Raw genomic sequence first — 57671 nt, forward strand, 5'->3', positions numbered from 1 at the left:
CAAATCTGTGCTTATGTCCTTATTTTTATTGCGGTACTTGTTTTCAATGGAGGCCATCTGTTCAAAGTAAAAAACAATTAAAGCCTCTGTAATCTCGCTCCCGCTGCGCATTTTATGACAATTCTCGTCATGTTTTCATGCTATGAATAAAAAAACTCCAAAGGTACTATCTGAAAATACAAATATTTCTTTAAGTTTTTTTATATAATTTTGCAAATGCAGAGAGGAAGCAAACTGTGATATTTCACTGGATGTTTACCTTGTATAGCCTCAGGTTAATGAGGCTATTTTTTTGCCTCTACGAGGCAAGCAGAGAGGGAAGCACCTGCTCCTTTTCTTGGATATTTTGTCTTTTGGGATCATAAGGCTGATTGTTTTTGTATAGCGAATAAATGATCACAAGTAATTTTTTCTGCACTGCGACATAACTTTTCATCTTTATTCCGTGATTTGAAAATGTACGGGTATATAAATTTAGAAAGGGAGCTTCCTTGCACCTTACAACCGTAAATGCAGGCATAAACAAAATTCGCCTGATACGAGAATTTCCTTTTTTGGATATTTTGGTTTTTCCAACCCTTTTTCCTGACTGGTTTTCTACCACATCATAACCTGCAAAAGATACAAGCTGCCTGGAACTTTCAAATAAAGAAAATCCGTTGGTTTCCGCCAACACGGTAGCCAGGGAAAGAATTCCCACTCCTTTTATCTTACATATATTCTCTGTTTTCTGCATTACTTCAGGATTGGATTCCAAATGATTTTTGATTTGTTCTTCCAGTTCTTTCAGCTGCTTTGTGAAAAGTTTGATGACCTGCTCAAGCTGTTTCACAATAGCTTTGTTGATATACATGGAATTTTTTAATGAATGAAGTTGGTTCCTATAAACCGTGATCTGCTCCTGGATATTCTGATATTGACGGGTAAACTGTCTCAGTTCATAAAAATATTTGCCCATTGGTTCCCACAGCTTAAGGTTTTGCTCTGCTCCCATTTGTGCCAAACCTTTTGCATCAATGGAATCATTTTTCGACTTAAGCCCAAGTGCCTGCAGATACTTCTTCGCCTTATTTGGAAGAATTACCGAGACTTTGCAGGCTTTTTCAAAAAGGAAAAGTGCGCATGACTCATAATAGACCCCTGTCGCTTCCATGCAAATCACTAAGGCAATATCTTTCTGCCTATGGTTTTTGTCAATCCAGTCTGCCAATAAATTAAACCCTGTGGGATTGTTGGAAACTGTAACAGTAGATTGAACTTTCACTTTTTGACCCATGTCGATACTGCTGAAACAGCAGTCGATTTTTTTGCTTGAAATATCAAGCCCGACGGAATATTTTAGCATAATAATTTGTTTTGTAAATAAACGATAACCAGTTTTTGCCTTTACTCATATTTTATACAACATCAATCTTAAATATAGAAAGTGTTTAAGTACTAATTGAAGCTCTAGTGGTTAAAGCAAGGATGTTTTTCCTTCGGAGCGATATCGTAAAACGTATCTGTCAGGAGAACAAGTTTCATCCTTGCCTGTTTATTTAATATTTATACAAAGATATGAGTCTGGAGACTTCGGAGAGCGGGAATCAAATTCACTCCTTTGAGGGCTGGGTCAAATGCATTTGATTTTTTTTAATTCTTGAATTTTTTGCTTCATCCTTATTTATATTTTTTAATGGAATCGACGAACCTCTTTTGTTAGTTTGCTAAAATGTTTCTTGTTCTTTTGTCTTGAAACAAAAGAACCAAAAGTTCAAGACTGGATCTTTTTGCTAAAAAATTGAAATTTCTTCAAGAAAATCCCCAAACTCGGGCGGAAAGATAATGGGTTCTTTTGTATTTAATTTTTTGCCGCCACTCAAACAGTGGGGATTTTTATGCGGTAATCATTTAGAAGATTTGGTTGTGAAGAAATTTCAATTTTTCTTAACGCAAAAATCTCCTAAGTCAGTTGTTAGGTTATTTTTAGATCGAAGTTTTGGTGAGCAATTAAATTCACTCCTTTTTTTTATGCTGAGCTTATCGAAGTAAGGGTTGGGGAAAATAAATTTGGTTTTCTTTATTCTTTTACTTTTTGTCTTAACACAAAAAGTAACAAAAAAGTCAAGACTGGATCTTTTTGCTAAAAAATTGAAATTTCTTCAAGAAAATCCCCAAACTCGGGCGGAAAGATAATGGGTTTTTGTGTACCTAATTTTTTGCCGCCACTCAAACAGTGGGGATTTTTATGCGGTAATCATTTAGAAGATTTGGTTGTGAAGAAATTTCAATTTTTCTTAACGCAAAAATCTCCTAAGTCGGTATAATTCCGTTTTGGAACAGAAGTTTTTGATGAGGAATTAAATTCACTCCTTTGAGAGCTGGGAAAGTCTTCGTGTTTTTATCAAGCCTGCAGAAATACCCACTGTTATGAAACTTAATTCATCGAAAAATTATTCGATGAAAACTTCATACTGCTGGTAGAAATATTATATTTGATTGTACTTTAGTAGGTAAACAATTATAAACAGCGATGAAGAATCATACGAAAATGTAGCATTTACAAAAATCTAAAACCAAAACATCAATTAAATGAATACACTTAAAACTCCGGGCGTCTATATCATTGAAAAAAATGCATTCCCAAACTCCGTTGTAGAAGTGGCAACCGCAGTACCCGCTTTTATAGGCTATACGGAAAAGGCGAAAAATGGGTCTAAGTCTTTAATTAACCTACCCTTCAGAATCAGTTCCTTAGCCGAATACGAACAGTATTTTGGGAAAGCTCCCCGCAAAGATTTTAGGCTGGTAAAAACTGATGTTAACAGTTTAGGCCTATCTGCCCTTAAAGATCCCGGTAAATTTGACGCCGTAAAAAATTGGACTGAGGCGATCTTTAAACCAAGTGAGCCGGACGATATACAATACTATGGTCTGACCAGAAACTACCAATTCAATCTTTACTATCAGTTGCACTTTTTCTTTGCAAACGGTGGCGGCCCGTGTTACATTGTTTCAGTTAATGAAGGCTATAAGCAGGATTCGTTTTCTTACGATGCTTTGGTTGGAGGTATTGAACCTCTTCTGAAGGAACAGGAACCCACAATGGTTGTCATCCCCGAAGCAGTTTACCTTGAAGAACAGGAATGCTATGACCTGCAGACGGCGATGCTGCGTCACTGCGCAACTATGGGGAACAGAATTGCAATTCTGGATATCTATAATGGTGATCAATCAAGAACAGATTCGGAAGCAGGCGACGTGATCACCACTTTCCGCGAAAAGATAGGAACTGAATTTCTAAATTATGCAGCGGCTTATTATCCCTGGCTGAATACTGCTATTATATCAGAGAAGAATTTAGGAATTCATTCTGTTTCAAACATAGAAGACTTACAAAATATTCTGAAATCCGAAGCCGTTTTTCAAAAAGATGAAAAAAGAACACAACAATTATTAAACTTAGCGGGAAGGATCACAAAAGAAGGACCTGAAAGTCCATCTGAAAAGGAAGAGATCCACAGAATTCTATTACAACAGAGCGTTGCGTATGCAACAATTATGAAGAAAATAGCCCATGATATCAATCTGTTACCTCCTTCTTCTGCAATGGCTGGGATTTACACCTTGGTTGACAGTACGAAGGAAGTGTGGAAAGCACCTGCAAATATTGGGCTATCGAGTGTTATAAGCCCGTCAGTTACTATTTCGCACGCCGATCAGGAAGACTTAAACCTGCCGCCGGATGGAAAAGCAATTAATGCGATCCGCTACTTTACAGGAGAAGGAATAATAGTATGGGGTGCCCGCACACTGGATGGCAATTCCTTAGACTGGAGGTATATTAATGTCCGCAGAACGATGATCATGCTGGAAGAATCTATAAAATGCGCAGCCAGAGCTTTTGTGTTCGAACCCAACACCGCAAATACATGGGTAATTGTCCGCAGCATGGTAAGAAATTTCCTTACCGGGATATGGAAACGGGGAGGTCTTGCAGGAGCCGTCCCCGAAGATGCCTTCATTGTTTCTATAGGATTAGGGGAAACCATGACACCGGAAGATATTCTGGAAGGCATCATGAGAATTACAGTGCTGGTAGCTATTGTCAGACCTGCCGAATTCATTGAGATCACATTCCAACAACAAATGCAAAAAAGTTAAACGAAGAAAAATTAAAACAGTCATGACAGGAGCAAAACAAGACGATGCGTGGCCTTTACCAAAATTTTACTTCTTCAATTCATCAATTTTCCTTTTTGCATCGGTCAATGCTGTTTCAATGGTATCGCCATTGTCGATAAACAAAGTATTGTCGGAGCCCTGTTTTTCAAGTTTGATATGTCAATTGGCCTTTCCTTTACTTACGTAATAGCCCACCTGAAAACCATCAACAGTCACGAATTTGTTTTCCCTATAATCTGAGTTGGCGGCAATATCGCTCGCTACTTCTCCCTTCAGAACTTTTACCGCTTTTAATAATTCAATCAGATCGGAGTATTCGATAGACGCAACACTATTGCTTTATTTGCCCTCTTTGGTTATTTGATAAATGGATGCCGTAGCTGCTCCATTTGTTATTTTTCTGACTCTTGTTTCCGCAGCGCCATCGGAGGCGGATAAGTTGGTCAGTTTATTATCCACAAACTTGGTAATACTTCCCGTTTTTGATGCTAAGACCTCCATTTTGGTCTTTACGGTTTCTGATTCTTTTTTTATCTCCTGTCCATAGGAAAGGGTGGTGATCAAAATAATTGCGGAAACGGAGAATAATCTTTTTAGCATTTTATTTATTTTTTTGAAATGGAGACCAAGTTATTTTATAAATATTTTACGGCATTATGGAAAACCGTAATTATGTTTAATTAAATTGTTATATTTTTATAAAAATTTAAAATCAGTTTAATTATCCTTAAGGCAACAAGCGTATGACCCTATTTCTATTACTTTTTATTTTCTTACTCCTCCTCATTTTTATAAGCCAAATCAATGCGAAGAAGAAGGAAATCGCAGCAGTCACAATTAATGTCAATTTAAATGCGGCTAATCAATATTTAGATGAAACGGTAGTAGATCGGAATGTGAAATTATTGCTATCATAGAAGCAATGAAGAACAATAAAAATCTGGAGCGGAAATGGGAATACTTTCAGGAATAAGCAGAAATTGAAATACAGGAAAGTGAAAATTGGAGGCGATTGAATGAAAAAGTGCTTATGTCAATAACACTTACGAAGTAAGACAATTAGTAATATAAAGAAATAGTGTACACTGGAAGAAAGGATCTTTATCAAAATCAAAACACAATGAAAAATTATTTATTTTCTTTTATTCTTATTTTCTCTATTTTTCTCGGAGTAAAGATAAGTGCACAAGAGGTCGGATTTTCGCCTTTTCTGGGTGTTACAATTTCTAATGTCAACTTCAGAAATGGACCAAGTACTTCCGATGATATTATAAAAAAAATTCCCGCAAATTCAACGGTTTATATTTTTTCAAAAACTGATTATAGCGGGTTTTATAAATCCATAGATGTAGAATCTGGAAAAGTAGGATGGCTGGCAAAAAATTTAGTCAAATGGAGTAAAGATGTCGATACCAGTTCTGCTGGAGGTTTTTCGAGTTTGGGAGAGACATCAGAATATAACTCAGAGTTGAAAGTCACAAATAAATCAACTAAAACAATAACACTTGTTATTTCTGATAAGACTTTTTATATATCTCCGCAATCTACCATTACCAAATTTATTGAGCCAGGAAATAAAAATTTCACAGCCAGTGCTCCAGGAGTTATTCCCAACTCAGGGTATAAAACCTTTTCTCCTAATAATGGTTACGAATGGACATTCTGGATTGAAACGAGAAGACGTTAACTTTCAGTTCTTTTTTTCGTGGCATTAACGATAAGCCATATCGCTACTGCAACATCAACAATATTCCAAATCGTTCTTCCCAGAGCAATCTTCATAAATGGTTGAAAAAGAATTGCAAGGAAAAGATATATCCAAAATACGGCTGTAAAATCATTATTTTCTTTATAAGCTGAGTAGGCGAGGTACACAAATACAGTAAATGATACATGCCTCACCAATTGATAATAGCCGTAAGGCATTTTAAAAAGGCAAAGTAGTAACATTAATGCTAGTATGTACTTTAAGTATTTCATAATTACAATTTTTTACAAATATAACAAAGAATACTGCTATGTTAAAAAAATGTTAAAAATTATTATATATTTATTTTTTAAAACTAAAACATATTGAAATATAGCTTTATCTCTTCATTACTTAAATATATCTCAATAAAATATATCTCTATTTATAGAATAATACTCTATAAAAAGAGACCGAATGAAATAGAGGTTTTCAAAATTTTCAGAGATAGTACTTTTTCGAATTCACTCATTAGGGTGGAATATTTTTTTGATAGCCTTATCTGGATTAAGTTTCCTCAAATAGGAAAAAAACTATCTAATGGAAGTATTATGCTTAATGCAGATAGAATGACTTTTCCTTATGAGATTAAGGTAAAAACGAAGCATGGAATCAAAAAATATATGGTTCAGCAGGAGGAAGTTCGAAATTCTCTTCAGTCAGAACACTACCGTGTAAAAGAATTTTTAAGTTTTAAAAGAGTTTACAGGAATCCAAACCTCTTCAATTTCCCAAAACTAACATTGAAAAACATAATTTTTTACCAAAGTCCTAAATTTTATTTTCAGAAAAATAGAACTGAAATTGGAAAGAATCTTAAAATAAATAAAATTAACCATAGTAACTTTAATAGAACTGATTTCTTATGAAAAATAACGAGTCGTACAAAATGCCACGTGCAGGCAGAGTCATGCACTTTTTATGGGACTGCGCTGGTGGTGACCGCTTTTTGCTGGAGCGAGCAACTTATTCGGACCAAATAAAATATCTGTGTCTCGGAGGGATTGTCTTATCCACGGGATTAATGGCTTCAATGGCGGGAGGTTATGCTTTTTATACTATTTTTTCTCCGAAAGTGGCCAATGTACTTGATAAACAAAAGATGGCAAATATGCCATTAGAGGTACCTATAGATATACCTACTGTTGTTTTGTCGATTATATTTGGAATAATTTGGGGGCTAGTCATATTTAATATAGACCGATTCATTGTGGCTGCAACAGGCAAAGGCGATGGTACAGAAAAAATTACACGCCAGGAATTCGTGGGTGCTATTCCCAGAATTTTAATGGGTGCAATTATCGCAATAACGATTTCTAAACCAGTTGAAATTAGGATGTTTAAATCTGAAATTGATGCTGCCCTTGCCAAATATCAGGAAGTACAGAAAAATGAAGCTATCAAACGAGCTGATGCTAGCTATGCAACCCAAGTAGCCCAGGCAAAACTTAAAATGAAAGATTTAGATGTGCAGATTACTGATTTAGAAGGTCAGGTTAAAGAGCTTAACACTCAAATAATGAAAGAAACAACAGGACAAAATGGAAACGGTGCCGCTTACGGTCCGAGAGCAATAGCCCTTGATAAGCAACGTTTTGGGATAGAAAAGAAGATTAACGATTTAAAAGCAACCCAGGATTACAAAGATTTGCAATCGGAATTAAAATCAGCAGTTGTAAAAAGAGATAACGAGAGACTTGATGCAGAAAAGAAAGCAGGAGCAGAAGACGGATTATTGAGACGTATTCAACTAGCTGATGAAATTGCTGCAACAAGAGAAGACGGCACGAAGGGTTTTCCTTGGATTAGCATTTTTATAACCCTCCTTTTTATGGCTATCGAATTGACTCCAGTATTTTTCAAGATGATGTTAACGAAATCACCTTACGATTACATTAAAGATAATTTAGAGGACGAATTAAGAGCTGAAAATGGTATTGAGGTTCAATACGACTACTATAAAGATAAAAATGGCTTAGAAAGACATTTAGTTGTTAATCATGATGCTGAAAATTTAATGTATGAGAAATCCAAACTTTCTCAAATACAAAAAGAGCTGACGGATTATGCATTGCAAAAATATAAAGAAAGAGAGCAGGAAAATATTGATGCAAATCTTGATTTATACATTCAGAAAAATGCATAGTTGATGGGCAGAAGTATATTCAAACAAAACAGACTGCTTCATCTTTTCTCAGGTGAAGACCGTGGGATTATCAATGAATTAGACAACAGAAAAATTAATAGAAACTTCAATTTTATTGGTTTATTTGTTATTGTAATCTGTATAATCTGTTTTGTTAGTGCTGTACTTTTTATGCTCAATGTTTTTCAGGGAGTGGGAAAAATAGCAAGTCTTCCGATTGGTATTTTCTGGGGATTTACGGTTACAACAATCTATGTTTTATTGTTGTACACGATAACTCCACCTTTATTAATTGACAAAAACATGTTAATAAAAAAAGCAAAAAAAACCAGGAAGCCCCATATAGAAAAGGCAATAAATAGCAAGAATTTACAAAATTTCAATAATTGGCTTACTGTATCGATGCTTACTAGGCTAATATTTATTATCGTTTTTGCAGTTATCGTTGCACAACCCATCAACGTTATTCTTTTTACCAAGCCGATAAATGATAAACTGGAACTATATAAATCCTATTACAAATCTGAAATTATTTTAAATGCTGACGTCCATAGAATTGAACAGGAAGTTGTGTTATATGAAGAATTTTTAAAAGATATACATTTCAATTCTTTGTCTAAAGCGGATAGTATAATTGTATCTGATAAACTAAGTACAATTGGCGATAAAATTAGCTTTGATTCAAATTTCCTTTCTCAATCCCAAAAAATTCAAGCTGAAATTTCATTGGCTTCAAAAAATAAAATTCCCCAGCAAAAAATTGACGAAAAAATTGTTAATCTAAATAATAAAATTGACGAAGAAGTACAAAGTGACAATGATTATCTGAACCAAAATTTAGACTCACTCAAAAGTGAAAACATAGTTCTAAAGAAATTCGATGTGGATTTTAAAGAGTTGATTAATAAGAAAGAGTTTAATAATTCTTACACTATTGCCCTTGTTGATAATAATAACTTTTACATGAGGAGAATTGTTATCATTAACACTCATGTTTTGGGAGCATGGATTGTAAATTTATTTTTCATGTCACTGTTTATTATTCCAATCTCTCTAAAATTTAATATCAGAAAAATACGAATAAAAGACAAAGGAGGTTTCTATCCCTTCAAAAAGAAGTATGAAGAAGAAATAGTTCAAAGCAATTACAGCAGTTTTAAAGCAAAGTTCGAGAAAAATCTTGGAGAAAGGCTACATCTGTCTTATATCAAAACAAAAGAGAGACTTCAACCACATCTTGCAGTTTTAGAAATGTACAAACCTTTAGTTGCGAAGGAAATAAAAGCTGATTTGTTAGCGAGATATTATCCATACGTAGATGATAAGGATGCGATTATAAAAGAAGAATTTAATTTTTCAAATGAGGACCTGCTTACTTTACAGGAAAGGAACAAAATAGTTTTTTATGAAAAATATCTAGACCCCCCTTTTAATCTGAAAAAGAGAGAAGATTTCAAAATCAAGATTTCTGGTCAACAATTAATTGATGAAGTTTGGAGCGATGAGTGATACTTTTGATGATAAAGTTTTTTACGAATCCGATGGCAGGATTTTTAAGAAGGAACCTTTTACAAAAAGGGCTCCTCGAAACACCTATATTAAAGGTAAATTTAGAGGAAAATTTCACGCTGATATTGTCAAAAACTTAAAAGATAGTGGCGACTTTTTTCATTTTAAAATTTATACCGCTGAGGTTGAGATTATAAAAAAAAGCAAAAAAGAAGAAAGAAGAATAGATGCCGAAAACGCAATAAAAGTTGAAGCTGACAAAATGCCTGATGAGGTCTTTTTTTATGAGAAGCAAGGGGACGAAAAGATTTATTATGACATCAAATTTGAAAATCCAATTTTCCATAATTTCCAATTTGTTTCAAAACTTCAACAAAATGAAGGCGATGAAGCTTTTGGAACAATTGAAGCTGATTTTTATGGTTATTTAGTAGATTTTTTAGAGGAAGAACGATATCGAAAGATTTATAAGAAAATCAAACTAATCAAATGTGAAAAATGCATTCAAACAAAGGAGAAAACAGGAAATGTAGAAAGGAAGGATAATAGTTTTAGGGAAGAATTTTTTTGTAAAGGGAAAAAGGAAACTTATTGGGGCGAATGGAAGGATACTGGTGAGCCACCTGTATCTCCGCCTCCACCACCACAACCTACGCCAACGCCTGTGCATAATTTTTCTCCTTGTCTTAGAAACTTGTTACTTGCAGTTGGAATAGTTTTACTTTCATTAATATTTGGCTTCGGTCTACCATTTACTATTGGTCTTATTTGGTTGTTATACATTATTTATAAATGCTATTTTCATTGGTTAAAATATTTTGCCTATTTCTTTGGACTTCTTTTTTTACTTGGTTTAGCTTATTCAATAATTAATACTGATTGGTCACAGAAACCTCGCACCTACATTCCGCATCCAAAAAAGGAACAAAACAAACAAAGATTAAGACCACAGCTTATCAAAGTTATCAATCTGATAACTGATAAAGACAATACAAGTACTGCAATTATTAATCGGGAGATGACTTGGTATGGATATAATGGAGAAGAATACAAGGGGAATTTCAGTATTAAAAAATCGGATTTGGATGCATCTCGAAACTTCAAAAATTCTTTGACGCCAGTTTCTTATGAAAGTATTCTTTACAACATTGAAAGTCATGACTCAAATAAGATTAATGATGTGTACGAAATGTTTAGTAAGATTAAGAAAGATAGAAATTTAAATGATAAAAAATTTGCAGAAATGATTGTGAGTTTTATTCAATATATGCCTTATTACGTTGTTTTAGAGCGGAGTTGTAATCCAGACGATTATCAGGAACAAATGGTGAAGGATTTAATTAAAGAAAACCCAGGAAGATGTGCTCCGAACCAAGCATTCGGTATAACAACACCTCTAGAGTTTTTAGTGACTGGTCAAGGTGATTGTGACTCCAGAACATTATTAGCACATACTATTTTAAAACATTTCGGTTTTAACGCTGCTATATTAAGCAGTGCTGTTTATTCGCATTCTATTCTAGGTATAAATTTACCTTATAATGGGCAGGTGTTTGAAGATGGTTCCAGTCGATATACCCTTTGGGAAACAACAGATAAAAATTTCAAACCAGGTATAATTCCTTCAGAAGTAAGGAATCTTAATTACTGGAAAATTTCAATAAAATAAAATTTACTTATGAATACTTTAAAAATTTTTTCAATTTTACTATTCTCCTTTATTTCTTTTGCGGGATGTATAATTATTGCACGTAAGGTCCTCAAAGGAAAAAAGGGTGGGGAGGTGATGTTAAATAATGAGTTTATAAAAACATCTGCTATATTTATTGCGGTTAGCATAATTCTTAATCTACTTTTTCAAAAAGTTATTTATCTATACGATTTGATTGGGAAATATTTAAGCGATGATGACCTTATCAAAATTATAAGTATTGGAAAATTTAATTATGGTTTTAGTAAAGAATTGCTAAAGGTATCTTCAACCTACATGGCGTTGGGATTTGTATGGATATTTATCATAAGTCTTTTTTCAAGTCTCATTGCTCAGAAGTTTCTAGAGAAGAATACACTTAATTATAAAATTTTTGAAGGTATTATTCTTATCTGCTTTGCTGTGGCATTTTATTCTGTTTTAAGTTTTATTCTTGACAATTTTTATATCGTTTTAGAAATGCCTACAATAAATTAATATGAAAAAAACTTTAATATTTGCTGTAGTTTTAATTTTTCTTACAGGATGCTATAAAATCGAGAGCAATGTATCAACAGTAGATTCATCAGATTCTCTTATGTCTAGTTTGGATTCTGCTACTGTAGTTTATGATGTTGACTCAAGTCTTCTTGATTCTGAAACTGTTAATGGAGATATTAATAATAATCCAGCGGATTCCATTAAAATTAGTCTAATCACTTACGATGATGCATTAGCAGTAAATACGTCTGAAGGATGGCGAAAATTTCTAAAAGATAATCCTGGATATAAGAACAAAGAGGAAATTAATGAAAAAATAATTCGAGCTGAAGTAAATGAAATTACTAATGATAAAAATACTGGTGAAATGCCATCAGCTGAAAAAATAGGAAATACAAAAACTTCAAAATCAAAAATGATAATTGAAAACGATACATCTTGTGACTTGACTATTCGATATAGTGGTCCTGATGCTAAACGAATAACGATAGCTCCCAATTCAAAAGGAACAGTTGATTTAGGAAGTGGTAACTACACCGTTGCAGCTTCTGCTTGTGGCTACAACTATGCAGGTTCTGAAGCTTTGTCTGGTAATTATTCTGTGGTATATTACATTTCAACTGTTCGGTATTAAATTAAAATTGCTTCCCCACCTCCTCCCCACATTTATAGAAAATGGATGGAATTGAAAAGAACTATACTTTATTACTGTATCCGTCTAATCAATCCGATTTTAAAGGGTTTGTAGGATTTGTAAAAATTTCAGACAATGATTAACATCAGTGTGGAGTAGGCAAAATTTCTCTTTTAAATGCAAATGGGTGTCCGTAATTTATTATTACAAAGGCAATAACGCTGTGATGCAAAACCGCAAAGATGAAGGGGTGAGTTATTTTAAAAAGATGGATTCGGTTTTTCAGCGCCACCATTTTATATTTCCTGAACTGCAGCACGGCTACCATTACCTTATCCGTGAAGCCGGTCAAAGGTTAAACTTCCGCGATCTTACTTCTTATATGGATGCATTAAGAGCGGCTGAAACGGTGAACCACGAAGACTGGCATCACCTGTACGCACGGTTCCGATTGGCCAGCATCACGGATGATCATCAAAATACTGCTGACCGGTATCGGACAGTCCTTTTTGGTGTTATATTTATTTCACTTATTTTGGCAGGCTACCTTCTTGATGATTATCTGGAAAAACCGCCGGTCGTACTCTTGGCAGGTGGCAGCCTCAGCACGGAAGATTTGGAAACGGAACCTAAAGCACCAAAGAGAACACCTGCCCTCACCCCAGAAATCCGCCAAACCATCCGGAATAACCTCCGGAAATTTGAAGAAGACAAAGCGTTTTTAGCACCGAACCTTAGCCTTAAAAAGGTGGCACAGGGGGCAGGCGTCAATGCCAATTATCTGTCGCGGTATCTTAACAGCGAAAAAGGAATGAGTATCAGCCGCTATCTCGCAGAGTTGCGCATTGCCTATATTGCCGGGATGATGGCTGAAGATCCTGCAGTAGCGAATCGGTCGGCTGAACAGTTGTGTGCTTTATGTGGAATTGCCTCGCCTTCGAACATGCGGCATCTTTTTTACATCATTTATGGCATGCCGCTGTCGCAGTACCAGAAGCAGTGCCGAGAGAAGTTTGCCGGAGAAATGGGCGGGAATGAGGGTACTTCCTGAAACCCGCTGGCATTCCTTCAAGGGGTTTGCAACTGTATTTAAAATGACAGCGGTTCGTTACCTCTTTTTCTATGGGTAAGAAGTGCTTTAATAACAACCTCTTATGTATTTATTGAGGGTGCGTTTAGCTCATGTTAAGTAGCAAAATCACCTGATCATTCCAATCACCTGCGAAAGTTTTCGTAAATTTCGCTGCATTAAATGGAGGTTTTAAAAAATCGCTTTCAAGGGTCTTTTATTAATTCCAGTTTAACTGCACTTCAATTTTAACCAACAAATTCTGCTATAATGATCGATAAAAACTTTTACCTCGAAAACCTTTCTGCTTTTGATATTCTCATCGAAGATGAGGACCGCAAACAGGCAGAAGCAGTTATTTTTCGTGTTTTCAGCATGCTGCAACGGGATAAAATCTGGCTCCGCGACGTCGCCACGGAAGAGGAGATCTTTGAAGAAGACGCTGAGTTTTTGGAAGAGGTGGAAGAAGAACTCAGGGAACTCGATGAAAAATATGAATTCCGTTTCGATGAGTTTTACAGATTGGTTCAGCAGGAGATGAAAAAAATCCAGTCAAAGTCAAACGCAGATCCTAAAGAGGAGGATCACTCAGACCAAGACGAATATGAGGATGAGGACGATGATCTCTTTTCCGAAGAAGATGACGGTTTTGATGATGATGATCTTTACGAAGAAGATAAAGACGAAGATGACGATGACGATGACGATGAAGATGATCAGGATGAATTCAGTCATCTTTCGGATGAAGAACTGGATCTGATAGAAGATTTTATTCTTGCAAGTGCAAAAACAAGATTCAATTTTCCGCAGTTTGTCCAGGATTTCCCGGAGGGAGATGCAATTTTTGTCGAAGGGGAATTTCTTTTACCCCTCATCGCCGGAAAAGCCTTCGGTGAAACCGATACCGAAATTGCCGGAAAAATGCTTTCGTCTTTCATGATGCTGGGTTATCAGATAGAAATGAATGAACTCCTCCAAATGATTCAGGACAAAGGAAAAGAACTGGGAGCGGAGATTTTGGCCTTTAAAATTGCAGCCGATTCCCTGCAGCAGGGCGCACATCCGAGAGATATCGTTCGGCAGCTCGAGCAGTTATCAGGCAGATAGTAGTGGTTGCAGGGAAGAGCTTCTCAGTCGGTAAAGTAATTTCCGGCCGGGACATGCCCGGAACGTGCGCTGTAGATTCTCCAGCGGCAGTTCATGAACTGGAATCACGAAAATGGTGACCAATCACTTCACCACCTTTAAAAAATAAAAAATAAAATAAAAAATGACAGAACATTATTTAAATGCAACGTTAGTATCGTACGCTAAAAAAGATCATCTTGCTGCGGGTAGCAGTCCGGTACACCTTATTGTCAGTCAAACTGATGAGGTGTCAAATCAATATCCAAAATCAGTTGCTGAATCGGTTAAAGACGCCTTTGAAAAAAAAAAGAACAAAGTAATCATCACTAACGGCGAGGTACAGCAATTCCTGATTACGCTTCCAAAGACTGACCTGGAAAGTCTAAGACTTGCAGGCGCTTCCGTTTTTCAGGCCTTGAAAGAGGTGAACAGCAAAGACGTGAATATTGATGAGGTTAGTGGTTTGACTGAACTTCAACGGTTTGCTTTTTTAGAAGGATTGCTTTTGAGCAGTTACCGTTTTTCTAAATATAAAAAAGAAAAAACAGCTTTTGAGATTAAAATTTTATGTTCTTCGCACTTTATCGATAAAAAGTCGCTGACCGAATTACAGAAAATTGCAGAAGCCGTATCATTAACCAAAACCATGGTGAATGAACCGCCTCAGTTTATGGATGCGCTGAGATTCTCCGAATACGCCACAGAAGCGGGCAAGAAATTTGGTTTTCAAACCGAAATACTGGGGAAAGAAGAAATCGCAAAATTGGGCATGGGCGGAATTCTGGCCGTCAACAGAGGATCTTCTGTACCTCCTACCTTCACTGTTTTTCATTACAAGCCGGAAAATGCGGTGAATGAAAAACCTTTGGTTTTAGTAGGAAAAGGAGTCACTTTTGATACCGGTGGATATTCCATCAAAGTGGGCGGCAATATGACCTCCATGAAATCGGATATGGCTGGTGGTGCCGCAGTTTTGGGAATTATTTCTGCCGCCGCAGCGAATAAATTACCGTACCGGATCATCGGTTTGGTTCCGGCAACCGACAATAAAATCTCTTCTGACGCTTTGGTGGTCGATGATATCATCACCATGATGGACGGCACCACCGTAGAAGTACAGAATACCGATGCCGAAGGACGTTTGGTTTTGGCCGATGCGCTAACCTATGCAAAACGTTTTGATCCTGAATTGGTGGTTGATATGGCGACCTTGACCGGCGCTTCGGTTGCGATCACAGGGTCATTCGGAATTGCAATGGCAGGAAATAACCAGGATTTCATGGAACAATTGAAAGTGTCCGGGGAAGAGACTTACGAAAGACTGATCCAGCTGCCGTTCTGGACAGAATTCGAAGAGCTGCTGAAATCGGATATTGCCGATTTGAAAAATATTGGAGGGCCCATCGGTGGCGCGACAACCGCCGGAAAATTCCTGGAACATTTTACCGATTACCCGTGGATCCATTTGGATATCGCCGGAGCATCGTTCGTCAATGACGCAAAAGGCTACCGACAAAGTGGTGGTACGGGCGTTGCTGTAAGATTGTTATATCAGTTCATTAAAAGTAAATGCATGTAAGAGTTAAACGATGTTAGCTGCCCGTTAATGCCTGTTAAATTGATAAGTATTTCTATTTTTAACAAATAAGTTGATGATCATCAGAAAGCAGTAGAGCACATGAGCTGGAAAATCAAAAATTTTCCAGCTCATGTGCTCTTTTTTTAATGAAAGCATTTAAAACTAATAGGACTGATGGGTTAAAATATATTAAAGTAAGCACTGCATCTTTAAGTTTTTTTAAACCACAAAGGCACAAAGCTTTTATTCTGCTTGCCTTTGCTCAATGAAATCGAAGATTCGACCAAGTCAGACGCCCTTGCGTCCGTAATTGATCATTATACTTCTGCATTTTGGATATGATTGATCTGAAAGCCAATTCATCCGCTTCTCATGCAGATACCAGAATTTATCCTTCACTGGGATGGAGCCGCGAGAATGAAGCCAAAGGAAGTACAATAATGGGGGCGTTTCTTTTTCTGCAGAATTTGATTACCAATCGATCGGTGCTAATATTGGTATTGCACAAAAAACACCCAATAGGATGGGAGAGTTCTTCGCCAGGTTTCTGGCATGTCTGGATCAGGTGATATTAATAACCCCAATTGAGTTGCGCTCCGGAAATACAGGAGGTAGAGACCATGAGCATTATGGAAATAGCGGTAGAAATACCTTTGTGCTTTTGCTGTCTTATTCGCAAATCATCAATAAGAATTTTCAGGTTGAATTGTTAGCAGACAAAGTGCAGCAGACAAAGTGCAGCAAACAGGATTTTTAAGCTTGCCTTTTCACCGTGTTTATTTTACAGACGGCTCTGTTCATCAGGAAAATTTACCTGATAAGCGGTTTAAGATTCCGTTGGGCATGAGAGCCAATTGTTTCCTGGGAGATCAAATTATTTTAAGAACCTCTTACCGGTATTATACCGATGACTGGGGATTAAAATCGAACACGGTGAGTATCGAAACCCCGGTGAAAATTTCGCCTTTTGCTTCGGTAAGTCCTTTTTACAGATTCTACTCACAAACCGGTACCCCAAAATCTCCTGGGTCATTTATTCCACTCCAAAAGAAGGTTTATGCTTTGTTGCCTTTTTGTTTTCGATATAAGTGAAGATGAATTCCTCGTCACTTCCTCCACACGAGGTTTTTATGAGATAAAATAAAATTCCCTTATATTTGAGCGTATTATCAACAGCCATTTTCTCAGTGACCGCCGCAGATGTGGCCGTTGCAGACCAGTAATTACAATGACAAAACCTTATTTTCTTTTTTCTGTCTTAGGTGCGGTGTTCCTTTGTGTATGTGCGGCGCCGCAGTTGAGTGCGCAATACAGCATGGATCTGAATTATTCACGCGATCTTATCAAGAAAAATAAAATCGATTCCGCCATTCTGATACTGAATGCCGGGATTAAAAAATCAGCAAATGCTACAGAAAAAGGCTTGGCCTATCTACAGCTCGGAAGTACGTACAAACAGGAACAGCAATATGCCCGAGCGCTCGCGGCGTACCGTAGCGCCCTGCAGCTGTTTAAAACGCAAAAGGCAACCCCCGGAATCTTTCTTACCTACACAGGGATTGCCGAACTGTACCGGTATCAACGGCTGTACCGCGATGCCGAAGAGTACCTGAAACTGTGCGAAGACCTGCTGAAAAGGGAAAAAATCCCCGATGCGTACCTGATGAAATTCTACAGCCGCAAAGCCGCGCTTTTTTCTGAATACCACCAAAAGCCCGACAGTGCCCTCATCTATTCCGAAAAGGCAATGATCCTTGCGCATAAAACGGAAGACCGCGACGTATTGATGCAGTCGCTGATGGAGATTTCAGGTATTTATGTACGCAAGCACGACTATGCACAGGCGATAAAACTGTCGGCCGAAGTGGTGGCGCTTGCTCAAAAGGACGGCAATGTGCAGCTGCAGTGCGATGCACTCGTCAATCTGTGCCGGAACCTTAATCTGAATGAGGAGTACAGCAAATCTATCAGAACTTCCCTGGAGGCGTTTGAGTTTGCGAAAAAAAATAAAAAAACCTTTAACCAGCTGCTGTTCGCTGACAACCTGCAGGTGGCCTATTCTAAAATAAACGACTACCGCAACGCCCATAAATACCTTAGAATTCGGCTCGACCTTACGGAAGATTTCTACAACAAACTGCACGACCAAAAAGTACTGGAGTACGAAAAAAAGTTCCGGCTCGCTGAGAAACAGAATCAGATAGACGATAACCACAAACTGCTGCTGCTGAAAGAAGAAGAACTGAAAAGGCAGGAGCTCATCCGGTATTTTATTCTGCTCATGATGCTTGCGGCGGTGTTACTTACAGGCGTTCTGCTGTACAACACGCGCCTCATCCGCAAGAAAAATACCGCACTGCGGCTGGCCTCTGAGGAAAATGAACTGCTCGTGTCGGAAACCCATCACCGCATCAATAACAACCTGCAACTCATCAGCATCCTTATTCAGAATGAGCTTAAGAAAAATCCGGCTCTTGATGCGTTCAGCCGCCGCAGGATTACGGCAAATATCGATTCTCTGGGTGTTCTGCACCGGCATCTGTATCAAAACGCCACTGGCAAAAGCCTCGACCTCCATGCGTATCTAAAGGACATCTGGGAGAATGCGGAGGTGCTTTTTGAAGCGAACGGCATCACGAACCGCTTCGAGGTGGCGCATACCGTGCTCCCCGAAATGCAGGCGATGTATTTCGGGTTGCTCGTCACCGAACTGTGCATGAATTCGCTGAAACACGCTTTCACGCAGGAGAACCATAAAAATATTGCACTGCTCATCACGTCCACCGACAATGGGCTCTCTTTCTGTTACACGGACAACGGAAAAGGAACCGCGGAAATCCCGAAACTTCAGCTGGTGGATAAACTCTGCCGCCAACTCCGCGTGCAGTACCAACTTGACACCACCAATGGGTTCCAAATTAATTTTGACATGAACATTTAAATGCAGCATCTCAACATCCTTATCGTAGAAGACGAAATTCTCATCGCAGATTTCATCAGAGACCTCCTCGAAGAATCGGGGTATCGGTCGGTGTTTATGGCGCATACTGCAGCAGAGGCCCGCGACAAAATGCAGCAGGTACAACCAGACCTCATTTTAATGGACCTTAATCTTGAAGGCGGGTTTGAAGGAATCACGCTGAGTCAGCAAAAAAATGAAGACGCGGCAGTCATTTTCATTACGGGGCAAAGCGACGGTGCGACGATCGAAAAAGCACTGGCGACATCACCCGAGTCGTATCTTACGAAGCCGATCCGTAAGATCGAACTCTTGACGGCGCTGAAAATTGCCACCAACAAAAAGAAGAAGCACTATATCTTTGTGAAAGACGGTTACCACGATGTGAAGCTGGTTTTCGAAGATATGCTGTACGTGAAAGCGGACCGGAACTATCTCGATATCATGATGGTCGGCGACCGCAAGATCACGATCAGAAATACGCTGTCTGAATTCTGTAAAGAACTGCCCGTTTTCTTTAAGCAGATTCACCGTTCCGTTGTCGTCAACAGCCAATATGTCAACCGGATTTCGTCGGATGAGGTGGCTGTTCAGGAGACCGTTCTGCCTCTGTCGCGCAATTTTAGAAAGAATTTCGTCATCCCGTAAGTGTTTAACGGGGGATTCTGCTGTTCGGCCTATAAAGTTCTGCATTTCGTCCCAGTAATTGTGTCCGTTAAGCGGTAATTTTTACTTTTGCACCACCAAACAAAAGAACAAGGATGGAAAAGAAAAAATTCCTGTGTTCACCGAGTTAATGTTTGGAGGAATTCATTTTCTGAAACTGAACATACAAAAAGAAACCGCTTTTCCGGAGCATCAATATCAGGAGCTGAACGGTGTATCGCGAAACCGCTTTTTCAGGCGACCGATTTCTTTTTACCGTATAACACCAATGATGAAGAGGAGTGGAATATGCTTTTCACAAGAAGCAACACAAATGATGAAAAGGAGCGGAAACCATGGTTTTCGCTCCTTTTTTTTAATAATCCATATATCTACTGAAAAATCTGCGAACAGCCGATGTGCAGCGCAGAAATCTCTTTTATGCAAACGTTTCCCGCAATGTTCAGAATTGCGGAGGTTCGGCATTTTGCTGAAAGAATCTGCGAAAATTGCCTCGAAAGTTTGCAATAGCATTGCATTTGCTATACTGCTACTTTTGCAATAAAATAATTAGATATGGAGGAATGCTGCAGTACACAACCGAAAAAACAACCGAAAAAACAACCGACTCACCCGGAACACGAAGGCCACGATCACGATCACTCGCATGATACGGGCGATAAAACGGTCTTTCAGCTTTTTCTTCCAGCGATCCTTTCTTTCGTCTTTTTGCTTCTCGGAATTACGTTCGATTACTGGCTGAAACTGGATTGGTTTTCCGGCTGGATTCGCCTGGTTTGGTATCTTATCGCCTATATTCCTGTCGGATTTCCGGTCTTAAAAGAAGCTTTTCAAAGCATCATTCATGGCGTTGTTTTTTCGGAATTTTTCTTAATGGGAATCGCAACGGTGGGTGCTTTTTCGATCGGTGAATATCCGGAAGGTGTTGCCGTAATGCTTTTTTATTCCGTGGGCGAAATTTTTCAGGCTATGGCAGTAACCAAGGCGAAATCCAATATTAAAGCCTTACTCGATCAAAGACCCGATGAGGTGACGGTAATCACGTCGGGTAAACCTCAAACCGTTAAAGCTGGAAAAGTCAATATCGGTGAAATTATTCAATTGAAATCCGGGGAAAAATTAGGTCTGGATGGCGAATTACTTTCCGAAAAAGCCTCCTTTAACACCGCAGCTTTGACAGGTGAAAGTAAACCTGCTACCAAAATAAAAGGGGAAAAAGTCCTGGCCGGAATGATCAACCTCAACACGGTAAGTCAGATCAAAGTAACTGCGGCTTACGAAGACAGCAAGTTGAGTAAGATCCTGAAAATGGTGCAGAATGCCACCGCGCAGAAAGCTCCTACCGAATTATTCATTCGCAAATTTGCGAAAGTTTATACGCCGATCGTTGTTTTTCTCGCGCTTGGAATTACGCTTTTACCTTACTTTTTCGTCGCTGATTATTTATTTCGGGACTGGCTTTACAGAGCGCTTGTTTTCTTGGTGATTTCCTGTCCGTGTGCTTTGGTGATCTCCATTCCACTTGGTTATTTCGGAGGAATCGGGGCTGGAAGCAGAAACGGAATTTTAATTAAAGGCAGTAATTTTTTAGATCTCCTTGCCAATATTCAAAACGTGGTGATGGATAAAACCGGTACCATGACAGAAGGGGTTTTCAAAGTGCAGGAAGTTCATTTTCAACCGGAATTTAATCAGGAAGAAATTTTAAGTATGGTCAATGCTTTGGAAAGTCAAAGTACACATCCGATCGCCACTGCGATTCATGATTTTGTGGGCGAATCCGATCATTCGATCCTTTTGGAAAATGTAGAAGAAATTGCAGGTCAGGGTTTAAAAGCCACCATCAAAGGAAAAGAACTGTTGGTGGGGAATTTCAAACTGTTGGATCAGTTCAGTATTCCGTACGACTTCAATCACGCCAATATTGTTTATACCCTTGTTGCGATTGCCTATGATCAAAAATTCGTGGGTTATCTTACCATTGCCGATGTCATCAAAGAAGATGCACTGTTAACCATTCAAAAGTTAAAAGCTTTAGGCGTGAAAACGACCATGCTGAGTGGCGACAAAACCGCTGTGGTAAAAGAGGTCGCAGCACAATTAGGAATCGCAGATGCTTTCGGAGATTTGCTTCCGGAGGATAAAGTGAATAAACTCAAAGAAATTAAAGCGCTGAAACAAAGTGTCGCTTTCGTCGGCGATGGCGTCAATGATGCGCCGGTTGTCGCGCTGAGCGATGTCGGAATTGCCATGGGTGGACTTGGAAGTGATGCCACGATTGAAACTGCAGATATCGTGATTCAGGACGATCAACCCAGCAAAATTCCCATGGCGATCAATATTGGAAAACAAACGAAAAAAATTGTGTGGCAGAATATCGGTTTAGCCTTTGCGGTAAAAGCCGTGGTTTTGGTTCTCGGTGCAGGTGGTTTAGCGACGATGTGGGAAGCTGTTTTTGCTGATGTCGGCGTTGCTTTGCTGGCGATTTTAAATGCCGTGCGTATTCAGAGAATGACTTTTTAACTTTTTACAGTGATTCTCTTCAGTGATTTTTAATGTTGTTCTGGACTAAAAAATAACAGTCTACTACGACTAACGAACGTGTTAATAAAAGTTAAGTGGAAGTGATCACTGCTTAAATAAAGTCGTATTCCTTAAATTTGTAGCATCAAAAAATAATTGAAATGAATCTAAAAGGAAAAAGCGCCATCGTTACCGGTGGTGGAAGAGGTCTAGGAAAAGCCGTGGCTTTGATATTGGCGAAAGAAGGAGTGAATATCGGTATTACCGGTAGAAATGAAGAAAATCTTAAAGCAACAGTTGAAGAATTGAAGGGCTTAGGCGTTCAGGCTGCTTATGCAATATTCAGCATGGATAAAGAAGCTGCCGTACAGGCAGGTATTGCGGCCTTGGCAAAAGATCTGGGTGGTGTTGATATTCTGATCAACAACGCAGGAATCGGTGACTTCGGAAGCATCGAAGAAATGTCTTCTGAAACGTGGGAACAGGTCATTAAAACCAACCTTTTCGGCGTGTATTATGCAGCAAAAGCGGTGTACCCATTCCTGAAAGAAAAAGGAGCGGGCGATATTGTGAATGTAGCGTCAACTGCCGGTTTGAAAGGCGGACCGAACATGTCAGCATATGCCGCTTCAAAAGCAGCAGTCGTATCTTTATCACAATCGATGATGGCAGAATGGAGAAAACAGAATATCCGCGTGATTACATTGACGCCAAGCACCATCGCCTCCGATATGTCGATTCAGGGTGGGCTGACCGACGGAAATCCAGAAACGGTTTTGCAGCCGGAAGATTTTGCAGAATGGGTTCGTGATATTTTAAAAATGAACAGAAGAGCACTCATTGCCAACGGTTCTATTTTCTCTACGAATCCTTAAGATTGAAAACTCGGTTCACCGCAAGAATTTAACTGAAATTTTTTGAAGAAATTCCTAAGAAATCATCCTAAAAAAAGAAATTATGAATCCCTCTGAATTATTTAATTTAAAAGGAAAAACCGCAATCGTTACCGGTGGCGCAAACGGCATCGGAAAAGCAACGGCCATGATTTTGGCCCAACACGGCGCCAATATTTCGATTGGCGATTTTAATCTTGAAGATGCCCAAAAGACGGCTAAAGAAATAGAAGCTTTGGGCGTCAAGGCTATTGCGGTTTCCTGTAATGTTCTCAAAGATGAAGATTTGGTGCATCTGGTGGAAACGACGGTGAAAGAATTAGGCGGCGTACACATCCTGATCAACAACGCAGGTGGCGGCGGTGGCGGACGTGAAAATCCATTTAAAATATCGGTGGAAGATATCAAAAGAGACTATGAGCTCAACGTTTTCAGTGGCTGGAGACTGTGCCAGTTGGTTGTTCCGCACATGAAGAAAGACGGTTACGGATCCATCGTATTCACCACCTCAATGTCCAGCGTCAATAAAAGCCCTAATATGAGCGGTTACGGCGGATCTAAAGCTGCCGTCAATCATACGGTTGCGAATTTAGCACACGATTTCGGTCCGGAAGTCCGCATCAATGCGGTTGGTCCGGGAGCGACGAGAACCGCTGCTCTGGAAAGTGTGCTGACCCCGGAAATAGAAAAAGTAATGTTGGCCCACACGCCGGTCAAACGGTTGGGAACAGCTGATGATATCGCCGGAGCGATGCTTTATTTTGCCTCTCCAATTTCAGAATGGGTGAGTGGCCAGACTATTTTCGTGAATGGTGGTGGCGAACAGACTTTGGAATAATGACTGGATGATCAGGTTGTTTCGATGGCTTTCTGATCATTCTTAAAACAAATGACTTTGTTTTATATTTCAAACAAACCTCGCATAATTGCCGGACGTTTATTTGTTTTTGCTGCCTTTTTTGAAATGCAGAAAACAGTGCTGTAATTCATGATTCTTTTAAATGAAATCTTTGTCCCTTCACAACGGGATTAAAAATTTTCATGATGATTAAAGAGGGATACCTCTTATTATACAACAAAAGTGGGTTTTGCCCGCTTTTGTTTTTTAGTATTAAATTTGTTGCGCATGCAGACACCAACTCAGATCATCGCACACCGGGGATATTGGCAGACAGAACCTCCAACTTCAGAAAATTCCCTTCAATCCTTAGAAAATGCTAAGGATTAAATATTTATGGGACAGAGTTCGACGTTAGGATGTCAAAAGACGGGGTGCTGATTATCTACCATGACGAACATTACGACTCGCTGGAAATTTCAGAAACCCGCTTTGCAGATTTGGCGAAACTGAAATTAAAAAACGGTGAGAACATTCCAACATTAAAGGATTTTTTAGAGAAAGGGAAAAAAAATCCATCCCTAAAACTCGTCATCGAACTGAAACCGATGAATTCCAAACTTCGGGAAAATGAGCTGGTACAGAAAGTCGTTCAAATGGTTAAAACTTTTCAAATGGAATCGCAGTGTGAATTTATTTCATTCAGTCTGAATATTTGTGAACAGCTAAAAAAAGAGGAACCAACTTTTAAAGTAAAATACCTGAACGGAGACCTTTCGCCTTTAGAAATTAAACAAAGAGGTTTTGACGGTTTCAGTTATCATTATTCAGTTTTTATTACAAATCCAGGCTGGATTTCGCAGGCTAAAATGTTGGGATTAATAACGAATTCATGGACGGTCAATGATATTGCAGTATTCGAAAAACTAAAAACGCAGGGAATTGATTTTGTTACGACTGACATTCCCGATCAGTTGCTCCATAAGTAAAACCGAAAGGGTTAGCGCCGGTTTAGAATTTGTTTTCGGCTAATGTTCTCTGTTTTATGCTGAAAAAATGACTTTTCGCAGGATTTCAGTTTTTCTGATGGTATTCACGAAACAGTTTCCCGCTTTATAATTAATTTCGCATCAGTTTAAATAAGACTTTTTTGTCTTAATAGAAATCCAACCTTGAAAATCATCATCATGAAGAAACAGATTTTTACATTTTGTGCCTTGTCCTTTTTTACGTTTTCAGCAAAAGCTCAGACCGACAGTCTGAAAATTAATCTGGATTTCCGAACCCGCGCTGAACTCGATAATGGCTATAAAACTTTAATCCCGGAAAATAAAAAACCCGAAACCAATGTTTTTTCAAGAGCACGACTGGGCGTGGATTATTACTGGAAGGATCTGGAACTCTTTATTTCCCTGCAGGATGCCAGGGTTTGGGGCGAAGTTTCCTCGACCAATCAGCGCAGCGGAACCCTGAATGTGAATGAGGCCTGGGCAAAATATAATTTTAATAAAAATGCAGCATTAAAGATTGGCCGTCAAATTCTTTCTTACGATGACGAAAGACTGCTCGGCGCTTTGGACTGGCAGATGCAGGGCCGGAGTTTTGACGCGGCGAAAGGAATTTTCCGCCTCAGTCCGCAATCGAAACTGGAAGCGGTGGTGACCTATAACAATGACGATAACGATGCGAACGATCTGCCGGACAGAGAATTGTACAGCATATTGGATTCCGGTGAAAGAACGAAATCGATGCAGATTCTTCATTATCAGTATCTGTGGCCAAAAGCCAGTCTTTCCTTTATCGGTCTCAATAATGTCGTTCAGCATCTGAACGGTACGCATTACGATATGTTGACCGTCGGAATGAATGCTAAAAAATACTTCGGAAACGTTGGTTTCTTTGGTTCTGCTTATTGGCAGACCGGTAAAAATAGTTTGGCACAAAGCAAAAATGCTTATCAGTTTTCAGCAAACGTCGATTTTATTCTGACTCAAAATGCCAATATTATTTTGGGTACCGAATGGCTTTCAGGATCGGATTATAATGGAGATGTTTCCAAAAATAATTCGTTCAGCCCGCTCTACGGAACAAATCATAAGTTTAATGGCTTCATGGATTATTTTTTCGTCGGCAATCATTTCAACAGCGTAGGCTTGAAGGATTTTTATCTAAAATCTCATTTCAAGTTGAATCCAAAAGCTTCTCTGGCTTTCGATCTTCATGCGTTTACCGGCAATGCGGAATTGGGATATGATGTGGCGAATAATAAAGAATACTCCCGGTATTTAGGAACAGAAGGTGATGTGGTCTTTACGTACAAAGTCGCCAGTATTTTCACCATGCAACTGGGGCACTCTCAAATGTTTGCGACCGACGGGATGAAATATCTTAAAAACGTTGCAAATCCCGCATCAATGCAAAGCTGGACCTGGCTGGGTCTTAATTTTATGACACGGTTCAAAGTGAAATAGGATTTTTGCACAGATAATGGTTTTTCACCGCAAGGCAAACGGATTAAAATTGCAGTCTTTTTTAGAGGCATCTCAAATCCAATTCATCAATATCAAGTGTGAAATAATTTTGAATCTCCCTTTAGCGAATGAAAAAAATAAAAGGCAATCCTGGAATAGAATTGCCTCTAAGAATAATTTTAGTCTTTTTCAACCACTAATTTCTGAAAATTTCCATTGTGGTCAAACAATAGGTCGCCGCTTTTCACCTCGGCTTCATAAATTACAGAACCGTCAGTTTTTACAATTTTTGCCGCTTCTTTTATTTTACCATATTTTTTTGCCGCAACATAAGAGATGATGTTTTTCGGTAATTCGCTGATTTTCAAAGAAGTTTCAGTTTCTTCTTTCATGCCTTTTGGATTGTAAGTGGCAGAAGTTTCCTTACCGTTCAGTTTAAATTCTGCTTCATACGTTCCGTGCTCATCATCCCATTTTACTTTTTTCACCTGCGGGAAATCTTTTTTAAAGGCGTTCTTCACCGCTACCGGTACTTCACCGCCTTTATTCATTTGTTGTGCAGTGATGGTTCCTGCGCCAAGTGCTAAAACAAATGACATTATTACGATTGGCTTTTTCATTTTGAAATATTTTTATTTTTCGGACTGAATGTATTTCAATCTCTCCTACAAAAGTGCCCCGCCAATCTGTAGAGAATCTGATTTTTTATCTCCTTATAAAAAGTTTAACATTTAATTAATATCCGACATTTTTTTTCTTATACTAAGAATTGTTTAACTACGAAGTCACAAAGTTATTCTTCCTTCTTTTTAGTTTTTTAAAATTTCTGTTGAAAAGTCAATGAAGTTTGCGCATTATAATTTCCGGTGGAAAACTTAATTTTCTTAACTTCTTAATTGATTCTTAATGGTTCAATTTCCAATGATAGTTTTAGATTTTTAACCATTGTGCTTCCTGTTTTTTAGTTTTTTAAAATTTCTGCTGAAAAGTCAATGAAGATTTGCGCATTTATAATTTCCGGTGGAAAACTTAATTTTCTTAACTCCTTAATTGATTCTTAACGGTTTAATTTCCAATGATAGTTTTAGATTTTCAACCACACAAGTCACAAAGTTATTCTTCCTTTTTTTTAGTTTTTTAAAATTTCTGTTGAAAAGTCAATGAAGATTTGCGCATTTATAATTTCCGGTGGAAAACTTAATTTTCTTAGCTCCTTAATTGATTCTTAATGGTTCAATTTCTGCTGCCGCGCGATTCTATCGCGTGGTTACAGAATATCCTTATCGCCTTTCCTTACAGCTCCATCCACGGTGCGGTGATTAAACTCCATAATCACCGCAAAATATACGGAGATTAATCACTATATTTACAGCATAATCCTTAACGATGGCAGTATATATCCACCAATTGAAGCAATGGCCCCACTTTTCTTGGCAGCCTGATGAGCTGATCAACCTGCTGGCAGAAGTCCGTTACCTGCAGGGTAAACTCCTGGGGAAAGTAGAACTCTTGGGCTTCGAACTCAGAAACGAAGCGAACCTGGAAACCCTGATCCAGGATGTAGTAAAATCATCAGAAATTGAAGGGGAACTCCTTAATCCTGAACTCGTGCGTTCCTCCATTGCAGTTCATCTGGGTTTGGATTACAAAGGAAAAGAAAACAAAGACCGGCATATTGATGGAATCGTTGAAATGATGTTGGATGCAACACAGAATAACGATAAATCACTAACTGACGAGCGTTTGTTTGGCTGGCATTCCGCATTATTTCCCGCCGGAAGAAGCGGCATGTATAAAATTGAAGTAGCGAAATGGAGGACAGGGGAGATGCAGGTAGTTTCCGGAGTGATGGGCAAAGAAAAAATACACTTTGAAGCTCCGAGAGCTAATCTGCTGGAAAGTGAAATGCTGAATTTCCTCACGTGGTTCAATGAGGAGCAGAAGATGGATGACCTGTTAAAAGCGGGCGTAGCCCATTTCTGGTTCGTCACGATACACCCTTTCGATGACGGAAATGGTAGAATAGCACGCGCAATTGCAGATATGCAGCTTTCCAGAGCAGATCGGGTAAACCAGCGCTTTTACAGCATGTCAACCCAGATCAATGCTGATAAAAAATCATATTATCAAATCCTGGAGAAATCCCAGAAGAGCAGTCTGGATATTACGCAGTGGCTGGTTTGGTTTCTGAACTGCCTCAAAGAGGCCATTATAAATTCAGACGGAATCATCAGCAAAGTCATCACAAAGCATGATTTTATGGTGAAAAACAGTCCCGCCATCACCAATGACCGTCAGCATTTGGTCATCACCAAACTGTTGGATGGTTTTGAAGGAAATCTCACCACCTCCAAATATGCCAAACTGACAAAAAGCTCATCCGATACCGCCCTCCGCGACATCACGGACTTAATTGAAAAAGGCATCCTCCTCAAATCCGGTTCCGGCGGACGGAGCACCCATTACCAGTTGAATACGAAGGAATAAAATCACCGCTCGGCGACAGCAATTAAAATGCAAAAGAGAGGTATCTATGTATTTACAGCGTTTTTTGATTTCTTGTACCTGTGTTGAACCTCAGTGAGGAAAGAAAGTAAGGAAAGCAGCTATTTTAGGAAGTTTATCTACTTAGTATTTATTTTTAATTTTCTTCACTTCTTAATTGATTTTTGACGGTTCAATTGCTCTCTGTTTCTGCGTTTTTAGCTGAAGATTTTTCTTTAAAATTTAATTGATTTAAAAGCGTCGGAAAAACGATTAACAGCAAAGGCAACGCAATTGAAAAGCCACCAATAACCGCAATCGCCAACGGTTGGTGCATTTGTGCTCCGGTTCCAATTCCCAAAGCCAAAGGCATTAAGGCAATAATGGCCCCTAAAGCCGTCATTAATTTTGGACGTAATCTCGTACTGATCGCGTAAATCAGAGCATCTTCTTTGGATTTTTTCTCTAAAGTTTCTTCAAACTGCAGATAAGTGAAAATGGCATTTTCTCCGATAATTCCGACCATCATGATCAATCCGGTATAACTGCCGACATTCAGCGGTGTTCCGGTTATAAATAATAAAATAAAACTCCCCGAAATTCCTAAAACTGAAACCAACAATATTAAGAAAGCAACTTTTAAATTTCTGAAAAGAAACAAAATGGTCGTAAAAACGAGCAAGCAGGAAACGAATAAAATCAAAAGCAATTCACTGAAAGATTTTTGCTGTTCTGCGTAAGCGCCGCCGTAAGAAATACTGTAACCCGTCGGCAGTTTGATGTTTTTGTTGATTTCTGTTTGAATTTTTTTAATCGTTCCGCCCAAATCACCATTATCCAAACGTGCTGTTACCACGCCCATATTCTGCAAATCTTCGCGTTCTACTTCCGCCGTGCCTTCCAAAATAGAGACTTCTGCAAATTCTTTCAGCGGTTTCAGTTGTCCGTTGGGTAATGAAATCATGCTGTTTTGGATTTCCTGAAGTGACGCGTTTGATTGAGTATTATACAGAGTCCGGATCGGCGTGAACTGATTTTTATCAAATAAATCGCCGACCGTATTTCCGCTTAAAATCGTCTGTGTCTGGTATTGAAAATTCTGAGGCGAAATCTGATATTGCGCTAAAACAGGAAAATTCGGGGTAATCTGAATCGAAGGTCCTGCAATGATAATTCCGTCAAAAACATCGGCTGTTCCTGGGATTTTTCCCACAATTTTCGAAATTTGCTGCGAATATTTCTGAAGGGTAGGAACATCATTCCCGAAAATTTTGATCTCAATCGGTTGCGCGCTGCTCATTAAATCGCCGAGCATATCGGTAATAACCTGGCCGAAATCAACGGTCAATGGTAAACCCGTGGCTTCAATTTTACGTCGGAGATCGTCTGTAACTTCTGCTGTCGTTTGGGTTCTGTCTTTTTTTAGATTAATTAAATAATCGCCGCGGTTGGGTTCGGTAATGAAAAATCCCATTTGCGTTCCGGTTCTTCGGCTGTAGGCTTCCACCTGTGGATTGGCCTTAATTATTTTTTCCACTTCCCGAAGCTCGCGGTCGGTTTCCTCCAAAGAAGTTCCGGGTGGCGAATTGTAGTCCAGTATAATACTTCCTTCGTCCATATCGGGTAAAAATCCGGTGGAAATATTCGGAATAATGAAGGCCGTAATTACAACCAAAACCGCCATAAACACGTATGAAAAAACTGGTTTCCGGATGAAAAAGCCTACCCATTTTCTTTCTTTTACTTCGTGATGAACTTCTTTTTTTTTGGGTTTTCCTTTTTTAGATAAAAACAAATAAATCACGGGCAATAAAAGCCAGGTGACGAAAAATGAACTCACCAAGGTAATGATCATGGTATTCGTCATGACTTTGAAATAAGCACCGGCAACGCCACTCATCAGCATAAAAGGCAGAAAAATAACAATCGTACTCAATGAAGAACCCACCATGGCTTTCAATAAATAATTGACGGCTTTTTGGACTAAAGTGGTACTGTTTTCCTCCGGAAATTCTTCGTGTGTACGGTGAATTTGTTCTACAATGACAATCGCATCATCGATGATTAGACCAATTGCCGCCGCAATTGCGCCTAAAGTCATAATATTAAAAGTCGCACCGGTCGCATATAAAATAACCAGCGTTAAACAAATCGTCACTGGAATGGTGATCAAAATGGTGGCACTTGCTTTCCAGGATTTTAAAAATAAAATGGCGACGATAATAGCGAGCAAAAGTCCGATCCAAAGCGCATCTGTGACACTTTTGATGGAACTGTTTACAAAATCGGCCTGCACGTAATAAGGTTTTATCACCACCTCTTTGGGCAAAGTTTTCTGCAATTCGGCAATTTTGGTTTCCATCGCTGCAGAAACATCTACCACATTGGCATTGGGTTGTTGTATAACCGCAATTAAAATACTTTCAGTTCCGTTGGCGTTGACTTTGATAAATTGCTTGGCGGTGTGAACTTCAATTTTAGCAATATCTTTAAAATAGATCGCTCTGTTTCCATCATTTTTTAAGACCACATTCTGCAGATCTTCAAGACTTCGGATTTGGGAATTGGTCAGCGTTAAATACAGAAAATTATAATCGGAAGAAAAGCCGTTGGACTTGATGAAGTTGGTTTCATTCAGTGCAGTTTCAATGTCTTTTGGATTCAAACCCAATCTCGTCATTTTTCCCTGGTCGAGAATGGCCCAGAATTCTTTGTCCTGTCCGCCGATAATTCTAATGTCGCTCACGCCGTCAACCTGCGACAGAAAGGGTTTTATGGTATAAAGTGCCAATTGTTTCAGCGCAATGGGCGAAATCGAAGAAGCATTCAAAGAATAGCCCATCACCGGTAAAATGGCCGGATTCATTTTTTCTACGGTGATATTGATGTTTGGCGGCAGTTGATTTTTAATCTCATTAATTTTTGCCTCAATTTGCTGTTGGCTAAGGTCGATATTAGCATTCCAGTCCATAAAGGCGGAAATTTCACAGCTTCCTCTACTTGTGGTACTTTTCAGCAGGTGCAGATCGGGAATTTGTTTCACGGCATTTTCCAGCGGTCGCGTCACCGCAACGGTCATTTGGTCGACCGGCTGTTCTCCGGCTTCTGCGATGATTTTTATTTTCGGAAAAGTAATCTGCGGAAACAGGGAGGATTTTATTTTAGTATAGGAAAAAACGCCGCCTAAAATAAAAAGCAGAATCATCACCAAAAGCGGATTTTTATATCTTACAAAAAAAGAGTTTTTCATTTTAAACTGATTAGTTTTACAAATTCTTTCACTACAAAAATCACAAAAGCTTCATTTTTTAAAGATTAAATTTTTACTTTTTAAAGACCAAAAAACTTGTGCTTAGTTTTTTCATTCCGGAGAAATATAAACCACAAAAGTCACATAAGCTTCATTTATTAAAGATTAAATTTTCACTTTTTAAAGACCAAAAAACTTGTGCTTAGTTTTTTCATTCCGGAGGAATATAAACCACAAAAGTCACCAAAGCTTCATTTTTTAAAGACTAAATTTTTACTTTTTAAAGACGAAAAACTTCTGCTTAGTTTTTTCATTCCGAAGATATCAACCACAAAAGTCACAAAAGCTTCATTTATTAAAGATTAAATTTTCACTTTTTAAAGACCAAAAAACTTGTGCTTAGTTTTTTCATTCCGGAGAAATATAAACCACAAAAGTCACATAAGCTTCATTTTTTAAAGATTAAATTTTTTACTTTTTAAAGACCAAAAAACTTCTACTTAGTTTTTTCATTCCGAAGATATCAACCACAAAAGATACATTCTTGAAGTACTGTTTTATTGCTTTTTAAAGACCACTTCATCGTTAATTTTGTGAACTTTAAAACATCATGCTTTTAACTTTACCTTTTGTGACTTTTGTGGTTATACAGGGTTTTACGGCTCAATTTTCACTTTTGCATTATTTTCTAAACCGTAATTTCCGGAGGTGATAATCTGGTCTTTTAAACTGATATTCCCTGAAATAATTTGTACGTAACTGTTATTTTCAGTGCCTTTTACAATGTTCACTTTTACGGCGGTATTTTTATCTTTTAATTTCATGATCCAAAATTGGGTCTGCGTTTCATCGGTTAATACAGCACTTTTCGGAACGTACAATCCGGTTTGGCTGTTTTGCCGTTTCAGACGGATGGTCACAATTAAACTTTCAGGAATAGCAATATTGTCGTTGGGTTTTACCAAAACCTTTTCGGTTTGTGAAATGGGATCAACACCTGGTAACAATTTTGCAATATGACCGTAAATCGTTTTTCCGTCCGGTAAATTAATTTCCAGATTTTTATTATTGATGAGCATTTCATGGTATTCATAAGGCACATTCATCACCAATCCGAAACTTGATGAATCGGTAATTCCCGCTAAAATTTCACCTTCCTGCACATAATCTCCAATCTGGTGATTTAGAGCATTGACGAATCCCGTTGCCGGACAAGTCACCGTTGTAACGCCCGAAAAGCGAAAAGAAGGATCCAGTTTATTAATGGTATTTCCTAAAGCGCGCGATTCTTTGGTCTGCACAGAAAATAAAAACTGCCCTTTTTTTACCGCATCGCCCAGATTAATTCTCACGTTGGTAATGTATCCTGTCGCGTTCGCTTTTACATCCGATTTTAATAAATAAGTCGCAGTTGCATTAATGGAAATGTCATTATTAATGGAAAGTGTATCTGTCGGAAAAGCTACTGAAACTGGTGTTGCAGCGTTTACTACAGGTTCCTGCGCAACCGTTTCCGACTTTTTCTTGCAAGAAATCATTAAAATCGAAATCAGAAAAATGGTAAATATTTGAAGGGATTTCATTATTGTAGAATTATATTTTCATAGTGATTTTCAAGTCTTAAAACCTGCATTCTGTATTGCAAAAGTCCAATTTTCAAAGTTGTATAGTTGGTGATTGCCAAAATAAAATCGACCATTTTCACGTCGCCGGTCGGCAGCTGTTTCAGGTTGGCTTCAATCAAAGTTTGGGCGTATTTCATCTGTGTATTCGCAAGACTGATCATATCCCGGTATTGCCGGATTTGGGCTGTAAGCTGCGCTTTTTGCTGCTCAAACTGTTTCTGCTCAAATTGGGTGTAGTTTTTCCGCGTGTTGAGTTCTATTTTTTTCTGTTCCAGGGAAAGCTGTCTTTGATGACCATCATAGATTGGAACCGTTAAAGAAATTCCGGCGCTGACTCCGAAGTTTTTGTACGGCGTTTGAATTAAAGCTGAAGAGTAACCACCATCGGCAAAAACTGAGATTTTCGGCTGGTAATTATAATTGATCAATTGCAGGTCATTGGCCAGTTTCAGACTGTCTGTACGAAAAGTTTGGGCATAAATACTTTCTTCAAAATCGGGTTCCATTTTCTTATTAAAAGTCGGCGGCTCTAAATCCGGCAACTGCTTTTCATTATTTCCGGAAAGGTATTGCAGGAGTCCAAAATTATTTTGAAAATCTGCGAAATGTTGCTTTTGGAGCAGTTCATTTTGCTGTTGCGTTACTTTAAAAGTCAGGTAATCCGTTTGTCGGAAGACGGATTGCTGGGTCAGTTTCTTTAAAATTACATCTTCCTGTTGAAAAATATGAATGATCTCCTGATCGATTTTCGTTTGCTCCTGGCTTTCATACGCCAAAAGGTATTGTTCTGTAACCGCTTTTTTCAGCGTGAGCGCGGAAAGATTTTTTTGATTTAATAATTGCTGAACCGTCAGTGAAAAGGAATTGAGTTTTGCCTGAAAGTTTTTTTTGCTGACGAAATCGCGTGAAACTCTACCTAAAAGAGCGAGATTCTTTCCGTTGATGGTGGAATTCCCATCGTAGCCCCAGTTATTGATTTGTGGCGAATAGGAAGCGTCAGCAATTCCGATAACTTTGAAACCGTATTCGCGCTGCATTTTGATGCTGTCTATCGCCGTAATGCTGATCTGATTTTTTAAATCCTGTAAATTCGGATTAGTCTGCTGCGCGGTTTCTAGATAGTAATCAAGCGTATTTTTGCTTTGTGCCCGGTATCCTGAATGTACCAGAAACAAAAGCAGGAGCACTGCTATTTTCAGTTTTTTTTGGAAAGCCATGGTTAACAGAATCTAGAAATTATCTATCAAAATTACTGTTTAATTCTGTACATAATCTGAATTTCTAAAAAAAAACTAAGAAAACGCCGGGCAATTATTGCCGATTTAAAATAAACTGATGTTGATGGTTTTCAAACTGATATTTTAAATCTAAATGAAATGCAGCCGCGATTTCTTTCGCGATTTCCAGGCCTAAACCGTTCCCTTTTTCGTGCGTGTTTTGGCGCTGAAACCGTTTAAATAATTGGTGTTGATCCAGAGCAGATCCTTCTGCATGGTTAGCAATTTTCAGTTCGTTTTTATGAATGATGACTTCCACTTCACTTTCCTGAGGCGCGTACTTTAAGGCGTTAAAAAATAAATTCCCCACTAAAATTTCAGCCAGACCGAAATCAATTTCCACGATAAAAACTTCGGAAAAATCTTTTTTAAGGCTAAGGTTTTTAAATTTGATCTGTTCCTGATAATTTTTAATATAAGTATCGACAATAAGATTAAAATTAACGGGTTGAATATTGGTGAACTGTTTATTTTCAATTTTAGAAAGAAGCAAAAGTGCCTGATTCAGTTTGCGCATTCTGGTGGTGGCAGTCGAAATATCGTTCAGGATTTCTGCCTGCTGCTCCGTAATAAAATCGGTTTGCCAGAAGAGTTCAATATTATTCTGAATGATGGCCAGCGGCGTTTGCAGTTCGTGGGACGCGTTTTCGGTAAATTCTTTTTGCGACTGAAATACTTTTTTGTTGGTCGCGGCTAACTCGTTCAGTGAATCATTCAGATCATTGAGTTCATTAATTTTGCCCCGAGCCAGATGCAAACCTTCCGCATGATCTACGCGGAATTTCTTTAACTGGTCCAAAGTATGGTAAAAAGGTTTCCAGACTCTTTTTTTTACCTGGATGTTGATCAGCAGTAAAGTCGCGGTAAGTGCCACAAAAACCGAAATGAGGAGATAAAGAATGCTTTTCATCAAATCTTCACTTTCAACCAAAGACTGGCGGATCCTGACATTAAAAGTGCCGTCGGTTGTTTTTACAGGAAATTCAATAATGCGGTAGCTCTCGATCTCGTCATCTTCTTTATGATAGGGATCGCTGGTGAAGATTTTTTCCGGCAGAAGTTGTCGGGGATTTTTTTCAATACTGATTCTGTCGTCAAAATTCACGAAATTTTCTGAGGGCAACAGTTGAAGTTTTTTGCTTATACCTGTTTTTTGAGCTGCTAAACTTTCATCGATATTATTGATTAAAACATTTTGAATGGCGACGTAAAAAAGCGGTATGGAAATCAGCATGACCAAAATCGTAACGCCGATGTAGCGCAGAGAAATATAGTGCGTCAGTTTCATAATGCTTCTAATTTGTATCCCATTCCGTACACCGATTTGATGCAGTCTTGTGCACCAATAGCCGCTAATTTTTTCTTAATGTTTTTGATGTGGGCATACAGAAAATCAAAATTGTCGAAGAACTGAATATTGTCTTCTGCAATATGTTCTGCAATGGCATTTTTAGAAATGATTCTGTTTTTATTGACGGCAAGGTAGAGGAGGATATCAAATTCCTTCCGCGTGAAATCGATGGGTTTTCCCTGAAAAGAGATCAGTTTTGCTTCCGAATGAATCTCTAAATCATTGACGGTAATGGAGGAGTTTCCTTTGAAATGTTTTCTTCTGATCACGGCAGAAATCCTAGCGCCCAATTCGGAAAGGTGAAAAGGTTTCGCCAGATAATCGTCCGCTCCCAACTGTAAACCGCTGATTTTATCATCTAAAGAGTTTTTAGCCGAAATAATGATGACGCCATCCGATTTTTTATTCTCTTTCAGTTGTTTTAAAAGTTGAAGACCGCTGCCATCGGGCAAAGTGAGATCCAGCAAAATACAGTCGTATTCGTATAATTCTAATTTTTCCTGTGCAGTTTCAAAATTTTCCGCCAGATCGCAGCTGTATTTTTCGTTCTTCAGATACGTTAAAATACTTTTGCTCAACTGCCTTTCATCTTCGATCAATAAAATTTTCATAGCAATTTTTTAGAAAATTAAGTTTTAAATCTGAATAAAATCTGAATTAAGTTAAAAAAATCCCCGGCATTTTAAAACAGAAAGCAATCCTTTGCCAAGCGAAGCGCCCTTGCGCCTTTTTCAGAAGCGTGTTGGAGCTGTCTTGCCTCTTTGCGTTAAAAAAAGAATCACAAAATCACACTAAATATCTTCCACTTTCCTGTCAGATTTTAAACAGTCCCTTTGCCAAGCGAAGCGCCTTTGCGCCTTTTTCAGAAGCATGCTGTAGCTGTCTTGCGCCTTTGCGTTAAAAAAAGAATTACAAAATCCTTTTTCAGAATTATGTTGCACCTGTCTTGCATCTTTTCTTTAAAAAAAGAATCACAAAATCATCGTCAACTGAACTCTTTTCCTGTCCTCATCAACTTCCACCACTTTCACCTGAACATGCTGATGCAGTTTTACCACTTCATTCACATCCGAAACGAAACCTTCTTTAAGCTGGGAAATATGAACCAAGCCGCTTTCTTTAATTCCCAAATCTACGAAACAACCGAAAGCGGTAATATTATTCACAATTCCGGGGAGAATCATGCCGGGTTTTAAGTTTTTAATGCTTTTCACCGTTGGATCAAATTCAAACACTTTAGCCGCTTTTCGGGGATCCAGTCCGGGTTTTTCCAGTTCTTTTAAAATGTCTTTAATTCCTAAAATCCCTATGGTTTCGGTCACGTATTTTTCAGGAGCAATGGTTTGAATTTTTCCTTTATTCGCGATCAGGTCGATGGTTTTTAAACCCAAATCTTTCGCCATTTTTTCCACGATTGCATAAGCTTCCGGATGAACCGCTGAATTATCCAAAGGATTTTTTGCATTCGTAATTCTGATAAAAGCTGCGGCCTGCTGGTAAGCTTTTTCGCCCAAACGCGGTACTTTTTTCAATTGCTTCCGGTCTTCAAAAGCCCCGTTTTCTGTGCGGTAATTCACGATGTTTTCTGCCATTTTTTCGCCGATTCCCGAAACGTAACTCAATAGAGATTTGCTTGCGGTATTTAAATTAATGCCAACAGAATTCACGCATTTCATTACCGTAGAATCCAGTTCGTTTTTCAATTGTGTTTGATCGACATCGTGCTGATATTGTCCGACACCAATCGATTTTGCATCAATTTTTACGAGTTCAGCCAAAGGATCAGACAGCCTTCTTCCGATCGAAATCGCGCCTCGAACGGTTACATCAAAACTGGGGAATTCATCTCTCGCAATTTTACTTGCTGAATATACCGATGCGCCGGCTTCGGAAACGATGAAAACTTGAGGCGGTTTATCGAAAGCGATCTTCTTAATAAAAAATTCAGTTTCGCGACTGGCCGTTCCGTTTCCGATCGAAATCGCTTCAATATTAAAGGAATTCACAAGGGACCGGATTTTCTTCATCGCCATTCCCGCTTCGTTTTGCGGCGCATGGGGATAAATGGTTTCATTGTGCAGCAGATCTCCTTTTTCATCGAGGCAAACGATTTTGCATCCGCTTTTGAAACCGGGATCGACCGCTAAAATCCGCTTTTCGCCCAATGGGGGAGCGAGCAGCAATTGCCTCAGATTTTCTGCAAATATTTCGATGGCTTTCTGATCGGCTTTTTCTTTCGCTTCCTGCAACGTTTCGTTGGAAATAGCGGGCTCCAGCAATCTTTTGTAACTGTCTTTGATGGCTAAAGAAATCTGATCTGCAGATTCATTATTTGATTTAATGAGGGACTGTTCTATAAAATCAATCGCTTCTTCTTTATCGATTTCTATTTTGGTTTTCACAAAACCTTCCGTTTCTGCACGCAGCATCGCCAACAGCCGGTGAGACGGGATTCTGTTCAGGCTTTCTTGCCAGTCGAAATACTGTTTGAATTTCTGCGCAGTTTCCTCTTCCAATTTGCTTTTCACCACTTTTGAAGAAATGAGCGCCTTTCGCTGAAAAAGCCGGCGCAGGTTTTTCCGCACGTACATATTTTCATTGATCCATTCTGCCATAATATCTCTTGCGCCCTGCAAAGCTTCTTCTTCCGAACTCACCTTTTCATTCAAATATTTTGAGGCTAAAAACGGTAAATCATTGGCATTCTGGCTCATGATTATTTTTGCCAAAGGTTCCAGGCCTTTTTCTTTCGCAGCATCGGCTTTTGTTTTGCGCTTTTTTTTGAAAGGCAAATACAGGTCTTCCAGTTCCTGAAGATCGAAACTTTCCTCAATTCTTTGCTTTAAATTGGGGGTTAAAGCGTTCTGTTCTTCAATTGATTTCAGAATACTTTCTTTCCGTTTGATGATTTCATCAAACTGTTTATTCAGTTTTGAAATTCCTTCGATTTGAACTTCATCCAGATTTCCGGTGGCATCTTTCCGGTAGCGCGAAATGAAGGGAATGGTGCAGTCTTCTGCCAGCAGTTTCAAAGTAGCACTGATGTTTTTCTCAGAGAGATTGAGGGATTTTTGGATAAAACCGGTCGCCGTCATAATAGAGTTTTAAGACCGCTAAAATAGGGAGAATTATGGGAACGAATCAAGAGGGAACAGGGAAAAGGAAAAGATAAGGGTTGACATTGCTTTGACATTCCTTTGACTTTCATCTATCTGAAATCTTTGTGAACCGGAAAAAAGAGAAAAAAAAGGACGTTTATAAATAAAATATTTGCGTCTTGGGGTGAAAAATTACATGATGATTAAAGAAGGAATTGAAACACAAATGACACTAATTGTTTTCATAAATGACACTAATATTAATGGAAAAGTTTTTAAATATGTATTAAAGATTTTAATTATTTTATGGATGTCCGTAATTAGTAATAATTGTAAAGCCTTTGTGAACTTTGCTAAGTGAAACGCCTTTACCAATGGTTTCTTTATATTTTTAAAAGGAATTGGTGAATCTTCGATTTGCGAACTTAAAAAAAAGAGTGTAAACTTGGTGTTTGTAAATAAAATCTTTGCGAACCTTTGCGTTAAAAAATTACATTATAATAAAAACTGATCTACATAAATTATTTTGAAAGAAATCCAGAGCTATCATCAAATCAGCTTCAGTATACTGCGGACTTGCGTGTAAAAAGCTTTGTCAAAGTTCCTGACTTTGACAAAGCTGAAATTTTTAAACATCACTCCGCAGCTGAATATTTCTCCTTATATCTTTTGTAAAGCTCTTTCTGCTGGTTGTTGAGGTCGATCTGGCGGCCGTCGATAAAGGCTTCGGTGACATTGTTGGTGAGCTGGTCCAGCGCATCACCGTCGGAGATGAAAAGGGTGGCGCTTTTGCCCACTTCCAGACTGCCGTAATCTTTGTCGATGGCTAATATTTTCGCCAGGTTCAGTGTGATGCTCTGCAGGGCTTTCTCTTTATCGAGGCCATACGCCGCGGTGGTTCCGGCAAGAAAAGGCAGGTTTCGGGAGTCGGAGAAATCCTTTCTGGCGCTGTAATCCAGTCCGTGCAGGATTCCTTTGTCGGAAACCAGTTTGGCAAATTCGTAAGGAAGTCTTGGCGAAGTGGATTCGTTGGGCGGCAGTGAATGCGGATTGCTGATGATGAGCGGGAAACCGCTTTTTTTAATGTCATCCAGAACACTTTCAAGACTTGAATCGCCCAGAAGTACCGTCTTTTTCACGCCATAATCCTGAGCGAACTTAATGACTTCCAGTGCTTCATTGGCACCTGAAACATCGGCAAACAAAATTTTATCACCGTTCAGCACGGGAGCAATGGCTTCCAGTTTATAATCTTTAACGCCGTTTTTGGGTTGGTACGCTTTGGCTCTGGCAAACAGGGTTTTCAGTTCCCGGATGGAAGCATCGCGCCGTTCTTTCATTTCCTTATTCCTTTTTTCATCGGTGAACTTGCGGTTCGCCGGCCAGGAAAGATGGAGCACATTATCGGTGGCCACCACGGCGTCCTGCCAGTTCCAGCCGTCGAGATTCATCACAGAAGAAGTTCCTTTCAGGATTCCGCTTCCCAACACGGGCTGAGCCAGAAGCACGCCATTGGTACGGACGGTCGGGATAACGTGACTGTCGGTGTTGAAGGCGATTAAAGTCCGTACTTCCGGCATGAAGCCGTTGGATTCTACGAAATCCACCGTGGCTTTGGTCGCGGATACTTCGACCAGTCCAAGGGAATTATTGACCAGGATAAAGCCCGGATAGACCTGTTTTCCGGAAGCGTTGATCACTTTGGCGTTCGCAGGGATGGGCGAATTGATGCCGGTGATTTTTCCGTTGTCGAAAACAAGGGAAGCATTCTGAAGTACCGTGCCTGTCCCGGTGTGCAGGGTGGCTCCTGTAATCGCTACAGGAACAGTCTGCTTCGGAGCGGGGGCAGGCCGCTGGGCCGAAACCGCTCCGGAAATGAACAGGGTGAATGAAAGTATTTTGAAGACTGATTTTTTCATGTTCTGATTGTAATTTCTAATTAATGGGAATGGGATTCGTGTTCTTCGCCTTCTAAAGTGTCGCAGTGATAAAGGGTGCGTTGCTTTTTCTCTGTACTCTGCGTATTTCCTTTTTTGGCGTCGTCGGAGAAGAGCATTTTCTGAATGATTCTGTTCTTTTCGTCTTTCACCATTTTGTCCTTCAAGGGCTGCTGTGCAGCGTCGAAATAGAGGATTCCGTCTACAAAGGTTTTATCCACGGTGGCGTAAATACTGAGCGGATTATTGGTCCATAGCACCAAATCGGCATCTTTACCTGCTTCGATGCTTCCGACTTTATGGTCGATCTGCAGCATCTTTGCCGGATTCAGCGTAACCATTTTCCAGGCTTCTTCCTGAGGTACATTTCCATATTTTACGGTTTTTCCAGCTTCCTGATTGAGTCTTCTCGCCATTTCCGCGTCATCGGAATTGATGGCCACGTTCACGCCTGCCTGCATCATCAGTGCGGCATTGTAGGGAATGGCTTCCCGCACCTCTTCTTTATATGCCCACCAGTCGGAGAAGGTGGAGGCATTGGCGCCGTGTTTCTTCATCTTGTCGGCGACTTTATAACCTTCAAGAATATGAGTAAAGGTCTGCACCCTGAAATCAAACCGGTCTGCCACATCCATCAACATATTGATTTCACTCTGCACATAGGAATGGCAGGTGATAAACCTTTTATCCTTCAGGATTTCCAGCATCGTTTCCAGCCTGAGGTCTTTTCGGTAGTTTTTGTTGACGGCTTTCTCTTTTTCGTATTCCAGTGCCCGGGTGAACCAAAAGTCGAATGCCTGCTCGACACCACCTCTGGACTGCGGGAAGCGGTTTGGGCTATTGCCCCAGTTGCTCTGTTTTACATTTTCGCCCAGGGCAAATTTAATATAAGGTTTTGCCTGTGGAAACCGCATGTTTTCAGCATCTTCACCCCACCGGAATTTCACCATAGAGGCCTGTCCGCCCACTGGATTGGCAGAGCCATGAAGCTGCTGCGCCGAGGTTACCCCTCCGGCAAGCTGTCTGTAAAAATTAACATCATCGGGATCGATGGCATCGCTCATGCGGACTTCGCCGGAATTGTTGGTTCCCGATTCATTCACGCCCCGGGAAAGTCCGATGTGGGTATGTTCGTCGATGATTCCGCTGGTAAGGTGGAAATTGGTTCCGTCGATTACGGCAGCGTTTCCTGGAGAAAGCCCCTGTCCGACCTGCACGATTTTCCCTTTGGAAACTTTTACATCGGTATTCTTTGCAATGCCTTTACTGCTGTTGGTCCATACCGTGGCATTTCTGATCAGATAGTCTTTCTGAGCGGGCAGCGTTTCTGCGCCAAAAGCAGAGAACGGATACCATATTTTTCCTGGTTCGTCAGCTTTGGCGATGTCTTCTTTCTTTGCTTCAGGTTCGAAAGCTTTGACAAAACTGATGGTGAACGGCACACTGTGTCCGTCTTTATCCATAGCAGTACCGGTTCGGTTTTTGAAATCCGTCAGTGGCAGCATGATGCGGTAATTCTGCAGCGAATCATTCGGAAGTTTCAGTTCCATGGCCATTTTATAATCGGCCACAGCGATTTTTACTTTTCCTTTTTTATCGCTTTGGATAATTTCGGCTTCCGGCTTGGTAATCTTTCCTTTGATCTTAAGGTCGTAGGTCTGGCTGTTGAGCTGTACCCTGTAATCGCCGCGCACATCGGTGTCTGGACTTCTGTTGATGATGTTCTGTTTTCCGGAAACCCAGTTTTCATAGATCACGGCTTCCTTCGCGAAAAGGTCATCTGAAACCATAATGAAATTGGCCAGTGAACCTTGGTTGAGGTTTCCGAGTGACGTGACCTGAAGGATTTGCGCCGGCTTTTGGGTCAGCGACTGCAGGATTTCTTCTTTGGAAAGCCCTTTTTTGTTCAGGTCCCGGAGTTTGTCGAGAAAGGATGCCTTATCTTTCAGTTTAAACATCGTCAGCGCGAAAGGAACTTTTTCTCTGGCCAGATATACCGCATTGTAAGGTGCCAGTTCCCAGTGTTTCAGGTCTGCGACATCCAGGTCTTCGGGGTTCATCATGTCCTGTACCTGGTAAGGTTTGGGGTATTCCAGCGGAAGGATGAAGGTGCCGTTGGTCGCCTTCATTTCTTTCACCCTCTGGTATTCGGTTCCGGAGCCCACAAAGACAAACTGTGTTGCGGCTTCGTCCCCGATATTATCGGCGCGCAGTACGTCCCACTTTTCAGAAGTTTCAATGATGGTGGGCAGTTTCTTAAAGCGGTTGAACGCTTCGAGGTTGGTATTTTTATTTTCAGCATTGCCAGCTTTCCCATACCAGTCAGCATCCAGATACAGCTGACGCAGCAGCGCCACAGCACCCACGAGTGAGGAAGGGTAGGCCTGCCGTGAACTTCCTTTGTCCAGGGACAGCATGAGTCCTGCATCTTCTTTAATGACCTTTTCCGAAGAAATACCTTCGCCCAGAGCGATAAGTACGGCGGAGCCCCGGACAATGCCGTCCTCGTTGAAGCTCAACACCGAACCGAATCCCTGATTCAGATACTCCTGAAAGTCTTTGCCCTGATTGGTAAAGGTGCTTACGGCGCGTGCATCGGCTTTCACCGCGTCATTGTACGCAGATGAAGTGGCGTCTGTGGGCAGGTAAGAACTGCCGGGATTGTACTCGTTGCGTTTGGCTTTTTCGACGCCCACACTGGCATACGGATCGATAAACGAAGGATAGACGAAAGCGCCGTGGCCATCGATCACCACTGCATTTTTTGGAATGCTGACCTTGCCGGAAGCCAGGATTTTGCCTTCCTGAAAGACCAGAACCGCATTTTCGACTTTCGTTTTGTAATCCTGATAGAGGGTGATGTTTTTTACCGCATACACGCTGCGGTCTTTTCCTTTGGTATCATTGGGCCAGTAGCCGACCTGGGCAGACCCGGCCACAAAGATGCCGGCTGCCACAACAGAGAGTAATTTCCTGATCATGAAGTTTAGTTTTCAGAAGTTGGTTAAACGGGCAAATTAATAAATATTTACCACTTAGCGTGCATTATCCGCAGAAAAAAAACACAGGTGTTAATGGGGTAGGAGGCATAAGGTTGGATTTTGTGAATGTTTTATATAACAGATCAAGTAACCGATGGGGAAGGTGATGATGTGAAAACAGAGGTTTTTCACGAAAAGATCCAGTCATTCAGTCCACAGCAGCAGTTGTTAGAAAATGTGGTTTTTCTTTATTGCTGATTCTGCAGCCTGCTTCCTGGATCGTGTTTTAGCAAAGTAAAAGCAGTCCTTTTGGAAAACTGCTATAATGATCTCTATTTTAAAAATGATAACTTCATAGACGGTCAAAAAAGTGTAGGCTGTCCCAAGTGAAGTTGAAGGATTCGACGGGCTTTACCTCTTCTTTTTTATTTTTTCTAAGGAATCGGTGATTATTTAATTCATTTGCGTTCGGTGAATCTTCAATTTCTTGTTTTGCAGATAAAAACGACCTTAGGCCGAGCCGAACTGAGCGAAGCTAAAGCTTGGTTATTATCTGCTGTGTTTCTTATATTTATTTGTTTTCAAAATTCGGCTTTGAATCTTTTTCTATATAAATGTAGCGACCTTTTATTCCATTTTGTAACATCGTTTTTTTTCGATTTAGTTCGTCAATAGATTCGACAGTTTCATTTTTAAAAGATGTTTTTTCACCACTTTTTATTTTGTCAGAAAACATCCGTTGTGGATTTTGAAAAATTTCCTCAATATATTTATTAAACTTTTTATCAGTTATTGGAAGTGCTAGTTGACCATAATGAGTTTCTAAAAATTCATTTGTATCATAGGTTTGATGTGATTTTTTGTTTTTTACGAGTTTGTAGACAAAATTCTTTTCGGAATCTTCTAGTAAAAAAATCATTCCAGGTAAACCGCGAAATTTGTAAGGTCCTTCAGAAATATTTACATCATTCGAAAACCAAGCTGTCCACTTTCTTCCTCCAAATTCTGTCGTGGCTTTTTGAAGCTTATAATCATTGTACATTTGAGTTTCAGAAAATAATATCCATTTCATTTCGTCATCTGTTTTCTCAATAAAATAATCGAAGAAATCACGATATCTATTATTTCTAAAAGAATTGGGTTGGCGAACAACTATTTGATCAGTTTTTGTACTGTAACGAGAAACTGATTCGCCTGCATTTTTATTTATTGAATCATAGTCAATAAAATCGTAGTCATAAAATTTTGTAGAAGTAGGATTTATGTCCAATGCCATTAAATTTTTTCGATAATCTTCACTTGAATTATTTCTGTAGTTTAATTCGTAAATAAATCTGTTAGTTTGAGATTTGCAAAAAATACTTGCAATCACAATAAATAGAAAAAAAGTTTTATTCATTAAATTTTATTTTTAAAATGTAATCTTGTTTAACATAACAGATAACTCGTTTACAGGTAAAATAAAATCACACAAAGCCATCCCAACCCGGTTGTATAAGTATGATAATCGCAATACCTTATTGCTCTGCTAAAATTAGGAAAAATCTTTTACAAACCATCAAACGGTCTTTTTTATCTGCGGTAGGTTTCCGAGGACATTGATTGGTGGTCCTGGACAATTCAATATCAGCGTTCGTGGCCGCAGCAGGATGATCAGCCTTTTTTGCGGGTAAATGAAAATACGGTCTTCAGGAACTCGTCATTGTTTTCGTAATACAGCAGATGACCGCCATTGATTTTTGCTACGCGCTGATTAGGGAATCTGAACAGTTTATAATGGTCGGGACCTACGGCATGATCCTGTGTTCCGGTGATGACCAGAACGGGAACTTTTATTCCCGGAGTCAGCTTTGTAAAATCTCCATAATATTCGTCCATAGACCATACGGTGTCTCGGAATCCATTCTCGTCGGGTCTCTTTTCGTCGATTTTATTCAGGATGTCCATGTTTTGCGGACTGTCCGTCAGCAGTTTATACATCAGTCCTTTCTCATTCAGAAGCCCCATCGCTTCCGAAAGGGCGGCCATGAACTGTCCGTCTTTTATTTCAATATGACTTCCTGTAAGCTGGTTGGCGTAAGCCACCTGGCCGATCACCGAATCGTTGAGGTAAAGCGTACTGTTGACCAGAATCAGCCCTTTTAGATGACTGCCGTATTTTGCCGCGTAACTGGCAGCGATAATACCGCCAAAAGAATGCGCCATCAGATACACTTTTTTCGAACCCAGCTGTTTCCGGATATCTTCAATATCTTCCACCATTCTGTTCACGGAATAATCATTGGTTACCGACGCCAGGGAGCGGCCGCTTCCACGCTGGTCGTAATACACCATTTTCAGGCGGCTTTCTAAATTTTTACCTTTCAGGTTTTCAAAAGAATCGCTCCACATCCCGGGACCGCCATGAACATAAATGCACAGATCGCCACTGCCCGAAACCTTGGTGAAAAGTTTGGTACCGTCTGAAGTTTCAGTATAATACGGAGCTGCAGAATCTGGCTTTTGAGAAAGGGTCTGGGCGAAAAGTAAATGCGCCAACAGAATAAATACTGCGGAAAGATGAGTTTTTTTCATATGAATTGAATTTTGAGGCGGGCAGGAACCCGCTGTTACTGTTATTGTTTTTTAGGATGGTAAAGATCAATAATGGGACGCGTACTGCGCAGGTGATGGCGCGAAGCAGATCCCATAGATGGTTTCGCTTCATTTCCTTTATTGAAGGGTCCGGTGCGGTATCTTGTCTTTGAGGAAAATATAATGATCATCCCCCGTCAGAAAAAGAATTTTCTTGTTTCTGTTTTTTGCGATGATCTTTTTTATGTTTTTCAGCAGTTCATCATTACGCTGGTCATAAAAATCGGTTACCCTTTGATGAACGCTTCCGCGGAGGCTTTCTGCGAGGCAGTTATAAAACTTTCCGGTAAGTTCGCCGTCGTTACTATTCAGAATCTCTGGCAGGCTTTTCGTTTTCAGAATGGGGAGCCGCTCCGTGTTGAAATGGCTGCATTTTGACTTTTTATTGAAATAGACCGTATCTTCTGCAAGTGCTTTTTCATATATTTTAATGGGGGCGGTTTCCTTCCAGTAATTTTCTGGAATGGGTTTTCCTTCGATATCGCTTCCCAGCCAGTCAAATCCTTCTGTTTTTATTTGGGGAAACCACTGCTTCATCATCCACATTTCGTACGGATAATTCTTTTTCAGATAAAGGGAATCCTGCATCATGTCTTCGGGCCGTATTTCTACCGCAATGAGGTCAGGCTTCAGTTCAGCTGCTTTTTCTCTCAGGTGGCGGTAACTGTACTGGCCGTTAATCTGATGAAGCGTGTGAAGGGTAGGGAGCAGATACACTGTAGGGTTATTCGTTTTGCAGCTGTATAAAACGGTACATGCACCAAAGAAAATAAAAAATTTATGAATCATTTAATGGGGTTCGTTTAATTTTAAGAGGCAGATTTTCAATAACTGCTGATTTGTAGTATCAGTAGATTTTTTGTTACAGATTAATTCTGAAAAATAAGTCTCATTGAACGGAGCCTTGAACCGGACGATTGGGAAAGGTTTCCTTAAAAGAAATGGAGGTTTTTCCGCCGGTTTCGATGGACGGATTCTCTTTTATTACAGGTGTTATTTAGAAATCAAACCATTGCCGGGCGTACCTGAAAAGGACAAATAGGAGATAACCATACAACAATATGACTGGCAATGCAGAATACCATTTCGTAGGCAGTTTTTCTTTACTGTCGATTTTACTTTTAATGTCGTCCAGCACATATTGGGGGATCAGCCGTAAAGTTGCTCTGATGAGCAGCGGAACAATAATCAGATCGTCCAGCAAGCCTAATACCGGTATGAAATCAGGAATCAGGTCAATTGGACTCAGCAGGTATCCCACCGTAAGTGTTGCCAGTAATTTGGCTGCCAGTGGCGTCCGCCTGTCAAACAGCGCATAGTAAATCGGAACGGTTTCCTGCTTTAATTTTTTTATGTTTTCTTTTAACGTACTGAACATCCGCGTAAAAGTAGAAAATTATGACGGTATTATGGTGACCATGCAAAAGAATCTGCGATTTCGGGCAGCAGCGCAGGATTCTTCATTGAAAAAATAATTTTCATTTATGAAATGCAAGCGTTTTTTAAGCCAAAAAACTCATGCTTATGGTAAAGTTTTATAAAGCCACACGGTACCATCGCGGGGAATTGACTGTTGTTTCCATGAAATTCTGCCGTACTGAATATACAGATTTTACCCGTTTTATTGAGATAATTTGGTTAATTTTGATCATCATAAACGGAGGTTTTTTCACAGGCCGATGTTATGAACAAGGTGGTTAAGATTCGGTTGTCCAATAATTTAAATATAAAATATAATGGAAAAGAATTTATTAAAATATTATATTTTTAAACGCCTTGAGTCGGTCGGAAAGCATCTTTCAGCATATCCAAACGACAGAAAGCCCAAACATATTCATGGGTTACGCCTTGATATAAAGATGATAAAGGCGGTGTTTTCTTTTGCCGGAAAGGTTTATCAGCAAAAATATGACGCCACCAGGCTAAGACCATTATTTCGGGAAGCAGGAAAAATACGGGTGAGCGGAATAAGTATCCCTATGTTGGCCAGTGATTCAGGTATTCCTAAAAAGCTCATTTCAAGGCTGCAAAAGAAAGAAGATCTTCTGGTTCGCAGTTTCATCAGCAATTGTTCAAAATACACCTTTCTTATCCGGGATTTCCGCAAAGAAATTTCCCTGCCTGAAAAATTACCCGGCAACAACATCATTAAGAAATACTTTAAAAATGAAATAAAGAAAGCCACTCAGCTTCTCAAGTTGAAAGACCGGGAAAAGATGCACCGCTACAGAATGAAAATAAAGAAAATCATGTATTTATATAACGCTTTGCCTCCTGAAATTCAAAAAAAAATTCACCTGAATGAGGCCGAAATTAAGAAGCAGGAAAAAAAGCTGGGCAAATGGCATGATACCTATTCTGCCATGAAGTTTCTTTCGCCCGGATATCTGCTCATGGAGGAATCACCTGGTTTTTCAAACATAAAAGAAAAGGAAAAAAAACAGTTCAATGCCCTGTTCGCCTACCTGAAGAAAAAAAGCATCCGGTAAAGCCTTTCGAACCCTGTTTATTTTTGCAAAGCGTTTGCGTAGCCTTTATTGAATTTGTTGATTTTTAAGAAAATATTTGGATTGCAGTTAATGTTTAGTTAAATGCATTGTTTAATTTGTAATTAATGGTAGCGTACGTTGTAACTTTACTTTTTAAATACATTTTATTAAACTAAAAACAACAACCATGAAAATTTTAAAAACAATGCTCAATCCGTTGAGACCGGCTTTAATGTTATTGCTGCTGATTCCTTTCAGTACTGTTTTTGCACAGAATACAGATCAGAAAATGAAGTTGGATAAAATCGTAGAAACAAGCTTTGATGTAAAGGATTTCAACGTCTGGAAGCCCCTGTTCCTGAAAGATTCTTTGCAGCGCAAACAGAATGGAATGAACACCATTATCATCAGCTCCAGGGTGGGGGAGCCCAATAAGATGATGAATGTGGCGACCGTAATGGATGTGGAAAAAGCCAAAGCTGCTATGAAAGACCCTGCTTATCTGGAAAGAATAAAAATGAGAGGCGTCTCTAATCCCAAAGCAGAATTTTATCAGGTCATCCGGCATAATCCCGATGCAAAGGAATCCAAATGGGCGATTATGACGCATAAGGTTAAAGATTTTGATGCCTGGTTGATAGGCTTCGACCAAGGGAAGCCGATGCGCGAGAATGCCGGATTAATTGATGCTTTGGTCGCACGCAATATTGATGATCCCATGATCGTGCAGGTCGTTTGTGATATAACGGATATGGCGAAAGCAAAAGCTTTTATGAATTCTCCGGTACTAAAGGAAAGAATGAAAGAAGCCGGCGTTATCAGCAAACCTACTGTTGAATATTACGAATCAAGAGAGTAATCCTGATCATTTCATGAAAATATTTTAACTCATTCAGGATATTTTGGTATCATAAAATGCTTCACACCAAGCGGGGCATTTTGTCGTTTATCCCTATTCACCGGCCGCCCTTCCCTCCGCTGCTGAGCAGATCCACCTCGTTGGCTTTCTTGCAATGCCGGGAGCGTAGCGGAAGGATTCAACGGGCTTTACCTCTTCTTTATTATTTTTTCTAAGGAATCGGTGATTATTTAATTCATTTGCCTTCGGCGAATCTTCGGTTTCCTGTCTTTCAGACAAAACGACCCGAGGCGGAGCCGAACTGAGTGAATCTAAAGCTTTTTTATTAGCAGTAGTTGTTTTCATTTTTTCGTCAGTCTGTATCTTAAATGTGTGGTCAAGTCCGAGGGTATTACTTCTACAATCTGAATATCGTACTTGTTTTTGTCAATCCCATCAAACAGTCGGATTCCACTGCTTAAAAAAACGGGAGCAATGTGAATGAAAAATTCGTCCACAAGCCCTGCATTGAGAAATTGTTGAATAGTATTCGCACCACCTTGTATTCTTATGTCCTTTCCATTGGCTGATTGTTTTGCTTTTTCTAATGCACTTTGTATTCCGTCATTGATAAAATAGAAAGTTGTCGTCCCTTTTTGGATCCAGGGTTCCCGTTTTTCGTGTGTCAACACATAAACATCTGCTTTATATAAGTCTTCTGGCCAACTGACTTCGCCTTCTTCAAACATTCGTTTTCCCATAATAAACGAACCTGTTCTTGCAATGGTTTCCCTAATAAATTTACCATCAGGTCCGTCTTCTTTTCCGCCATCCATTCCTAAGTATTCCCAAAATGCTTTTTGTTTAAACATCCACTGATGTATTTGTCCTGAAACACCGCCCATGGGATTTTTTGGACTTCTGTTGTCACCAGCGAAAAAACCGTCAAGAGATATTCCACTGTCAAAGATAATTTTACTCATAACTGTATTATTTATTGTTCGTTAAAGTTAATCTTTGTTCCTTAGTTTAAATGTTGGAAGTGTCGTTTTACCCAGTCCACCAGCCACCGCTGCCGCACGAACCCTTTCGTGTGGTCAGCTTAAAAATCAAACATTCTAAGTACTTCAATATCGGTCAAAAGTCCTTATTCATCAGTAATCAGTAATTCTGGTTTCTGTTTTTTTTATACTCTAAAAACCAAATGAATATGACCGCTTATAATGCACCAAAGCATTAATTTCCAATCCTTTCTCTTTTTAGCAAAATCTCACACTTTCCACAAATAAATCTTTATATTCATTTCTTGTAAAAAACATTCACCGAGTGCACCACAGCATGCTAAAAAAAATATAAACCCTCTGGATTATGAAATTTATAGATATCGCTCATAAAAAAACTATTGATCTAAGATAGAAATAATTTATAAAACGGCCACAAGAAAGGATTCTTGTGGCAAAGGAGTTTATCAGACGATTCAGTCTTTATATTTTGCCTCGAAGATTTGTGAGGATCCGCCATTACGGAATTTTAAGCAGCAGCTGGAAACGGGGGAAACTGCAGAATTTACAATCAGATTTAAACATCCGGATTCCGGAAGCAAAACCCAAAACTTTGCTCAATAAATGTCGCTGTTTCAAGGAAGGAAACCTGGTCACCATCACCATTTTCGGGCAGCGGGGACCACCGCAGGACTTTCTTTTCGTCACCCAACCTTTGTCTGCGAAATAATCTCTGCGGGTAAGGGAAATTATATTCTGCAGCGAAGAAAAACCGCAGAAAACCACTTCCAAAGGCTACCAAACGCCACAAAAAAAAGCAGTCCTTCTGAAAAACTGCTTTAATCTCCTAAATTCTGAAATCGATAACTCCATAAGGTTACCAACCGCTGGCAAAAAGCTACCAGAGTTGGAGTTTACCCTGAGGCTCTCGAAGGGTTCAACAGGCTTTCATTTCTTGTCTTGCAGACAAAACGAAAGCTTAGTTATTACAGGCAGTGCTTTTTTCTTCGATTTTTCAGCGCTAAAATTATGCTCATTATTGCATTCATCGGTAAAGTAAAAAAAACGCAAGCAAACATTGCTTTTAACGGCCATCCGATTCCCATTTGCGAATTTCTTATTTCTTTTATTTTCGCAAGATTCTCCGAACTAACATTTCTGTAGTATTCATATTCATTCATTCCGTTTTCATTAAAGCCAAACTTTTGCAAAAGGAAATTGTTAGAAAATTCAGTAGAATAATAGGTTACAGCAATTGTAAAAATGATGGACACAACTAAACTTATAATGAATGTGGTTAATATATTCAAGGATTTGTTACGGATTGAGAACGTAAGTATTTGATAAACAAAAATGGGGCTCAAGATAATTAGAAGAAAAATTATTATGGCTGGAATTCCCAGTAATATTTCCCACGATGTTACATTCATTGATTTGGTTTTTAGGCTTCCTTTCGTTATAGCATTGCCTGTAACGGTCGGGCGCTTGGCGAAGAAGCGGATTTCGAAGCACTAAACTGTCTGCCAGCACTGAACTTGATACGAAGCACAAAGCTTCCTTTAAGCACTGAACCCGCTTTTTTGCCAAACGCCTGTTAGCGGTTCGCTGTTTTTCTTCGTTAGTCAATTTCGTTTGTTTTTGTGAATAAATTCTTTGTCAAATCAAGGTCAATCGTGTTGTCATTTTTAATTGTCAAAAAATATTTTGTCTGCCAACTTTGAGTTTTTATTGCTTGTTTATTTGTCGTAATGTCCCAAGGTGGATAAACTCTAATCCCACGTTTTCCTTCTTTTCCGTTTCTTGTTATTATTCCATTGTCCGCTAAAACAGATTTTGGAAAAATAAATTGTCCAAAGTTGTTGCCACTTTTTGACGTGATAATTATAAAATCTAAATCGTCTAAAATGTCAAATGGTTCAGTTATTCCGTTTTTGTTTCTTTTCCAAATTGTAACAAACTGTCCAGTTTTTGTCGGTGTAATTTTAGAAACACGATATTGAATTGTCTTTCCGTTAAGTTCAAAAGAACAAGCTCCATATTCCGCACTTTCCAAATTCTGTTTCAAGTTTGTTAAGTCAAAACAACATTTGTCATAAACTAATTTTTTAACAACTTTTAGGTCGCTATGAATAGAGTTTAGTGTTGTCAAAGTGTTTTTAACTGTCATATTTTACTTTCGATATTTGCCTGTTCGTTCTTGTTTTGGTGTCGCTTTACAATGACCGCTAACGTCTTGCAGCTTGGCGAAGTGGCGGATTTTGAAGTACTTACTTTCAATTTAGCACTAATGTTCATTTGAAAACTGAATGTTTAATTTAGCACTAATTCCGCCATTTTGCCAAACTGCTGTTGAACTAAACCTCCGGTAGCTTTTCCGATTCGCCGTTTCATTAACTTTGTTTTTATTAACCTTTTAAAAACCCATAAAATGGCTACAAAAAAAAATCTATTGAGGATTTAAGGACGAACAAAATTTTGAATCGCGCTTCAAGCGAAGTTAACGGTTTTGCTGAACTCCTGCAACGCTTTGAAAGAAATATTTCCATCCTGGGCAGAAGCAAGAGAACCTTCGATAATTATTCGCGTCATGTCGCCGCCATGGCGCTCCATTTCAAAACTTTGCCCACTGAACTCGATCCCGAACAGGTCAAAGATTACCTTTACGAACTCCAGCAGCGAAGCCAAACCCCATCCCAGTCGTACTTCAAACATACCGTTTACGGACTGCGGTTCCTGCTGAAGACCGAAGGTTTGCCTTATAATTTCCTGCACCTTCCTGCCATTCCAAAAGTGAATAAACTTCCGGTGATCCTGAGTCGGGAAGAGATCTGGCGCATGCTTCAAACGGCCGAACTCCTGAAACACAAACTGCTCATCGGGCTGATTTACGGGTGCGGACTCCGGTGTATGGAAGTAAGAAATATTGAACTTCAGCATCTGGATTTCGACCGGAAGATGCTGCATATTGTTCAGGGTAAAGGTCAAAAAGACCGTTATGTTCCTTTATCGAATACTGAATTTGTGCGCAGATTCAGTCTTCATATTTTGCCTCGAAGATTTGTGAGGATCCGCCATTACGGAATTTTAAGCAGCAGCTGGAAACGGGGGAAACTGCAGAATTTACAATCAGATTTAAACATCCGGATTCCGGAAGCAAAACCCAAAACTTTGCTCAATAAATGTCGCTGTTTCAAGGAAGGAAACTTAGTTACGATCGCACTTTTCGGGCAGCGGGGACCGCCGCAGGACTTTCTTTTCGTCACCCAACCTTTGTCTGCGAAATAATCTCTGCGGGTAAGGGAAATTGTGTTCTGCAGCGAAGAAAAACCGCAGAAAACCACTCCTAACGGCTACAAAACGCCACAAAAAAAGCAGTCCTTCTAAAAAACTGCTTTGTGTATCTAAATTCTAAAAACGAAATCCCCATAAGAGGACCATTATGCTGCTGAAAAGCTACTAGAGTTGGAGTTTACCCTGAGGCTCTCGAAGGGTTCAACAGGCTTTCATTTCTTGTCTTGCAGACAAAACGAAAGCTTAGTTATTACCAGCAGTTTTTTTTTATTTTACAAAGGGAATTTGTTTATAAACAAATATTTCTAAAACTCTTGCCCATTATTTTTTTCGTTTTCAATAAATTTTGCGCATCCATCGAAAGTTGAAGTCCATTCATTATGAAGAGAACGAACTTCTAACCAATATTTTTTCTCTTCGTTAAAATCGAAATTAAAAGTTGCGAATTTATGAAGTCCTAATTGCATTTCAATTGATTGATGCTTACCCAATTTTACAAAATACTCCTCGCACTCATTATCCTCAACTTGCACTGGATAACCATCAAATCCTGTTCTGCCTTTATATTCCACCATTGTTTTGTCCTCCTCATATATTATTGAAGTATTCGCATTAAATCCATTTTTTCCAATTAAAAGCGTTTCGTTACTTTTATTTGTGACACAATAAATAATTGGAATGAAGTTTTTTACATCGTGTAAAGAAATCGCAGGCTTCAAAAGTTCTATTTTAACATTTTCATTTTCGAAAACATGAAAAGTTTGCGAAAATAAATTCAGACTGGCGAATATTGTCAATTGAATTGGAAATTTTATTTTCAACGGCGTATTTTTTAAATTGCTGGTAACGTTTTGCGTATTGGCGATGGTGCGGCTTTAACGCGGAAACTTTCTTGTTATAAATTAAACTTCGGAATATCTAAAATGGTTAAACTTGCGATTCCTCCGCACTATTGCCAATACGATGTTATGCGGCGTTTCTTATCCCATCCAAGTTTTCCATTTCTCAATCACTGTCCATTTTCCATTAATCTTTTGTAAAAAAAATGCCATTCCGTTTCCGCACGTGTTACCGCAGGAATAATTTGACTCAACATATGCAGTTTTTTTATCTTGTGAAAGATAAGGAATTGTAAAAGTATAATAACTCTGATAATTTCCATTTGCATTTTCCTGCTCATATTCTTTTTTTGTGGAGTGATGAAACCCTTTCAAAATTGTTTGAGGTAATTTTAAAGAATCAGGATTTGAATTTTGCGACAAAAGATATTGTAAATCTTTTTTGTCAAATCCAAGGGGTTTAGATTGAGGTCCCCATAAATGAAATAAACTTAATATATCCATATTATATGGTGGAACAATATATAGCGAATCTTTTTTAATGTATTTTCGTGAATCTATAATTTCTTTTTTATAAATATCTTCAATGATAACAGTATTATTAATTTTTGTTGCCTCAATTTTATCATCAATAATAACAACTCTAATTATATCATTAATTTCTCCAGAATTTTCGGCTAATACAAAACTTTTGTCTTTTGAGCAAGAACTAAATAAAATCAAAATCAAGAAAAATACTTTTATTTTCAAAACGGCTTTTTTAAAATGACGCATAACGGTTGGATATTTCTGCAGGCGGGCTATAAATACCAAATCTTTCTACTTGCTAAAAACTTAATTAATCGCTAAAATCTTCGATGAAAACTTCATACCCGCTTGTAGAAATACTCTGTTGAACTAAACCTACGGTAGCTTTTCCGATTCGCCGTTTTATTAACTTTGTTTTTATTCAACAAAAAAATCTCCGGAGGATTTAAGGACGAACAAAATTTTGAATCGCGCTTCAAGCGAAGTTAATGGTTTTTCAGAACTGATACAACGTTTCGAAAGAAATATTTCAATACAGGGAAAAAGTCCCAGAACTTTTGATAATTATTCCCGCCATGTTGCTGCAATAGTAAGAAATATCGAAGGAGTAAAAGATTCCAATTTAATGGACAAACTGTTCTCCAAAAACTGGGTCGTTTATGCCAAAAGACCTTTTGGTGGTCCGAAACAAGTGATTGAATATTTAGGAAGATACACCCATAAAGTCGCGATCAGTAACCATCGGATTAAAGAAGTTACTGAAAGAGAAGTCCGTTTTGGCTACAAGGATTACCGGAAAGGTGGCGAGAAAAAAGAAATGACTTTATCGAATGTGGAGTTTATCAGGCGTTTCAGTCTGCATATCCTGCCGAAAAGATTTGTGCGGATCCGCCATTACGGAATTTTAAGCAGCAGCTGGAAAAGGGGAAAACTGCAGAATTTACAGTCAGATTTAAACATCCGGATTCCGGAAGCAAAACCCAAAACTTTGCTCAATAAATGCCGCTGTTGCAAGGAAGGAAACTTGGTCACCATCACCATTTTCGGGCAGCGGGGACCGCCGCAGGACTTTCTTTTCGTCACCCAACCTTTGTCTGCGAAATAATCTTTGCGGGAAAGGGAACTTGTGTTCTGCAGCAAAGTAAAACCGCAGAAAACTACTTCCAAAGGCTACCAAACGCCACAAAAAAAGCAGTCCTTCTGAAAAACTGCTTTGTGTATCTAAATTCTAAAAACGAAATCCCCATAAGAGGACCATTATGCTGCTGAAAAGCTACCAGAGTTGGAGTTTACCCTGAGGCTCTCGAAGGGTTCAACAGGCTTTCATTTCTTGTCTTGCAGACAAAACGAAAGCTTAGTTATTAGCAGAAGTTTTTTTAAGTTTCCATCATTATAAAATTGCCTTTTACTCCTTTTAGTAGTAATTCAATTCCTAAAATTTCATTAATAAAACTAAATGTTGATAAAGATCTTTTTAAAATACTAATATTTCTTTTTGTGATTTCACTTAAATCAAAATAAACTAAAAGTG

At 39.1% G+C, this 57671-nt stretch carries 48 protein-coding genes and 2 pseudogenes (2 of these 50 cut by a window edge); 28 read left to right on the forward strand and 22 right to left on the reverse strand.

The genetic code is table 11. The annotated features are described in order from the left end of the window. Nucleotides 1-81, forward strand: the final stretch of a protein-coding gene (locus NBC122_RS09515; protein ID WP_133440149.1) for an EamA family transporter. Its footprint begins 810 nt before the window's first position; only the last 81 of its 891 coding nucleotides appear in the window; the start codon falls outside the window, past its left edge; it ends in the stop codon at nt 79-81. Nucleotides 82-298: 217 nt separating this feature from the next. Here NBC122_RS09515 and NBC122_RS09520 read toward each other — a convergent pair whose 3' ends face one another. After that, a complete protein-coding gene (locus tag NBC122_RS09520) occupies nt 299-1345 on the reverse strand; it encodes an IS110 family RNA-guided transposase (RefSeq protein WP_133439934.1) in 1047 nt (348 codons plus the stop codon). Nucleotides 1346-2571: 1226 nt separating this feature from the next. Here NBC122_RS09520 and NBC122_RS09525 point away from each other — a divergent pair. After that, nucleotides 2572-4143, forward strand: coding sequence for a phage tail sheath family protein (locus NBC122_RS09525; protein WP_133440150.1), 1572 nt, complete (start codon nt 2572-2574; stop codon nt 4141-4143). A 360-nt stretch (nt 4144-4503) separates the two neighbouring features. Here NBC122_RS09525 and NBC122_RS14500 read toward each other — a convergent pair whose 3' ends face one another. Continuing rightward, nucleotides 4504-4764, reverse strand: a complete 261-nt coding sequence (locus tag NBC122_RS14500; protein WP_221343571.1) for a hypothetical protein — start codon at nt 4762-4764, stop codon at nt 4504-4506. 520 nt (nt 4765-5284) lie between these two features. Between NBC122_RS14500 and NBC122_RS09535 the strand changes: the two genes are divergently transcribed. Then, on the forward strand, nt 5285-5851 hold the full coding sequence (locus tag NBC122_RS09535; RefSeq protein WP_133440151.1) for an SH3 domain-containing protein: 567 nt from the start codon (nt 5285-5287) through the stop codon (nt 5849-5851). On the opposite strand, the gene NBC122_RS09540 is transcribed toward NBC122_RS09535, so the two are convergent. Continuing rightward, nucleotides 5848-6090 (reverse strand): DUF6804 family protein, encoded by a 243-nt coding sequence (locus tag NBC122_RS09540; RefSeq protein WP_246012315.1) that lies wholly within the window; start codon nt 6088-6090, stop codon nt 5848-5850. The genes NBC122_RS09535 and NBC122_RS09540 overlap by 4 nt on opposite strands. Before the next feature lie 686 nt (nt 6091-6776). On the opposite strand from NBC122_RS09540, the gene NBC122_RS09545 reads away from it, so the two are divergent. The 18 genes from NBC122_RS09545 to NBC122_RS09620 all read left to right on the forward strand — a co-directional run bounded on the left by NBC122_RS09545 (nt 6777) and on the right by NBC122_RS09620 (nt 26517). Next, nucleotides 6777-8057 carry a DUF4407 domain-containing protein gene (locus tag NBC122_RS09545; RefSeq protein ID WP_133440153.1) on the forward strand — a complete coding sequence of 427 codons (1281 nt, stop codon included), beginning with the start codon at nt 6777-6779 and terminating at the stop codon, nt 8055-8057. A gap of 3 nt (nt 8058-8060) precedes the next feature. Then, nucleotides 8061-9566, forward strand: a complete 1506-nt coding sequence (locus tag NBC122_RS09550) for a DUF4407 domain-containing protein (RefSeq protein WP_133440154.1) — start codon at nt 8061-8063, stop codon at nt 9564-9566. Further along, nucleotides 9544-11235 carry a hypothetical protein gene (locus tag NBC122_RS09555; protein ID WP_133440155.1) on the forward strand — a complete coding sequence of 564 codons (1692 nt, stop codon included), beginning with the start codon at nt 9544-9546 and terminating at the stop codon, nt 11233-11235. The genes NBC122_RS09550 and NBC122_RS09555 overlap by 23 nt, the downstream gene beginning before the upstream one ends. A 9-nt stretch (nt 11236-11244) precedes the next feature. After that, a complete protein-coding gene (locus NBC122_RS09560) occupies nt 11245-11754 on the forward strand; it encodes a hypothetical protein (protein WP_133440156.1) in 510 nt (169 codons plus the stop codon). Between the two features lies 1 nt (nt 11755). Next, on the forward strand, nt 11756-12391 hold the full coding sequence (locus tag NBC122_RS09565) for a DUF6759 domain-containing protein (RefSeq protein ID WP_133440157.1): 636 nt from the start codon (nt 11756-11758) through the stop codon (nt 12389-12391). 148 nt (nt 12392-12539) lie between these two features. Continuing rightward, entirely contained in the window at nt 12540-13442 is a 903-nt protein-coding gene (locus NBC122_RS09570; RefSeq protein ID WP_133440158.1) for a helix-turn-helix domain-containing protein, read from the forward strand. Between the two features lie 288 nt (nt 13443-13730). Further along, entirely contained in the window at nt 13731-14567 is an 837-nt protein-coding gene (locus tag NBC122_RS09575) for a hypothetical protein (RefSeq protein WP_133440159.1), read from the forward strand. 163 nt (nt 14568-14730) lie between these two features. Continuing rightward, nucleotides 14731-16167, forward strand: a complete 1437-nt coding sequence (locus tag NBC122_RS09580) for a leucyl aminopeptidase family protein (protein ID WP_133440160.1) — start codon at nt 14731-14733, stop codon at nt 16165-16167. 338 nt (nt 16168-16505) lie between these two features. Further along, nucleotides 16506-16736: a hypothetical protein gene (locus NBC122_RS14580; protein WP_246012317.1), complete on the forward strand. Its 231-nt coding sequence runs from the start codon at nt 16506-16508 to the stop codon at nt 16734-16736. Further along, a complete protein-coding gene (locus NBC122_RS14585) occupies nt 16691-16924 on the forward strand; it encodes a hypothetical protein (RefSeq protein WP_246012319.1) in 234 nt (77 codons plus the stop codon). Before NBC122_RS14580 ends, NBC122_RS14585 begins: the two co-directional genes overlap by 46 nt. After that, nucleotides 16903-17259, forward strand: a complete 357-nt coding sequence (locus NBC122_RS14590) for a DUF3570 domain-containing protein (protein WP_246012321.1) — start codon at nt 16903-16905, stop codon at nt 17257-17259. The genes NBC122_RS14585 and NBC122_RS14590 overlap by 22 nt, the downstream gene beginning before the upstream one ends. Nucleotides 17260-17395: 136 nt before the next feature. Further along, nucleotides 17396-19108: a histidine kinase dimerization/phosphoacceptor domain -containing protein gene (locus NBC122_RS09590; protein WP_133440161.1), complete on the forward strand. Its 1713-nt coding sequence runs from the start codon at nt 17396-17398 to the stop codon at nt 19106-19108. Continuing rightward, nucleotides 19109-19774: a LytR/AlgR family response regulator transcription factor gene (locus tag NBC122_RS09595; protein WP_133440162.1), complete on the forward strand. Its 666-nt coding sequence runs from the start codon at nt 19109-19111 to the stop codon at nt 19772-19774. A 573-nt stretch (nt 19775-20347) separates the two neighbouring features. Then, the gene (locus NBC122_RS09600; protein WP_133440163.1) at nt 20348-22315 is read left to right on the forward strand and encodes a heavy metal translocating P-type ATPase; all 1968 of its coding nucleotides are present in this window, start codon (nt 20348-20350) and stop codon (nt 22313-22315) included. A 161-nt stretch (nt 22316-22476) separates the two neighbouring features. Next, on the forward strand, nt 22477-23190 hold the full coding sequence (locus tag NBC122_RS09605; RefSeq protein WP_133440164.1) for a 3-ketoacyl-ACP reductase: 714 nt from the start codon (nt 22477-22479) through the stop codon (nt 23188-23190). A gap of 82 nt (nt 23191-23272) precedes the next feature. Beyond that, the gene (locus tag NBC122_RS09610) at nt 23273-24046 is read left to right on the forward strand and encodes a glucose 1-dehydrogenase (protein WP_133440165.1); all 774 of its coding nucleotides are present in this window, start codon (nt 23273-23275) and stop codon (nt 24044-24046) included. 419 nt (nt 24047-24465) lie between these two features. Continuing rightward, a complete protein-coding gene (locus NBC122_RS09615; RefSeq protein WP_246012323.1) occupies nt 24466-25035 on the forward strand; it encodes a glycerophosphodiester phosphodiesterase in 570 nt (189 codons plus the stop codon). Nucleotides 25036-25233: 198 nt separating this feature from the next. Then, complete coding sequence (locus tag NBC122_RS09620) at nt 25234-26517, forward strand: alginate export family protein (RefSeq protein WP_133440166.1); 1284 nt, start codon at nt 25234-25236, stop codon at nt 26515-26517. Between the two features lie 179 nt (nt 26518-26696). On the opposite strand, the gene NBC122_RS09625 is transcribed toward NBC122_RS09620, so the two are convergent. Further along, nucleotides 26697-27137: a PepSY-like domain-containing protein gene (locus tag NBC122_RS09625; RefSeq protein WP_133440167.1), complete on the reverse strand. Its 441-nt coding sequence runs from the start codon at nt 27135-27137 to the stop codon at nt 26697-26699. Between the two features lie 608 nt (nt 27138-27745). Here NBC122_RS09625 and NBC122_RS14670 point away from each other — a divergent pair. Together NBC122_RS14670 and NBC122_RS09630 are read left to right on the forward strand one after the other, a co-directional pair. Then, a complete protein-coding gene (locus NBC122_RS14670; protein WP_262709552.1) occupies nt 27746-27874 on the forward strand; it encodes a hypothetical protein in 129 nt (42 codons plus the stop codon). Nucleotides 27875-27903: 29 nt separating this feature from the next. Next, nucleotides 27904-29004 carry a Fic family protein gene (locus tag NBC122_RS09630; protein ID WP_133440168.1) on the forward strand — a complete coding sequence of 367 codons (1101 nt, stop codon included), beginning with the start codon at nt 27904-27906 and terminating at the stop codon, nt 29002-29004. A gap of 190 nt (nt 29005-29194) precedes the next feature. On the opposite strand, the gene NBC122_RS09635 is transcribed toward NBC122_RS09630, so the two are convergent. From NBC122_RS09635 to NBC122_RS09690, 12 genes are all read right to left on the reverse strand, one after another. Further along, nucleotides 29195-32251, reverse strand: coding sequence for an efflux RND transporter permease subunit (locus NBC122_RS09635; protein ID WP_133440169.1), 3057 nt, complete (start codon nt 32249-32251; stop codon nt 29195-29197). 656 nt (nt 32252-32907) lie between these two features. Continuing rightward, nucleotides 32908-33834, reverse strand: coding sequence for an efflux RND transporter periplasmic adaptor subunit (locus NBC122_RS09640; protein ID WP_133440170.1), 927 nt, complete (start codon nt 33832-33834; stop codon nt 32908-32910). Further along, nucleotides 33834-35093, reverse strand: a complete 1260-nt coding sequence (locus NBC122_RS09645) for a TolC family protein (protein ID WP_133440171.1) — start codon at nt 35091-35093, stop codon at nt 33834-33836. Before NBC122_RS09645 ends, NBC122_RS09640 begins: the two co-directional genes overlap by 1 nt. A gap of 94 nt (nt 35094-35187) precedes the next feature. After that, on the reverse strand, nt 35188-36441 hold the full coding sequence (locus NBC122_RS09650) for a sensor histidine kinase (protein ID WP_133440172.1): 1254 nt from the start codon (nt 36439-36441) through the stop codon (nt 35188-35190). After that, a complete protein-coding gene (locus NBC122_RS09655) occupies nt 36438-37115 on the reverse strand; it encodes a response regulator transcription factor (RefSeq protein WP_133440173.1) in 678 nt (225 codons plus the stop codon). Before NBC122_RS09655 ends, NBC122_RS09650 begins: the two co-directional genes overlap by 4 nt. 360 nt (nt 37116-37475) lie before the next feature. Next, complete coding sequence (locus NBC122_RS09660; RefSeq protein WP_133440174.1) at nt 37476-39599, reverse strand: Tex family protein; 2124 nt, start codon at nt 39597-39599, stop codon at nt 37476-37478. A gap of 638 nt (nt 39600-40237) precedes the next feature. After that, the gene (locus NBC122_RS09665; RefSeq protein ID WP_133440175.1) at nt 40238-41521 is read right to left on the reverse strand and encodes an amidohydrolase family protein; all 1284 of its coding nucleotides are present in this window, start codon (nt 41519-41521) and stop codon (nt 40238-40240) included. 20 nt (nt 41522-41541) lie between these two features. Continuing rightward, nucleotides 41542-44520 (reverse strand): amidohydrolase family protein, encoded by a 2979-nt coding sequence (locus NBC122_RS09670; RefSeq protein WP_133440176.1) that lies wholly within the window; start codon nt 44518-44520, stop codon nt 41542-41544. A 571-nt stretch (nt 44521-45091) separates the two neighbouring features. After that, nucleotides 45092-45919, reverse strand: coding sequence for a GLPGLI family protein (locus tag NBC122_RS09675; RefSeq protein WP_133440177.1), 828 nt, complete (start codon nt 45917-45919; stop codon nt 45092-45094). A 254-nt stretch (nt 45920-46173) separates the two neighbouring features. Continuing rightward, nucleotides 46174-47094: an alpha/beta fold hydrolase gene (locus NBC122_RS09680; RefSeq protein ID WP_133440178.1), complete on the reverse strand. Its 921-nt coding sequence runs from the start codon at nt 47092-47094 to the stop codon at nt 46174-46176. Nucleotides 47095-47232: 138 nt separating this feature from the next. After that, entirely contained in the window at nt 47233-47943 is a 711-nt protein-coding gene (locus tag NBC122_RS09685; protein ID WP_133440179.1) for a hypothetical protein, read from the reverse strand. 208 nt (nt 47944-48151) lie between these two features. Continuing rightward, complete coding sequence (locus tag NBC122_RS09690) at nt 48152-48532, reverse strand: YkvA family protein (RefSeq protein WP_133440180.1); 381 nt, start codon at nt 48530-48532, stop codon at nt 48152-48154. Between the two features lie 358 nt (nt 48533-48890). Between NBC122_RS09690 and NBC122_RS09695 the strand changes: the two genes are divergently transcribed. Continuing rightward, the gene (locus NBC122_RS09695) at nt 48891-49643 is read left to right on the forward strand and encodes a CHAD domain-containing protein (protein WP_133440181.1); all 753 of its coding nucleotides are present in this window, start codon (nt 48891-48893) and stop codon (nt 49641-49643) included. 187 nt (nt 49644-49830) lie between these two features. Next, nucleotides 49831-50502, forward strand: a complete 672-nt coding sequence (locus tag NBC122_RS09700; RefSeq protein WP_133440182.1) for a hypothetical protein — start codon at nt 49831-49833, stop codon at nt 50500-50502. A 93-nt stretch (nt 50503-50595) separates the two neighbouring features. On the opposite strand, the gene NBC122_RS09705 is transcribed toward NBC122_RS09700, so the two are convergent. Then, the gene (locus tag NBC122_RS09705) at nt 50596-50847 is read right to left on the reverse strand and encodes a hypothetical protein (protein WP_133440183.1); all 252 of its coding nucleotides are present in this window, start codon (nt 50845-50847) and stop codon (nt 50596-50598) included. Further along, a complete protein-coding gene (locus tag NBC122_RS09710; RefSeq protein WP_133440184.1) occupies nt 50844-51464 on the reverse strand; it encodes a dihydrofolate reductase family protein in 621 nt (206 codons plus the stop codon). Before NBC122_RS09710 ends, NBC122_RS09705 begins: the two co-directional genes overlap by 4 nt. A gap of 472 nt (nt 51465-51936) precedes the next feature. Between NBC122_RS09710 and NBC122_RS09715 the strand changes: the two are divergent. Next, a pseudogene (locus tag NBC122_RS09715) lies at nt 51937-52212 on the forward strand (transposase); the annotation flags it as partial. Nucleotides 52213-53100: 888 nt separating this feature from the next. On the opposite strand, the gene NBC122_RS09720 reads toward NBC122_RS09715, so the two are convergent. Then, nucleotides 53101-53649, reverse strand: coding sequence for a MepB family protein (locus NBC122_RS09720; protein WP_133440185.1), 549 nt, complete (start codon nt 53647-53649; stop codon nt 53101-53103). A gap of 371 nt (nt 53650-54020) precedes the next feature. On the opposite strand from NBC122_RS09720, the gene NBC122_RS14735 reads away from it, so the two are divergent. Next, the gene (locus NBC122_RS14735; RefSeq protein ID WP_394345896.1) at nt 54021-54767 is read left to right on the forward strand and encodes a tyrosine-type recombinase/integrase; all 747 of its coding nucleotides are present in this window, start codon (nt 54021-54023) and stop codon (nt 54765-54767) included. A gap of 311 nt (nt 54768-55078) precedes the next feature. Here NBC122_RS14735 and NBC122_RS09730 read toward each other — a convergent pair whose 3' ends face one another. Continuing rightward, nucleotides 55079-55594 carry a hypothetical protein gene (locus tag NBC122_RS09730; RefSeq protein WP_133440187.1) on the reverse strand — a complete coding sequence of 172 codons (516 nt, stop codon included), beginning with the start codon at nt 55592-55594 and terminating at the stop codon, nt 55079-55081. 159 nt (nt 55595-55753) lie between these two features. Then, nucleotides 55754-56362 carry a hypothetical protein gene (locus NBC122_RS09735; RefSeq protein WP_133440188.1) on the reverse strand — a complete coding sequence of 203 codons (609 nt, stop codon included), beginning with the start codon at nt 56360-56362 and terminating at the stop codon, nt 55754-55756. Between the two features lie 379 nt (nt 56363-56741). Between NBC122_RS09735 and NBC122_RS09740 the strand changes: the two are divergent. Further along, nucleotides 56742-57245 (forward strand): annotated as a pseudogene (locus tag NBC122_RS09740) (IS91 family transposase); the annotation flags it as partial. A 271-nt stretch (nt 57246-57516) separates the two neighbouring features. Here the strand turns inward: NBC122_RS09740 and NBC122_RS09745 are convergent. Then, nucleotides 57517-57671, reverse strand: the 3' end of a protein-coding gene (locus tag NBC122_RS09745) for a hypothetical protein (RefSeq protein WP_133440189.1). Its footprint extends 541 nt past the window's final position; only the last 155 of its 696 coding nucleotides appear in the window; the start codon falls outside the window, past its right edge; the stop codon is at nt 57517-57519.

Origin of the sequence: Chryseobacterium salivictor, from assembly GCF_004359195.1 — a bacterium.
Taxonomy (GTDB): Bacteria; Bacteroidota; Bacteroidia; order Flavobacteriales; family Weeksellaceae; genus Kaistella; species Kaistella salivictor.

Coding starts and splice junctions, on each gene's coding strand:
- NBC122_RS09645 (WP_133440171.1), bottom strand. CDS start 35,093: ATGGCTTTCCAAAAAAAACTGAAAATAGCAGTGCTCCTGCTTTTGTTT.
- NBC122_RS09635 (WP_133440169.1), bottom strand. CDS start 32,251: ATGAAAAACTCTTTTTTTGTAAGATATAAAAATCCGCTTTTGGTGATG.
- NBC122_RS14500 (WP_221343571.1), bottom strand. CDS start 4,764: ATGCTAAAAAGATTATTCTCCGTTTCCGCAATTATTTTGATCACCACC.
- NBC122_RS09670 (WP_133440176.1), bottom strand. CDS start 44,520: ATGATCAGGAAATTACTCTCTGTTGTGGCAGCCGGCATCTTTGTGGCC.
- NBC122_RS09690 (WP_133440180.1), bottom strand. CDS start 48,532: ATGTTCAGTACGTTAAAAGAAAACATAAAAAAATTAAAGCAGGAAACC.
- NBC122_RS09565 (WP_133440157.1), top strand. CDS start 11,756: ATGAAAAAAACTTTAATATTTGCTGTAGTTTTAATTTTTCTTACAGGA.
- NBC122_RS09560 (WP_133440156.1), top strand. CDS start 11,245: ATGAATACTTTAAAAATTTTTTCAATTTTACTATTCTCCTTTATTTCT.
- NBC122_RS09630 (WP_133440168.1), top strand. CDS start 27,904: ATGGCAGTATATATCCACCAATTGAAGCAATGGCCCCACTTTTCTTGG.
- NBC122_RS09575 (WP_133440159.1), top strand. CDS start 13,731: ATGATCGATAAAAACTTTTACCTCGAAAACCTTTCTGCTTTTGATATT.
- NBC122_RS09605 (WP_133440164.1), top strand. CDS start 22,477: ATGAATCTAAAAGGAAAAAGCGCCATCGTTACCGGTGGTGGAAGAGGT.
- NBC122_RS09590 (WP_133440161.1), top strand. CDS start 17,396: ATGACAAAACCTTATTTTCTTTTTTCTGTCTTAGGTGCGGTGTTCCTT.
- NBC122_RS09650 (WP_133440172.1), bottom strand. CDS start 36,441: ATGAAACTGACGCACTATATTTCTCTGCGCTACATCGGCGTTACGATT.
- NBC122_RS14670 (WP_262709552.1), top strand. CDS start 27,746: ATGGTTCAATTTCTGCTGCCGCGCGATTCTATCGCGTGGTTACAGAAT.
- NBC122_RS09665 (WP_133440175.1), bottom strand. CDS start 41,521: ATGAAAAAATCAGTCTTCAAAATACTTTCATTCACCCTGTTCATTTCC.
- NBC122_RS09525 (WP_133440150.1), top strand. CDS start 2,572: ATGAATACACTTAAAACTCCGGGCGTCTATATCATTGAAAAAAATGCA.
- NBC122_RS09595 (WP_133440162.1), top strand. CDS start 19,109: ATGCAGCATCTCAACATCCTTATCGTAGAAGACGAAATTCTCATCGCA.
- NBC122_RS09675 (WP_133440177.1), bottom strand. CDS start 45,919: ATGAATAAAACTTTTTTTCTATTTATTGTGATTGCAAGTATTTTTTGC.
- NBC122_RS09705 (WP_133440183.1), bottom strand. CDS start 50,847: ATGAAAACAACTACTGCTAATAAAAAAGCTTTAGATTCACTCAGTTCG.
- NBC122_RS09550 (WP_133440154.1), top strand. CDS start 8,061: ATGGGCAGAAGTATATTCAAACAAAACAGACTGCTTCATCTTTTCTCA.
- NBC122_RS09680 (WP_133440178.1), bottom strand. CDS start 47,094: ATGAAAAAAACTCATCTTTCCGCAGTATTTATTCTGTTGGCGCATTTA.
- NBC122_RS09660 (WP_133440174.1), bottom strand. CDS start 39,599: ATGACGGCGACCGGTTTTATCCAAAAATCCCTCAATCTCTCTGAGAAA.
- NBC122_RS09615 (WP_246012323.1), top strand. CDS start 24,466: ATGTCAAAAGACGGGGTGCTGATTATCTACCATGACGAACATTACGAC.
- NBC122_RS09685 (WP_133440179.1), bottom strand. CDS start 47,943: ATGATTCATAAATTTTTTATTTTCTTTGGTGCATGTACCGTTTTATAC.
- NBC122_RS09535 (WP_133440151.1), top strand. CDS start 5,285: ATGAAAAATTATTTATTTTCTTTTATTCTTATTTTCTCTATTTTTCTC.
- NBC122_RS14585 (WP_246012319.1), top strand. CDS start 16,691: ATGGGAGAGTTCTTCGCCAGGTTTCTGGCATGTCTGGATCAGGTGATA.
- NBC122_RS09655 (WP_133440173.1), bottom strand. CDS start 37,115: ATGAAAATTTTATTGATCGAAGATGAAAGGCAGTTGAGCAAAAGTATT.
- NBC122_RS09540 (WP_246012315.1), bottom strand. CDS start 6,090: ATGCCTTACGGCTATTATCAATTGGTGAGGCATGTATCATTTACTGTA.
- NBC122_RS09520 (WP_133439934.1), bottom strand. CDS start 1,345: ATGCTAAAATATTCCGTCGGGCTTGATATTTCAAGCAAAAAAATCGAC.
- NBC122_RS09610 (WP_133440165.1), top strand. CDS start 23,273: ATGAATCCCTCTGAATTATTTAATTTAAAAGGAAAAACCGCAATCGTT.
- NBC122_RS09545 (WP_133440153.1), top strand. CDS start 6,777: ATGAAAAATAACGAGTCGTACAAAATGCCACGTGCAGGCAGAGTCATG.
- NBC122_RS09720 (WP_133440185.1), bottom strand. CDS start 53,649: ATGACAGTTAAAAACACTTTGACAACACTAAACTCTATTCATAGCGAC.
- NBC122_RS09640 (WP_133440170.1), bottom strand. CDS start 33,834: ATGAAATCCCTTCAAATATTTACCATTTTTCTGATTTCGATTTTAATG.
- NBC122_RS09710 (WP_133440184.1), bottom strand. CDS start 51,464: ATGAGTAAAATTATCTTTGACAGTGGAATATCTCTTGACGGTTTTTTC.
- NBC122_RS09700 (WP_133440182.1), top strand. CDS start 49,831: ATGAAAATTTTAAAAACAATGCTCAATCCGTTGAGACCGGCTTTAATG.
- NBC122_RS09555 (WP_133440155.1), top strand. CDS start 9,544: ATGAAGTTTGGAGCGATGAGTGATACTTTTGATGATAAAGTTTTTTAC.
- NBC122_RS14580 (WP_246012317.1), top strand. CDS start 16,506: ATGATTGATCTGAAAGCCAATTCATCCGCTTCTCATGCAGATACCAGA.
- NBC122_RS09625 (WP_133440167.1), bottom strand. CDS start 27,137: ATGAAAAAGCCAATCGTAATAATGTCATTTGTTTTAGCACTTGGCGCA.
- NBC122_RS09695 (WP_133440181.1), top strand. CDS start 48,891: ATGGAAAAGAATTTATTAAAATATTATATTTTTAAACGCCTTGAGTCG.
- NBC122_RS09620 (WP_133440166.1), top strand. CDS start 25,234: ATGAAGAAACAGATTTTTACATTTTGTGCCTTGTCCTTTTTTACGTTT.
- NBC122_RS09580 (WP_133440160.1), top strand. CDS start 14,731: ATGACAGAACATTATTTAAATGCAACGTTAGTATCGTACGCTAAAAAA.
- NBC122_RS09600 (WP_133440163.1), top strand. CDS start 20,348: ATGGAGGAATGCTGCAGTACACAACCGAAAAAACAACCGAAAAAACAA.